At 71.8% G+C, this 56,882-nt stretch carries 47 protein-coding genes, 1 tRNA gene and 4 pseudogenes (1 of these 52 running past the window's edge); 25 read left to right on the forward strand and 27 right to left on the reverse strand.

Annotation, left to right across the window (positions count from 1 at the left end; all coding sequences use genetic code 11):
- From AB0O07_RS31940 to AB0O07_RS31950, 3 genes and pseudogenes are all read left to right on the forward strand, one after another.
- Positions 1-254, forward strand: a pseudogene (locus tag AB0O07_RS31940) (Fe-S oxidoreductase); the annotation flags it as partial.
- A 253-nt stretch (positions 255-507) separates the two neighbouring features.
- A complete protein-coding gene (locus AB0O07_RS31945) occupies positions 508-2,055 on the forward strand; it encodes an FG-GAP and VCBS repeat-containing protein (protein WP_365639963.1) in 1,548 nt (515 codons plus the stop codon).
- A gap of 265 nt (positions 2,056-2,320) precedes the next feature.
- On the forward strand, positions 2,321-3,352 hold the full coding sequence (locus AB0O07_RS31950; RefSeq protein ID WP_365639965.1) for a YIP1 family protein: 1,032 nt from the start codon (positions 2,321-2,323) through the stop codon (positions 3,350-3,352).
- A gap of 197 nt (positions 3,353-3,549) precedes the next feature.
- Here AB0O07_RS31950 and AB0O07_RS31955 read toward each other — a convergent pair whose 3' ends face one another.
- Both AB0O07_RS31955 and dcd read right to left on the reverse strand, forming a co-directional pair.
- On the reverse strand, positions 3,550-4,053 hold the full coding sequence (locus AB0O07_RS31955; RefSeq protein WP_365639967.1) for a phosphoribosyltransferase: 504 nt from the start codon (positions 4,051-4,053) through the stop codon (positions 3,550-3,552).
- A gap of 17 nt (positions 4,054-4,070) precedes the next feature.
- The gene (dcd, locus tag AB0O07_RS31960; RefSeq protein WP_365639969.1) at positions 4,071-4,646 is read right to left on the reverse strand and encodes a dCTP deaminase; all 576 of its coding nucleotides are present in this window, start codon (positions 4,644-4,646) and stop codon (positions 4,071-4,073) included.
- 591 nt (positions 4,647-5,237) lie between these two features.
- On the opposite strand from dcd, the gene AB0O07_RS31965 reads away from it, so the two are divergent.
- The 7 genes and pseudogenes from AB0O07_RS31965 (at position 5,238) to AB0O07_RS31995 (ending at position 9,794) form a co-directional block, all read left to right on the forward strand.
- A tRNA-Gly gene (locus AB0O07_RS31965) sits at positions 5,238-5,311 on the forward strand.
- 114 nt (positions 5,312-5,425) lie between these two features.
- A complete protein-coding gene (locus AB0O07_RS31970) occupies positions 5,426-5,773 on the forward strand; it encodes a transcriptional regulator (RefSeq protein ID WP_365639971.1) in 348 nt (115 codons plus the stop codon).
- A pseudogene (locus tag AB0O07_RS31975) lies at positions 5,770-6,442 on the forward strand (nucleotidyl transferase AbiEii/AbiGii toxin family protein). Before AB0O07_RS31970 ends, AB0O07_RS31975 begins: the two are co-directional and overlap by 4 nt.
- Before the next feature lie 1,067 nt (positions 6,443-7,509).
- Positions 7,510-7,758 carry a type II toxin-antitoxin system CcdA family antitoxin gene (locus AB0O07_RS31980; protein ID WP_365639973.1) on the forward strand — a complete coding sequence of 83 codons (249 nt, stop codon included), beginning with the start codon at positions 7,510-7,512 and terminating at the stop codon, positions 7,756-7,758.
- A complete protein-coding gene (locus tag AB0O07_RS31985) occupies positions 7,755-8,156 on the forward strand; it encodes a PIN domain-containing protein (protein WP_365639975.1) in 402 nt (133 codons plus the stop codon). Before AB0O07_RS31980 ends, AB0O07_RS31985 begins: the two co-directional genes overlap by 4 nt.
- 266 nt (positions 8,157-8,422) lie before the next feature.
- Positions 8,423-9,124 carry a TetR/AcrR family transcriptional regulator gene (locus tag AB0O07_RS31990; RefSeq protein ID WP_365639978.1) on the forward strand — a complete coding sequence of 234 codons (702 nt, stop codon included), beginning with the start codon at positions 8,423-8,425 and terminating at the stop codon, positions 9,122-9,124.
- On the forward strand, positions 9,111-9,794 hold the full coding sequence (locus AB0O07_RS31995) for a hypothetical protein (protein ID WP_365639980.1): 684 nt from the start codon (positions 9,111-9,113) through the stop codon (positions 9,792-9,794). Before AB0O07_RS31990 ends, AB0O07_RS31995 begins: the two co-directional genes overlap by 14 nt.
- A gap of 159 nt (positions 9,795-9,953) precedes the next feature.
- On the opposite strand, the gene AB0O07_RS32000 is transcribed toward AB0O07_RS31995, so the two are convergent.
- Both AB0O07_RS32000 and AB0O07_RS32005 read right to left on the reverse strand, forming a co-directional pair.
- Positions 9,954-11,234 (reverse strand): acyltransferase, encoded by a 1,281-nt coding sequence (locus AB0O07_RS32000; protein ID WP_365639983.1) that lies wholly within the window; start codon positions 11,232-11,234, stop codon positions 9,954-9,956.
- 40 nt (positions 11,235-11,274) lie between these two features.
- A complete protein-coding gene (locus tag AB0O07_RS32005; RefSeq protein WP_365639986.1) occupies positions 11,275-12,102 on the reverse strand; it encodes a helix-turn-helix domain-containing protein in 828 nt (275 codons plus the stop codon).
- 163 nt (positions 12,103-12,265) lie between these two features.
- On the opposite strand from AB0O07_RS32005, the gene AB0O07_RS32010 reads away from it, so the two are divergent.
- Positions 12,266-13,099, forward strand: a complete 834-nt coding sequence (locus tag AB0O07_RS32010) for a PIG-L family deacetylase (protein WP_365639989.1) — start codon at positions 12,266-12,268, stop codon at positions 13,097-13,099.
- A gap of 109 nt (positions 13,100-13,208) precedes the next feature.
- Here the strand turns inward: AB0O07_RS32010 and AB0O07_RS32015 are convergent, their stop codons facing one another.
- The 4 genes from AB0O07_RS32015 to AB0O07_RS32030 all read right to left on the reverse strand — a co-directional run bounded on the left by AB0O07_RS32015 (position 13,209) and on the right by AB0O07_RS32030 (position 16,479).
- Complete coding sequence (locus AB0O07_RS32015; protein ID WP_365639991.1) at positions 13,209-13,532, reverse strand: hypothetical protein; 324 nt, start codon at positions 13,530-13,532, stop codon at positions 13,209-13,211.
- Positions 13,529-14,743, reverse strand: coding sequence for a Shedu anti-phage system protein SduA domain-containing protein (locus AB0O07_RS32020; protein ID WP_365639994.1), 1,215 nt, complete (start codon positions 14,741-14,743; stop codon positions 13,529-13,531). Before AB0O07_RS32020 ends, AB0O07_RS32015 begins: the two co-directional genes overlap by 4 nt.
- 101 nt (positions 14,744-14,844) lie before the next feature.
- Entirely contained in the window at positions 14,845-15,609 is a 765-nt protein-coding gene (locus AB0O07_RS32025; RefSeq protein ID WP_365639996.1) for a polysaccharide deacetylase family protein, read from the reverse strand.
- Positions 15,610-15,879: 270 nt separating this feature from the next.
- Positions 15,880-16,479, reverse strand: coding sequence for a hypothetical protein (locus tag AB0O07_RS32030; protein WP_365639998.1), 600 nt, complete (start codon positions 16,477-16,479; stop codon positions 15,880-15,882).
- A 506-nt stretch (positions 16,480-16,985) separates the two neighbouring features.
- On the opposite strand from AB0O07_RS32030, the gene AB0O07_RS32035 reads away from it, so the two are divergent.
- Both AB0O07_RS32035 and AB0O07_RS32040 read left to right on the forward strand, forming a co-directional pair.
- Entirely contained in the window at positions 16,986-19,529 is a 2,544-nt protein-coding gene (locus AB0O07_RS32035) for a CBM35 domain-containing protein (RefSeq protein WP_365640001.1), read from the forward strand.
- A gap of 218 nt (positions 19,530-19,747) precedes the next feature.
- Positions 19,748-20,665 (forward strand): helix-turn-helix transcriptional regulator, encoded by a 918-nt coding sequence (locus AB0O07_RS32040; protein ID WP_365640002.1) that lies wholly within the window; start codon positions 19,748-19,750, stop codon positions 20,663-20,665.
- Here AB0O07_RS32040 and AB0O07_RS32045 read toward each other — a convergent pair.
- Positions 20,625-22,127, reverse strand: coding sequence for a cytochrome P450 (locus AB0O07_RS32045; RefSeq protein ID WP_365640004.1), 1,503 nt, complete (start codon positions 22,125-22,127; stop codon positions 20,625-20,627). The genes AB0O07_RS32040 and AB0O07_RS32045 overlap by 41 nt on opposite strands.
- 231 nt (positions 22,128-22,358) lie before the next feature.
- Between AB0O07_RS32045 and AB0O07_RS32050 the strand changes: the two genes are divergently transcribed.
- Genes AB0O07_RS32050 through AB0O07_RS32065 form a run of 4 tightly spaced genes read left to right on the forward strand, consistent with a single transcriptional unit; the run spans position 22,359 to position 27,713 of the window.
- Positions 22,359-23,480 carry a 3-oxoacyl-[acyl-carrier-protein] synthase III C-terminal domain-containing protein gene (locus AB0O07_RS32050; RefSeq protein WP_365640006.1) on the forward strand — a complete coding sequence of 374 codons (1,122 nt, stop codon included), beginning with the start codon at positions 22,359-22,361 and terminating at the stop codon, positions 23,478-23,480.
- A 2-nt stretch (positions 23,481-23,482) separates the two neighbouring features.
- Entirely contained in the window at positions 23,483-24,469 is a 987-nt protein-coding gene (locus AB0O07_RS32055) for a hypothetical protein (RefSeq protein WP_365640009.1), read from the forward strand.
- A 5-nt stretch (positions 24,470-24,474) separates the two neighbouring features.
- Positions 24,475-26,598: an AMP-binding protein gene (locus AB0O07_RS32060; protein WP_365640011.1), complete on the forward strand. Its 2,124-nt coding sequence runs from the start codon at positions 24,475-24,477 to the stop codon at positions 26,596-26,598.
- Positions 26,595-27,713 carry an NAD-dependent epimerase/dehydratase family protein gene (locus tag AB0O07_RS32065; RefSeq protein WP_365640013.1) on the forward strand — a complete coding sequence of 373 codons (1,119 nt, stop codon included), beginning with the start codon at positions 26,595-26,597 and terminating at the stop codon, positions 27,711-27,713. The genes AB0O07_RS32060 and AB0O07_RS32065 overlap by 4 nt, the downstream gene beginning before the upstream one ends.
- A gap of 88 nt (positions 27,714-27,801) precedes the next feature.
- Here AB0O07_RS32065 and AB0O07_RS32070 read toward each other — a convergent pair whose 3' ends face one another.
- The 4 genes and pseudogenes from AB0O07_RS32070 to AB0O07_RS32085 form a co-directional block, all read right to left on the reverse strand.
- Positions 27,802-28,500 carry a class F sortase gene (locus AB0O07_RS32070; RefSeq protein WP_365640016.1) on the reverse strand — a complete coding sequence of 233 codons (699 nt, stop codon included), beginning with the start codon at positions 28,498-28,500 and terminating at the stop codon, positions 27,802-27,804.
- 179 nt (positions 28,501-28,679) lie between these two features.
- Positions 28,680-28,832 (reverse strand): annotated as a pseudogene (locus tag AB0O07_RS32075) (sortase-dependent protein); the annotation flags it as partial.
- A 553-nt stretch (positions 28,833-29,385) separates the two neighbouring features.
- Complete coding sequence (locus tag AB0O07_RS32080; protein ID WP_365640018.1) at positions 29,386-32,103, reverse strand: HAMP domain-containing sensor histidine kinase; 2,718 nt, start codon at positions 32,101-32,103, stop codon at positions 29,386-29,388.
- Positions 32,087-32,983, reverse strand: coding sequence for a response regulator transcription factor (locus tag AB0O07_RS32085; RefSeq protein ID WP_365640278.1), 897 nt, complete (start codon positions 32,981-32,983; stop codon positions 32,087-32,089). The genes AB0O07_RS32080 and AB0O07_RS32085 overlap by 17 nt, the downstream gene beginning before the upstream one ends.
- 433 nt (positions 32,984-33,416) lie before the next feature.
- On the opposite strand from AB0O07_RS32085, the gene AB0O07_RS32090 reads away from it, so the two are divergent.
- Together AB0O07_RS32090 and AB0O07_RS32095 are read left to right on the forward strand one after the other, a co-directional pair.
- The gene (locus AB0O07_RS32090) at positions 33,417-34,478 is read left to right on the forward strand and encodes a tetratricopeptide repeat protein (protein ID WP_365640281.1); all 1,062 of its coding nucleotides are present in this window, start codon (positions 33,417-33,419) and stop codon (positions 34,476-34,478) included.
- Entirely contained in the window at positions 34,475-35,632 is a 1,158-nt protein-coding gene (locus AB0O07_RS32095; RefSeq protein WP_365640021.1) for a polyprenyl synthetase family protein, read from the forward strand. Before AB0O07_RS32090 ends, AB0O07_RS32095 begins: the two co-directional genes overlap by 4 nt.
- A gap of 260 nt (positions 35,633-35,892) precedes the next feature.
- Here AB0O07_RS32095 and AB0O07_RS32100 read toward each other — a convergent pair whose 3' ends face one another.
- From AB0O07_RS32100 to AB0O07_RS32120, 5 genes are all read right to left on the reverse strand, one after another.
- Positions 35,893-36,102, reverse strand: coding sequence for a DUF397 domain-containing protein (locus AB0O07_RS32100; RefSeq protein ID WP_365640022.1), 210 nt, complete (start codon positions 36,100-36,102; stop codon positions 35,893-35,895).
- 148 nt (positions 36,103-36,250) lie between these two features.
- Positions 36,251-36,442 (reverse strand): hypothetical protein, encoded by a 192-nt coding sequence (locus AB0O07_RS32105; RefSeq protein ID WP_365640024.1) that lies wholly within the window; start codon positions 36,440-36,442, stop codon positions 36,251-36,253.
- Positions 36,443-36,475: 33 nt separating this feature from the next.
- A complete protein-coding gene (locus AB0O07_RS32110; protein ID WP_365640026.1) occupies positions 36,476-37,324 on the reverse strand; it encodes a helix-turn-helix transcriptional regulator in 849 nt (282 codons plus the stop codon).
- The gene (locus tag AB0O07_RS32115) at positions 37,321-38,061 is read right to left on the reverse strand and encodes a DUF6879 family protein (protein ID WP_365640028.1); all 741 of its coding nucleotides are present in this window, start codon (positions 38,059-38,061) and stop codon (positions 37,321-37,323) included. Before AB0O07_RS32115 ends, AB0O07_RS32110 begins: the two co-directional genes overlap by 4 nt.
- 486 nt (positions 38,062-38,547) lie before the next feature.
- Complete coding sequence (locus AB0O07_RS32120) at positions 38,548-39,828, reverse strand: MFS transporter (RefSeq protein ID WP_365640030.1); 1,281 nt, start codon at positions 39,826-39,828, stop codon at positions 38,548-38,550.
- Positions 39,829-40,235: 407 nt separating this feature from the next.
- On the opposite strand from AB0O07_RS32120, the gene AB0O07_RS32125 reads away from it, so the two are divergent.
- Together AB0O07_RS32125 and AB0O07_RS32130 are read left to right on the forward strand one after the other, a co-directional pair.
- Positions 40,236-41,231 carry an alcohol dehydrogenase catalytic domain-containing protein gene (locus tag AB0O07_RS32125; RefSeq protein ID WP_365640031.1) on the forward strand — a complete coding sequence of 332 codons (996 nt, stop codon included), beginning with the start codon at positions 40,236-40,238 and terminating at the stop codon, positions 41,229-41,231.
- A 70-nt stretch (positions 41,232-41,301) separates the two neighbouring features.
- A complete protein-coding gene (locus tag AB0O07_RS32130) occupies positions 41,302-42,678 on the forward strand; it encodes an MFS transporter (RefSeq protein WP_365640033.1) in 1,377 nt (458 codons plus the stop codon).
- Here AB0O07_RS32130 and AB0O07_RS32135 read toward each other — a convergent pair.
- The 3 genes from AB0O07_RS32135 to AB0O07_RS32145 all read right to left on the reverse strand — a co-directional run bounded on the left by AB0O07_RS32135 (position 42,662) and on the right by AB0O07_RS32145 (position 45,438).
- Positions 42,662-43,432 carry a GntR family transcriptional regulator gene (locus tag AB0O07_RS32135; RefSeq protein ID WP_365640034.1) on the reverse strand — a complete coding sequence of 257 codons (771 nt, stop codon included), beginning with the start codon at positions 43,430-43,432 and terminating at the stop codon, positions 42,662-42,664. The two genes, AB0O07_RS32130 and AB0O07_RS32135, sit on opposite strands and share 17 nt — an antisense overlap.
- A 171-nt stretch (positions 43,433-43,603) precedes the next feature.
- Positions 43,604-44,317, reverse strand: a complete 714-nt coding sequence (locus AB0O07_RS32140; RefSeq protein WP_365640035.1) for a DAK2 domain-containing protein — start codon at positions 44,315-44,317, stop codon at positions 43,604-43,606.
- Between the two features lie 122 nt (positions 44,318-44,439).
- Positions 44,440-45,438: a dihydroxyacetone kinase subunit DhaK gene (locus AB0O07_RS32145; RefSeq protein ID WP_365640038.1), complete on the reverse strand. Its 999-nt coding sequence runs from the start codon at positions 45,436-45,438 to the stop codon at positions 44,440-44,442.
- A 207-nt stretch (positions 45,439-45,645) separates the two neighbouring features.
- Between AB0O07_RS32145 and AB0O07_RS32150 the strand changes: the two genes are divergently transcribed.
- Together AB0O07_RS32150 and AB0O07_RS32155 are read left to right on the forward strand one after the other, a co-directional pair.
- Positions 45,646-46,428, forward strand: coding sequence for a hypothetical protein (locus AB0O07_RS32150; RefSeq protein ID WP_365640042.1), 783 nt, complete (start codon positions 45,646-45,648; stop codon positions 46,426-46,428).
- A gap of 200 nt (positions 46,429-46,628) precedes the next feature.
- Positions 46,629-48,173: an FGGY family carbohydrate kinase gene (locus AB0O07_RS32155; protein WP_365640045.1), complete on the forward strand. Its 1,545-nt coding sequence runs from the start codon at positions 46,629-46,631 to the stop codon at positions 48,171-48,173.
- Between the two features lie 142 nt (positions 48,174-48,315).
- On the opposite strand, the gene AB0O07_RS32160 is transcribed toward AB0O07_RS32155, so the two are convergent.
- Entirely contained in the window at positions 48,316-48,645 is a 330-nt protein-coding gene (locus AB0O07_RS32160) for a hypothetical protein (protein ID WP_365640047.1), read from the reverse strand.
- A gap of 279 nt (positions 48,646-48,924) precedes the next feature.
- On the opposite strand from AB0O07_RS32160, the pseudogene AB0O07_RS32165 reads away from it, so the two are divergent.
- Positions 48,925-49,947: pseudogene (locus AB0O07_RS32165) on the forward strand (endo-1,4-beta-xylanase); the annotation flags it as partial.
- Between the two features lie 131 nt (positions 49,948-50,078).
- On the opposite strand, the gene AB0O07_RS32170 reads toward AB0O07_RS32165, so the two are convergent.
- From AB0O07_RS32170 to AB0O07_RS32190, 5 genes are all read right to left on the reverse strand, one after another.
- On the reverse strand, positions 50,079-50,894 hold the full coding sequence (locus tag AB0O07_RS32170) for an oxygenase MpaB family protein (protein WP_365640049.1): 816 nt from the start codon (positions 50,892-50,894) through the stop codon (positions 50,079-50,081).
- A gap of 3 nt (positions 50,895-50,897) precedes the next feature.
- Complete coding sequence (locus tag AB0O07_RS32175; protein ID WP_365640051.1) at positions 50,898-52,292, reverse strand: MAB_1171c family putative transporter; 1,395 nt, start codon at positions 52,290-52,292, stop codon at positions 50,898-50,900.
- Positions 52,293-52,354: 62 nt separating this feature from the next.
- Positions 52,355-52,867: a hypothetical protein gene (locus AB0O07_RS32180; protein WP_365640053.1), complete on the reverse strand. Its 513-nt coding sequence runs from the start codon at positions 52,865-52,867 to the stop codon at positions 52,355-52,357.
- Positions 52,868-52,944: 77 nt separating this feature from the next.
- On the reverse strand, positions 52,945-53,676 hold the full coding sequence (locus AB0O07_RS32185) for a helix-turn-helix transcriptional regulator (protein ID WP_365640056.1): 732 nt from the start codon (positions 53,674-53,676) through the stop codon (positions 52,945-52,947).
- Positions 53,677-54,120: 444 nt separating this feature from the next.
- Entirely contained in the window at positions 54,121-56,022 is a 1,902-nt protein-coding gene (locus tag AB0O07_RS32190) for a multicopper oxidase domain-containing protein (protein WP_365640057.1), read from the reverse strand.
- A gap of 501 nt (positions 56,023-56,523) precedes the next feature.
- Between AB0O07_RS32190 and AB0O07_RS32195 the strand changes: the two genes are divergently transcribed.
- Positions 56,524-56,882 carry the 5' end (the start) of a serine/threonine-protein kinase gene (locus AB0O07_RS32195; RefSeq protein WP_365640059.1) on the forward strand. 1,147 nt of this gene lie beyond the right edge of the window, so only the first 359 of its 1,506 coding nucleotides appear in the window; its start codon is at positions 56,524-56,526; the stop codon falls past the right edge of the window.

Raw genomic sequence — 56,882 nt, forward strand, 5'->3', positions numbered from 1 at the left:
ACAACGAGCGCGTCGACGAGGCCCTCTCCCTCGACCCGGACATCGTCTCGACGGCCTGCCCGTTCTGCCTCGTCATGCTGACGGACTCCGTCAACGGCAAGAAGGGCGACGGCCAGGCCAAGGAGAACCTCCAGGTCGTCGACGTCTCCCAACTGCTGCTGGAGTCGGTGAAGACCCCGGCAGACCCGGAACCGGCCGACCCGGAACCGGAGGCGGCACCGGACCCGGAGCCCTCGGCGGCTCCGGCGACGTAAGGGCGTACGTCCGTACTTCGGACCGCGCGTCGGACCAGGCGCCGGACCAGGCGCCGTCGGACCGCACGCCGGACGTTCCGCCGCACATCCGCCGGGCGTTTCGCCGGGTGTTTCGCCAGACGTGTCGCCGGGCGTTCGCCGGACGTCCCTTAGGGGGCGGGACCCGTACGGGTCCCGCCCCCTAAGGGTGTGCGCGACAACTCCGCCCACAGGCTCCGCACAACCTTCCGGGGCCCGGCCCGGTCCAACCAGCATGCGTGCACACCGGACAGCCATCCCGGCCCGCCTCGCGGCGCTGGTCGCTCTCGCGGTTCTCGGGGCGGGCTGCGGCTCCCCCGCACCCGCGCCGGCACCGTCCGCCTCCGCCGCTCCCCCACCGGCGTCGGCACCGCCATCGCCCTCGTCGCCATCGCCATCGTCGCCATCGGCATCACCGTCGGCGCGGCCGACCCCCACGGTCCCGGCGCGCCCGGCCACCCACGCCGACTTCGACGGCGACCACCTGAGCGACCTCGTCCTCACCGACCCCCGGGCGACGGTCGACGGGGTCTTCTCCGCCGGGTACGCGGCCGTGGTGCCCGGATCGCCGAAGGGCCCCGACCCGGCCCGCCACCGGGTGGTCACCCAGAACAGCCTGAACCTCGGGAAGGCGGGCCAGGGCGGCGTGTTCGGCGGTTCGGCGGTCTCCGGCGACCTGGACGGGGACGGGTACGCCGACCTGATCACCGGGGCGGGCACCAGCACCGTCTTCATCGTCTGGGGCGGCCCGGCAGGGCAGACCCTCAAGGGTGGGGCGCGGATCTCCGGGAGCGCGCCGCTGACCGGCGACTTCGACGGGGACGGGTACACCGACCTGATCACCACGGGCCCGTCGCCGTCGACGGCGACCCTGTGGTACGGGCCGTTCACCCGGACCGGGGTGCCCACCGCGACCGTACGGCTGGACCTGACCCCGGACGACCCGGGCCCGGACCCCGAGGCGGGGACGGGGCCGTACTACGAGGCGCGCCCCGCCGCCGTAGGGGACATGAACGGGGACGGCAAGGACGACCTGGTCGTCACCTGGACCCATGTCTTCGCGGACGAGATGCCCACCCCGCGCGCCACCGTCGTGCACACCGGCACCTCCCGCGACGCGGGCGGCGTCACGGCCGCGTACACCCGTCTCAAGGACGCGCGGGGCAAGGACATGTACGGCGAGGACGTCGTCACCGCCGATCTCGACAAGGACGGCACCGCGGATGTGATCACCGGCCTCACCTGCGAAATGCTGGGGGATGTGGCCGTTCCGGAGGGCGGCAGCCGGCTGATGGTCGCGTACGGCGGCCCGGACGTCGTGAGCCGGACCCGGAAGCCGACGACGATCGACGCCGGCACACCCGGGCTGCCTGCCTCGCCCGCACCGCCGGTCTCGGACGGGTGCGGCTTCGGGGGTTCGCCGGCGGCGGGCGATGTGAACGGCGACGGCTACGCCGACGTGGCCTTCACCGCCCCGGCGAAGGACCGTACGACCATGGTCCTGGTGCTGCGCGGCGGCCCGAAGGGCCTGACGGGCGCGGGCGCCGAACGGATCCCGGACGTCGGCCCGGAGACCCGGCTCGCGCTGCTGGACACGGACGGCGACGGGGCGGCCGACCTGGCGATCGGGGCGACGCGGGAGGAGCAGGTGGTACGGGTCCTGCCCGGCGGCCCGAACGGGCTGACGGGCCCCGGCGCGGGCCGGCCGCACCGTATCGTCCCGGCGGACCTGGGCCTCGATCCGGTGGCGGGCGACAGCTTCGGCTGGGGCTTCGCCCGCTGAGGCGGCCGGGCTGAGGCGGCCGGGGAGGGGCCGGGGAGGGGCCGGGGAGGGGCCGGCGGCACAACACCCCACCGGCGCCCCGGAGTCGGAGCCACCGAGAGAGCCCCCTAGGGGCACCATGAGGTCTCTCCGGGAAACCCCCAGGGTTCACCCCCGGAGTTCACCCCCAGGGTTCCCCTAGGGGATGTCACAGCTCGGCCGCAATGGCCCCCCTGTTCCCCCGGCTCCGTCACCGCGCCGGTCGGGACCGGGTACGTTCGATGACGTGGCTGGATTCAGGATCGGACGCGGCCGGGACAACCGCACCTCGCAACAGCAACCGCAGCAGCAGCCGTACGGACGGCAGGCGCCTCCCCCCGAGTACGGGGGCGGAGCTCAGGGCGCCCCGACGTACGGCCGTCAGCAGTGGCCTCCCGCGGGCGGCGGGCAGCAGCACGGCGGTGCCGGTGCCCCGTACGGGGGCGGCCGTCAGGGCGAGCCGGAGTACTTCGGCGACCCGTACGGGCAGCCCACCCAGCCCGGCCACCCCGGGCCCGCCGGCCTGCACGGCCAGCCCACCCACCCCGGGGCACCGGGGCGCCCCGGACAACCGGGACACCCGGGGCGCCCCGGACCACAGGGGTACCCCGGGGCTCCTCAGCACCACGGCGACCCGTACGCGAACAGCCCCGGGCACACCCAGGCGTTCAGCATCGGGGACGACCCGTACGGGGAGGGCGCCACGTACCAGAGCGGCGCGGCCCCGGCCCCGTCCGGCCCCCGGCTGCACTGGAAGGAGCTGCTGAGCGGCATCGTCCTGCGCCCGGCGCCGACCTTCCTCCAGATGCGGGACTACCCGCTCTGGGGCCCGGCCCTGACCGTGACGTTCCTCTACGGCCTGCTGGCACTCTTCGGCTTCGACACGGCCCGCGAGGACGCGATCAACGCGACCCTGACCACGGCCATCCCGTACGTCCTCACGACGGCCGTCGCCTTTCTCCTGGGCGGCCTGGCCCTGGGCGCGGTCACCCACACCCTCGCCCGCCAGCTCGGCGGCGACGGCGCCTGGCAGCCGACCATCGGCCTCTCCATGCTGATCATGTCGATCACGGACGCGCCGCGCCTGCTCTTCGCGCTCTTCCTGGGCGGCGACAACTCGCTGGTCCAGACGATCGGCTGGGTGACGTGGGTGGCGGCGGGCGCGCTCTTCACGGTGATGGTGAACAAGTCGCACGACCTGCCGTGGCCGAAGGCACTGGGCGCGTCGGCGATCCAGTTGGTCGCGCTGCTGTCGCTGCTGAAGCTGGGCACGCTGTAGGGCGGGCCGCGTAAGCGGTACGCCACGTAAGCGGTACGCCACGTAAGCGGTACGCCACGTAAGCGGTACGCCACGTAAGCGGTACGCCACGTAAGCGGTACGCCACGTAAGCGACGTAAGCGATGTAAGCCACGTAAGAGGGAGCCACCAGACCCGGCGGCTCCCTCTTCACTGCTCTTCCGCTTCTCTACTGATGACTACTGCCGCACAACAGGGGGCTCGACGCTCCACGGAAAGTTGATCCAGTCCTCGGTGCGCTTCCAGACGTACTCGCACTTCACGAGCGACTGGGACTTCTCGTAGATGACCGCGCTGCGCACCTCGGCGACATGGTCGACGCAGAAGTCGTGCACGAGCTTGAGGGTCTTGCCGGTGTCGGCGACGTCGTCCGCGATCAGGACTTTCTTCCGGGTGAAGTCGACGACGTTGGGGACGGGCGCGAGCATGACCGGCATGGCGAGGGTGGTGCCCACGCCGGTGTAGAACTCGACGTTGACGAGGTTGATGTTCTTGCAGTCGAGCGCGTAGGCGAGCCCGCCGGCGACGAAGACGCCGCCGCGCGCGATGCTCAGGATGATGTCGGGCTCGTACCCGTCGTCGGCAACGGTCTGGGCGAGCTCGCGCACCGCGCGGCCGAACTTCTCGTACGACAGGTTCTCGCGCCGCGAGGTCCCGCTGCCGGAACCCAGTATGTCCGTCATACCTGCCCTACCTTGATTCACACCTGCGTCCGATGAAAGTTGAGATAGGAGCGCGAGGCGGTCGGCCCCCGCTGCCCCTGATACCGCGACCCGTAGCGCTCGGACCCGTAGGGGAACTCGGCGGGCGAGCTGAGCCGGAAGAGGCAGAGCTGCCCGATCTTCATACCGGGCCAGAGCTTGATCGGCATGGTCGCCATGTTCGACAGTTCGAGGGTGACGTGCCCGGAGAAGCCGGGGTCGATGAACCCGGCTGTCGAGTGCGTCACGAGGCCGAGCCGGCCGAGGCTGGACTTGCCCTCCAGCCGGGAGGCGATGTCGTCGGGGAGCGAGATGACCTCGTACGTCGACGCGAGCACGAACTCACCGGGGTGCAGGATGAAGGGCTCGTCCCCTTCGGGCTCGACCACGCGCGTCAGATCGGCCTGCTCGACGGCGGGGTCGATGTGCGGATAGCGGTGGTTCTCGAACACCCGGAAGAAGCGGTCGAGCCGTACATCGATGCTGGAGGGCTGCACCATCGTCGCGTCGTACGGTTCGACTCGTACGCGTCCGGAGTCGAGTTCGGCCCGGATGTCCTTGTCTGAGAGAAGCACGCACCGAGGATACGCAAGACGCGCGAGCCCACCCCAACCGGGCAGCCCCGCGCGCCTCACTCCCCCCTCAACGGTCAGCGCCGCTCGCCCACACCCCCGGCATCCACCACGCGCACCGCCCGCTCTCCGCCCTTCGTCCCCCCGTCAGCGGCCACGGCCCCCGACACAGCCCCCGGCACGGGAACGGGCACAGGGACGGGCACAGGAACCGGCACGGCATGCCGCAACCGAGCGCAACGGGGACACCGGATGAGCCGACCGGGCCCGATCCGCGCGGTGTCGAGCTGCTGCATCGGGAAGGTGGCGGTACTGAACACGTGCCCTTCGGCACAGCGGACGACGGTGTGCTCCATCAAGTCCATCAGGTCCTTTCCCCAACAAACACGGACGAACGCCCACACTAGGGGATGAACAGGCCCTCGAAGAAGCGGCACTCCGCCCCGACCTTACGCCCCCCGCTCCCCCTCAACTCCCCACCCCACCAACCCCTCCCACCCCCACACAGAACACCGGCCCCACGGGGCAGGAGGCGCCCGGGGCCGGGGATGAGGTAGAGTGTCCGACGATGCGAGGCCGACACGGGCTCGCCAAGCGGGTGTAGTTTAATGGTAGAACATGAGCTTCCCAAGCTCAGAGCGCGAGTTCGATTCTCGTCACCCGCTCCACAGGAAGCCCCAGGTCAGAGACCTGGGGCTTCCTCGTGTTCAGCCAATCGCTTCTGTGGTTGTGCGTCCCCGAACCTGGCGGCGTGCCGCGCCCTCTTCCTGGATAATCGGCGTATGGCATCACAGCCCGGCCTTTCCGATCTCCGCCGCGCCAAGTTTGCCCGGCGCCTGCCCGTGGCACTCTCGGAGCTTGCCGGACCTGAGCACGGCGCGGTGAGTCTGCCGCTCCACCTCGCACGGTCGGGGCTGACCACGTTCGATCTCGATCAGCCACGGCTGCGGATGAGCTACTACCGCATTGTCCTGGCCGAGGGCCGGCGCGACGACCTGGTCCAGTACCTCCATCGCGAGCTTCTCGTCGACTTGTGGCCCACACTGCGTTCACTGGTCAGCCGTGATGTCCGCGTGGTCTGGGAGAGCGCCTTCGACGAGCTGGCTCACAGCACTCAGGCCGCCGTGTGAACCTCACGGACCTGCACCGACGGCTCCTGGGCGGACGTGCTCGCCGTGGGCGGTGCTTACCCTCTGGCGCTTACCGGCGGCTACGCGGTACAGGCACACGGACTGGTCGACCGGCTCAGCCAGGACCTCGACGTCGCGACCGAGAACCCACAACGCATGGAGGACATCGCCACTGCCGTGCGCACCGGCCTGGAGCAGCGTGGATGGGGCGTCCGGGCTCTGGAGACAGACCCGTTGTCCGCGCGTCTGATCGTCACGGATCCCACCAGCCATGAGGAGTGCGAGGTCGACATCCTCAAGGAAGCGCTCTGGAAGCCACCGGTGCACACCGAGCACGGCCTGGTGCTGTCCCTCGAAGATGTCGTCGGAACCAAGGTCCGCGCGCTGGCCGACCGCGGACTCGCCCGGGACCTGATCGACGTACACGCCGCCACAGACCATTGGAACCCAGTCGAACTTGAGGAACTCGGCCGACGCCACGCCCGCGACTCCTTCGACCTCAGCGAACTCCAAGCGCGGCTCGGCGGAGCCGACTGGATCGACGACACGGAGTTCGCAGCGTACGGACTCGACGAGCGAGCCGTCTCCGGGTTGCGGCAATGGGCACAGACGTGGGCGGACGACATCGGGGAACGGCTCCAGGAGCTTGAGGCACCGCACGAGGACTGATGGCCGATAGCCTCACGATGCCGGCCGCCCACCCTTCGGCCGCCGTGCCCCATCCGTGCCCTTCCGCGCGGACAACAGCGGTCAAGCACGGCGCCCAGAGACTGCGCCATCCTCGTACCGCCGGGACGAACATGCAGCTCAGAGGCGCTTTAACCACGCAAGCACCGTTGATTCCCAAGCTCAGAGCGCGAGTTCGATTCTCGTCACCCGCTCTCCGACGAACCCCAGGTCAAAGGCCTGGGGTTCGTCGCTGCATAGACCTCCCTAAGCGCCTTGCACCACCTCCGCACCACCTGACCCCTTTCGCGATCCTCATGCGCCTCGGCGCGGGCCGCCCGCACCCGGCCGATGGGCGGTCAGCTCCACCCGCTGCGGGATCGCCGCGAGCTGCACCGCACCCTCGGCACCCAAGCTCATTGCCCAGTCCTTCCACCGTAGAAGCCGCTGAAGTTCTTTTCGGAGGTCCAGGTTTCCTACACGGTCCTGAGGGAAGCGGCCCGCGACTACTCAAGATCCGGAATGCCTGATCATCAGCGGTGGGACGCCTTTCGTTCAATGGTCGACTCTGCGGCCAGTGAAGGCCGCAAGCGCGTAACCGCGCATGAGTACCGATCCGCAATCGGCTCTAGGCAAATCCCGGACCAAGCCAGCGCTATGCCGGCCGACGCGGTGATTCGACTGCTCGAACGCCCGGAGGTTTGGCAAGCTGTGGTCGATCACATCGCGGCAGACCCTGCCAGCCGGAGGGAAGTGCTGCTGCGTCTCTCTGCGTAATCGTCGGGAATCCTGTACCCGATGCCCTTCCTCAAGTCAGAAGCCACCAGGTCACTCAAATGCCGAGTGATGCTCAAGCTTAGAGCGTGGGTTCGAGTCTGCTCGCCTGCTCATTGATGAAGGCCCCGGTAAGCCAATGGGGCGTTTTCACTTGCCCATCAGCGACAACAGACCGGGGCCTCTACCAAGGGCAGCTGAACGCGAGGATCCTTCCCCGCCCGGAGTATGCGGTCTCGGCCTACCGAATCAAGGAAGCACGGACCAGAGAACGCATACTCCAGTATGCTGACATTATGTCCTCAACGACTCGCATCACCGTCACCCTCCCCAGCGACCAGGTGGCGGAGCTTCGCAAGCTCACGGACAACGTCTCCGGCTACGTGGCGGAGGCCGTAGCCCGCCAGATCCGGCACCAGCTCCTGGGCGACGACCTCCGCCGCCATGAGGAAGAACACGGACCCTTCAGCGACGAGGAGCTCGCCGAGGCCCGCGCGAAGATCTTCGGGTCCGCCGGCACCTCCAAGGGCGCGGACGCCGCGTGAGCGAGCGCGTCGAGACCGTCGTCCTGGACGCCGAGGGGCTCTCCGCCTGGATCGCTCAGGACCGCAAGCTCCTCGCGATGCTTCAGGTCTTTCACGACATGGGAGCCGACCTGGTGATCGGGGCCAACACCATCGTGGAAGTCAGCCACTCCCGCACCAATATGCCTCGCCTGAACTGGGCTCTGTCCCACGTCAAGGTGGAGCCGGTCACCGAACAAGCGGCGAAGGCAGCAGCGGAACTCCTCAAGGGCGCCGGGCTGCACGGACACAAGTACGCCATCGACGCCACGGTCGCCGAGGTCGCCCTGCGTCAGCAGAAGCCCGTCGCCCTCCTGACCTCCGACAGCGACGACATGACCAAACTCTGCGGAAACCAGGTCCGCGTCATCCCTCTCTGACGCGCCGGCCCGCCCCGAGCACACCCCCTGGCAGGGTCCGCTGCACCGCTACCCTCGTGCCCCATCCGTGCCCAGCGGAGCGGACCACAGCAGTCAGATGCGGCTCCCAGAGACCATGACAATCCAAGCTTCCTCACGGGAAAGCGCAGGTCTCCCGGCCGCGGGATCCCTCGCCGCTGATGACGTGGCGCGGCAAGCGGGGCAGGTGGGTGGCGCTTGGGGTATTCTTTGATTGGTTGGTCAGTTAATGAATGGGAGGGTGCGGGATGGCGCGTGTGGTCGACCCTGCGCTGCATGCGCGGCGGCGGGAGGCGATCGTCGGGGCGGCGGGGCGGCTCTTCGGGGAGCAGGGGTTCGAGCGGACGACGGTCGCGCAGGTCGCGTCGGCCGCCGGGCTCAGTTCGGGGAGCGTCTTCTACTACTTCGCCGACAAACAGGCCCTCTTCCGCGCGCTCTTCGAGCGGGACCTGCCGCGCGCGGAGGCGCTCGTCGCCCGTCACGAGGGGAGCGGCGACCCCTTCGCGGCCGTCCTCGACGTCGTGGCCGAGCTGGCGGCGGAGGCCGAGGAGCCGGGTGCCTCGGGGATGGTCGTCGAGTTGCTGCGGCGCATCGCGCACGATCCCGAGCTCCTCGATGTCGTCGGCCGCACGTCCCAGGTGGTGCGCGACGGGCTGGCGGGGCTTCTCGCGCGGGGGATCGAGGCAGGCACCGTCGACCCGGAGCTCGACCCGGCCGAGGCCGCCGCCTGGCTGGAGAACATGGTGGACGCCGCGTACCTGGGCGCCCGTCCCGGCCACTCCCCGCTCCCCGCGCTGCACCGCACCGTCACGCGTTACCTGGCGCCGGTGGAGACGGACCGGGAGGCCGCCGCGACGGACGGAGGGGCCACGAGGGCGGGAAGGCCCACGAGGGTGCGAGAGGTCACGAGGGCGGATCGAGAGAGGGAGAACACCGATGGTCGAGCCTGAACCTCCGGTCACGGTACGGCTGCCCGGGGCGTGGCTGGGGGTGGTCGTCCTGGGCGGGGCCGGGCTCGGGCTCGGCGCCGCGTTCGCCGTGGGCCCGCTCGCCGACTGGATGGTCGGTCTCTTCGACGGCGCTCCGGGCCCGCTCCGGCTGGCCGCCGCGCTGCCGCTCGCGTGGGCCGTGCCGGTGCTGATACTCGTCGGTGCCGTGGCCGGGGCGTGTGTGGCGGGTACCTGGCACAAGGAGAACCCCGTGATCGAGGTGGGCACCGACAGCGTCGTCGTGCGCGACGCCACCGGCGGCCGTCATGTCGAACGGGGCCGGATCGCCGAGGTGTTCACCGACGGCCGCGAGCTGGTGCTGCGCGATGCCGACGGCCTGGAACACATCCGCACCCGGGTGGACCTCGGCCTCACCGGCCGGCTGCGGTCCGCCTTCGAGCAGCGGGGCTATCCCTGGCGCGGCACCGTCGACCCGTACGAGGCGGACTACACCACCTGGGTCGACAACGGGCCGGGCCTCGACGAGCGTGCGCATACGTTGCTGAGGACGCGGCAGCGGGCGCTCGCCGACGGCCGGAGCGGCGCCGCGGACGAGGCGCGCGAGGAGCTGCGGGGGCTCGGCATCTCCGTACGGGACCGGGACGTGGCCCAGCAGTTCCGCAGGGTGTGAGGTGGGGAGGGAGGGGGGTGGGGGGTGTGAGGGGGGTGGGGGTGTGAGGGGGGTGGGGGTGTGAGGGGGGGTGGGGCTTGCATCTGCTGGCCGGCAGAGTCGACGTGGGCTTCGGGGGGTGCTTCTTCTCGGCCATGCTCGCCTTCGCTCCGTACCGCGTCACAACACCCTGCGCAGCAGCGGCAGTCGGCGCAGCCCCGCCGCGAGTGCGAACGCCGCCGGGACGCCGGTGAGCGCGGCGGTCGCCCATGCGGTGGCCGCGGTGAGTCCCCGGTCCGCCAGGTAGTACTGCACCGTCACCACCATCGGGAGGTGGACGATGTAGACGGCGTAGCTGCTCGCGGCCAGTTCCTTCGCCAGCGGGCCGGGAACGGTGGTGGTGGTGTTGGTGGTGGCCTTGCCGGCCGCTTCGCGGAACAGGGTCAGCGTTCCCGCGCAGAGGGCCACGCACAGGGCGCTCTCGTACGCCGCCCACAGTGCGGAGGGGCCGTCGAGCCCGCCGGGGCCGAAGGAGGCCGCGTCCGCGCCGACCGCCGAGAGCACGGCCACCCCGAGCAGACCGCCGCTCAGCCACATCCATCCGGTACGGGCGTCGAACCGGCTTAGCCAGTCGTACCGGTGGGCGAGTACCCCGAGGGTGAAGAACGTCGCGTGCTGCGGGAGCCTGGCGGGCTCGACCTGGAGGAAGTCCAGGAACGGCACCCAGGTGTCCAGTGGGTACCGCAGCCGGACCAGGAAGGTCGCGACGGCGATCCCGGCGGTCAGGGCCAGCAGCGCCCGGTGACCTGGAACGGGTGTGGGGGTGGGGGTGGGGAGTTCGGTGGTGCGGGGTGGGCGGGGGGTGTCTCGGTGGCGGCGTATTAGTTGGGCCGTCTCGCGGCACAGTACGCGCAACAGTACGTAGAGGAGGGTGTAGGCGAGCAGGTTCTGGATGAACCACAGATGCCCGAACTGGAGGTCCGGCCACGAGGGCCCCGTCCAGTCAGCGGGCTTCTCCCCCAGGCCGAGGTAGACGTCGGTGAAGTAGCGGGCGAAGGAGACCGGCGGATATCCGCGGTAGTGGACGTAGTACGCGTACATCAGGCCCGGCACGATCGTCACCGCGCCCACCACGACCGGAATGCCGAGGCGGACCAGTCGGCCCTTCACGAAGGACCATCCGCCGCGCCGCTCGTACGAGGCGGGCACGAAGACCGCGGAGACGAAGAAGAACAGGCTCATGGCGAACGTCCCGCCGACCGCCGAGAGCGTCGCGAGCGCCGGGTTACGGGGCTGGCCCTCGACGTACCACCAGTCCGCCGGGCCGTACGGCTGCGCGGCGTGATGGACGACCACCAGCACGGTCAGGACGATCCGGAGGGTGTCCAGCCAGGCGAGGCGGTTGGGTGCGTGCGACGGCCGGGTCCCGGGCGGCCGGACCCCAGAAGCAAGTGTGTACATGTGGATAGCATCCTCAACAGGTGTACACACCGCACTGGGGCTACCTCCCCTTCTCGCCCTCCGGAGAACCGTAGAACCCGGGGAAGCCGGGGAAGCCGGGGAAGCCGTGGAATCCGAACCCGTACGACAGCAGGCGCTGATTGGCCGCGCTGCGCCGCGCCAGGACCTCCGGCGCGAACATCGGCTCGTCGAGATGGGGCTGCATCACCGGCTCCAGGAGCAGCGGGCCGAGGATGAGACAGAGCATCTGGAACGGTGCCCACTCCTCGTCCGGCGCCTGGTCCTCGTGCGGCGCCCCCTCGTCGTGCGGCGCCCCCTCGTCGTGCGGCGCCCGCTCCTGGTCCGGCGCCCGCTTTTCGTCCGACGGCCCGTTGACGCCGTACGCCAGCCCCTTGCCGCCGTACGCCGGCCCCTTGCCGCCGTACGCCGCCGACAGCCGCGCCAGCTCGGCGCCGGCGCCGCTCAGCAGCCGTCCGAAGAACGCGGCGCCGGTCTCGCTCCCTTCCAGCAGGACCTGCCGCAGGTACCCGCGCAGGACCGGGTCCGCCCCGAACAACCGGGCCGAGACCTGCCCCAGGGATTCCATCAGTCCGGCAGCCGGATCCATGCGGGCAGCCGGATCCGCTCCGGCGTCCTGATCCAGGTCCGCCAGTTCCCGGGAGATCCGGCCCAGTACGTGCTCGTCGACAGCCGCGCGCAGCCCCTCCTTCGAGCCGAAGTGCCGCGTCACCAGCGCGGGCGACAGCCCCGCGGCGGCCGCCACCGCTCTCGTCGACGTCGCCTCGAAACCCCGCTCGGCGAACAACGCGAACGCCGCCTCACGGAGGCGCGCCCGCCCCGTCAGATCGTTCTTCCCCACCGCGTCCATCTCCGCAGCGTAACCAAGCGGTCGGGGCGCACGCGCCGGTCCTCCCTGCCGGGTCCCGGCCCCGGATCCCTGCCCCGGGTCCCGGCCCGGGTCCCGGCCCGGGGATCCTCGTGCGCCCGCCGCATACTCGGAGCAGGACGCGTTTTCACAGGAGGACTGATTGATGACCGAGCGGCCTTTGACCCTCATGGCGGTACACGCCCACCCCGACGACGAAGCCACCGGGACCGGAGGGGTTCTCGCGCGGTACGCGGCGGAAGGCATGCGTACCGTTCTCGTGACCTGTACCGACGGGGGGTGCGGTGACGGACCAGGGGGCGTCAAGCCGGGTGATCCCGGCCACGATCCGGCGGCCGTCGCCGAGATGCGCAGGCAGGAACTCAAGGAGAGCTGTGACGTACTGAAGATCAGCGATCTGGAGATGCTGGACTACGCCGACTCCGGGATGATGGGCTGGGCCAGTAACGACGCCCCCGAAGCCTTCTGGCGGACCCCCGTCGAGGAGAGCGCCGCCCGGCTCGCGGAACTCATGCGGCATTACCGTCCCGATGTGGTCGTCACGTACGACGAGAACGGCTTCTACGGCCACCCCGACCACATCCAGGCCCACCGCATCACGATGGCGGCGCTGGAGATGACCACGCTGACGCCGAAGGTGTACTGGACGACGGTGCCGCGCTCGGCGATGCGGCGCTTCGGGGAGGCCATGAGCGAGTTCCAGGGCGACATGCCGGAGCCGGATCCCGCCGAGGCCGCCGCGCTGGCCGAGATCGGCCTCCCGGACGACGAGATCACCACGTGGGTCGACACCACCGCGTTCAGCGGCCAGAAGTACGACGCGCTGGCCGCGCACGCCAGTCAGGGCGAGAACATCTTCTTCCTCAAGATGGGCAAGGAGAAGTTCGGTGAGCTGATGGGCCTGGAGACCTTCGTACGGGTCAAGGACACCACCGGCGCGGCCGTACCCGAGAACGACCTCTTCGCCGGACTCCGCTGACCCCGGCCCGTCCGGCCGGCTGCCCCGGGCCCCGTCCGGCGGGGTCCGGGTCAGCCGGCAGTTCCGACCGCGCCGGGCCCCGCGACCGCGCCGGGCCCCGGAGAGCGGGTCACTTGCGTTGCGGGCGGAGCGGGCGGGAGGCTGCCAGGCAGGAGGAGAGCCACGTTGCCTCTGTTCGGTCGATGATCAGGTCGGCCACGGTGATCATTCCGTCCAAGGGGCCGTCCAGGCGTATCGAATGGTCGTCGATACGGCACATCTCCCAGTCCGCGTCGCTGTGCCAGAGCCGGGCGGTCTTCTCGCCTCGGCGCTGGGCGAATACGAGTTCTTCGGCGTGTTCGTTCATGAAGTAGCCGACGTAGTCCTCGCTGGTGATGGTGCCACCACAGAGGCTTGCGAGGAGCGGTTCGACCGCGGGGCGGGGGGTGTTCATGTCGTGGTGTCCTCGGTCGAGGCGGGGTCCTGTTCCGCTGAGGAGAGGGCCAGCATGCGTTCCGCTGACTCCAACAGGGTTTTGTAGGTGATCACTTCCACGCGTGCCATGTGCGTGTTGTAGGTCCGCAGCGTCTCCGCGATCTCCTGGGGGGCGATGCTTCCGCGCACGTACTGCGGGTGCCCGATCACGACGGTCGCCGAGGCCCTGCGGGTGTCGACGCCGTACGTTCCGTGGATCGGGTGGCGGTTCTCGTCCAGGGTCCGGAGGTAGTTCTGTGTCTGGGAGACCGCTTGGTGTACCGGGGCGCCCAGCATGAGGTGGCCGCTGCGCCGGATGACCAGGTTCTCGATGCGGGCGCGCTTGAGTTCCACCACGTGCAGGGAGCCGTCACCACGCAGCAGCGGAATGTCGAGAATCGTGTCCGGGGTGTACTGGCGGCGGGCCAGCTCGGCCACATAGGCGCCGCCGAAGATCCATTCCTGGTTCTTCAGGCAGGTGTGGAGGGCGCTCTCGGAGCTGTCGGGGTCGTCCACAGCGGTGCGCAGGGCTGCGAGGGCGGCCCGTCTGGCCCGCAATTCGAGCAGGTGAGCCAGCATTCCCGCGTCCGCGTCCGCCAGGGCGTCGTTCACCATCCGGGCGGTCTCGGCGGAGGCCGGGCGGGGGAGGTTCCGCAGGACCAGCTCCATGTGCCCGTACTCCTGAAGGCGCTTCAGGTATTTGGCGGGGAGCTGGATCCCGCCTTCTTCGTCTCCGATGCCCAAGTGCTCGGTGGACCGGACGATGCCACGGAAGAGTGCGTTGGCGTCGGCGGCACTCGCGTCGGGGTTCTCGGCGCACAGCCTGTCCAGGACGGCCACCGCTCGCTCGGCGCCCATGGAGACCATCCGGCGCATGTACTTCTCGCTTCGCTGCCTCGCCCTCTCGTCGTAGTAGTTCTCCACGACTTCGAGGAAGAGCTCGCCGCGGGCATAGCCGGCGAACCTCTGGAAGCGCTTGGCCAGCGCGAAGTCCTCATGGAGAAGGGACTCTCGCGCGACGTCCTCCAACGCGTGCACCAGCGGCTTGCCCGCACCGTACCGGTAGGTGGAGGCGCCACCCATGATGTGCAGCACCGCGTCTATCTGCTCCCGCACACTCGCGTGTTCGGTGAGCTTTCTCGCCTCTTCCACCAGATCTAAGAGCGAGGGGCTGGACCTGAAATTCGGCATGCCCGCAACTCTAGGAGTGGGCACTGACAATCAGTGTTCGCCGGCTCCGGTTCGGGTGACGGGCCGGCGGGCGGGCGGAGGGGGTGGAGAGAGAGGGCGGTTCAGCGGACGGGGAAGCTGAAGGTGTAGCCCTGTTCCTTGAGCCAGGGGAGGATTTCGCGGAGGGTGGCCACTGTTTGGGAGCGGTCGCCGCCGGCGTCGTGGAAGAGGATCGTGGGGCCGTTGGCGATTTCGCGCTTGACGGTGGCGACCATGGTGTCCGTGCCGGGGCGTTCGAAGTCCCTGGAGTCGACGTTCCAGCCGAGCGGGCGCATGCCGTGGGAGGCGGCGAGTTGGCGGCTGTACGGGGTGAAGGCGCCGCCCGGGGCGCGGTAGTACTCGGGGCGGACGCCGCCGGAGGCTTCGGTGATCATGCGCTCGGCGTCGAGGATCTGCTGGGACTGGTAGGACTCGGGCTTCTGGTCCATCGCGGTGTCGTGCGAGATCGTGTGGTCGCAGAGCCGGTGCCCGTCCGCCACGACCGCCTTGACCAGGTCCGGGTAGGCCTTGGCCTGGGTGCCCACCATGCAGAACGTGGCCTTCACCCCGTTCTCCTTGAGGAGTTGGAGGACCTGCGGCGTCCAGTTCGGGTCCGGGCCGTCGTCGATGGTGAGGTTGACGCCCCGCTCGCCCGCTTCCGAGGCGTGTGCGATGTCCGCGGCGACCTTCGTCACCTTGGGCTGCTGGGAGGTCTGGGCGGTGGGCTTCTTGGCCGTTGTCGTGTCGGCCTGCGCCGTCCACACCGAGGTGGCCGCGGCGAGGGCCGTGACCCCGAGCGCCGCGCCGATCAGCCGGCTGTGGAAACCCCGCCCCTTGTGCCTCGCCATGACCGCCCGCTCCTCTGTTCTCCGCGCTCTCCGACGCCCCGTGCCTCTATGAAGACACACGAACGGGCTTGTGAGCTGCCTCTGTTACCGATCACGGACATAAACAGGGGATCTTGGCTACAAACGGGAAGCGGAGGGGACAGGAAGGGACCGGACCGGACGGGAGGGGCGGGGAGGGGCGGGGCGGGGAGCGGCGGGGCGGGGAACGCGAGCAGGAGCCCGCCGGGGGGTGGCGGGCTCCTGGTGACGGGGGGTCAGGTGGGGAGGTGCTCAGATGGTCGGGGTTTCGTCGACGATCTCCTTGTGCGGTTCGACGATGAACTTCCAGCCCTCGCTGGGCTCCATGAACCGGACGCGGGTCGGGTAGATGTCCAGGGCGCGGCGGTCGCGGTTCTGGCTGGTCACGTTCTTGCGGGCGCGGGCCGGCTCCTCGAAGAGGTCGATCTTGACGTCCGGGACCTCGACGACCTCCTCGCTCCAGCGCTGGACGATGCCGGCGCCGAACGCGTCGCGCGCGGCGGAGTAGAGCGCCGCCAGGGACTCCTGGTTGCCGCCGGGCACGAACAGGGCGAGGTTCAGGAGGACTCCGGCGCCCTGGAGGACCTCGATCTCCTCGCCCGTCTTGTCGGCGATCCAGATGCCGCGTCCCGCGGTGTCGTCCGGGAGGACGTGGACCTCGTCACCGAAGACCGTCCTCGCCGCGAAGGATCCTCCTTCGAAGTTCTTACCCGGCTCCGTGAGGAATGCCGGGGCATAGCAGTCGAGAGGAAGGCCATTCGTCTCGGCCGTGACGAAGATTTCGTCCTGGGGGCCCAATTCCGAAACCTCTTCGGCCGCGAGACGTCGAGCCGTAACCTTCTCGGTGTTCACGCCATTCCCCTTTTTTCGTGGCGTCCTGTGAATTCATCGAGAGCCTATCACAAAACGGCCGGGGTACGGGTTCCATTTTCGCCCCATTTCCTCCTGATGGTTTATCGGCAGCGCCGGGCCGGCGTTTTTATTCGGCGTCGCGAAAGCGGCCCGAAGCGGTGATCTTGTTCATGTCCTCGGACGGGGGTTCGGGCGGGAGGGTCCCGCAGCGGCCCTTGAGATCGTCCTTGTTCAGGGTTGTGAACTGTCGTCATGGGGGTGGGGCTGAGTGGGTCTGGTGGACGCTGTTTCTTTGCCTTGAGTCTTGACCTCAAAAGAAACACGACAGCACACTGTGCACCATCTCCCTCGTACGGCCGCTCGCGGTCATCTCTCCCTCCTTTTGCGCTGGCCGCGCAGCAGATCGGGACAGCAGGACCAGGAACAGGAACAGGGCCAAAGCCAGAGCCAGAGCCACGGCCAAGGCCAGGACCTCCGGGGACTACTACGAGTCGAGGAGTAACCTCATGACCGGATTCAGCCGTCGCGATTTCATCAGAGCCGCCGGTGTCGGGTCGGCCGCGCTCGCCCTGCCGTTGGCGGGGGCCGTGGGGAGCGCGGGGGCGCGGTCCGCCTCGCCCGCCTCGGTCACCGCGCTCAGCGGGAGCGTGAAGGCGTCGGGCGCGTGGCAGGTGACCGCGAGTGTGGTGGGGTGGACGTTCAGCGGGTCGGTCGGGGCGGCCACCGACATCGTCACCCGGTCGGGTACGGACGCGGTGGGCGCGTACAGCGAGACCACGTTCACCTTCCAGGGGGGTGCGCGGAAGGGCAGTATGCGGGTCTACAACCTCGCGTCCGCCGTCATCTTCACCGACACGTACGTGAAGGCCGCGCCCAACTCCCAGCCGTTCCCCACCATCACGGGGCACCCGGGGCTCGCGAACCGGCTGAGCCACCGCGGCTGCTTCGGAAAGTTCCAGTTCAACACCTTCACGGGCGGAAACGACGGGCCGCTGGTCTTCTTCGACGGGGAGGGGAACACCTTTCTGCTCTCCGCCGCGGACCACTTCCAGGAGGCGCAGACCACGCAGGCCTCCAACGGTTCGCTGGTCGCGGGGGTCGTCGGCGGGGTCACCACGCTGCCGGCCGGCCATACCCGCCGTACCATCCTCACGCCCAAGGCCGGCATCGGCGCCGCGTACCGCGCCTGGGGCTCCGCGCTCTACCGGCTCGCGGGCAAGACCCCGCCGGCCAACGACTCCACCACGATGCTCGGCAAACTGGGGTACTGGACCGACAACGGCGCCGACTACTACTACCGGTACGACGAGACGAAGGGGTACGCGGGCACCCTGCTCGCCGTCCGCGACGAGTGGCGCTCCCAGCAGATCCCCATGGGCTACATGCAGCTCGACAGCTGGTGGTACCCGAAGGGGCCCAACGGCGACTGGAGGAGCCTGCCGGACGGGACCTATCTGTACGAGGCGTCCAAGGAACTCTTCCCCAACGGACTCGCCGCGTTCCAGAAGGAGTTGGGGATGCCCCTGGTCACCCACGCCCGCTGGATGGACAAGTCCAGCCCGTACCACGGGACGTACCGGTTCTCGAACGATGTCGTCATCGACCCCGCGTACTGGCAGAAGGTCATGGGGTATCTGAAGGACTCCGGGGTCGTCACATACGAGCAGGACTGGCTGTGCAGTTACGCCAAACCCGCCGAGGTCCTCACCGAGGGCGACCAGTACTTCGGCAACATGGCCAAGTACGCCGCCGAGAACGGGCTCGACCTCCAGTACTGCATGGCCCTCCCCCGCGACTACCTCCAGTCCACGCTCTACCCCCATCTGACGACGATCCGGGTGAGCGACGACCGCTTCGAGCGCTCGAAGTGGGACGCGTTCCTCTACGACTCCCAGTTCGCCTGGTCGCTCGGCGCCTGGCCGTGGGTCGACGTGTTCATGAGCGGCGAGACCGACAACCTGCTCCTCGCCACCCTCTCGGCGGGCCCGGTCGGGGTCGGCGACGCGCTCGGCAAGGTCGACGCGGCGAACCTCGCCAAGGTGGCCCGCCCGGACGGGGTCCTCGTCAAGCCGGACATCCCGATCGTCCCCACCGACGCGACCTACCTCGGGGAGGCGGCCGGGAAGATGCCGCCCATGGTCGCCACCACGCGGGCGCAGCATGCGAGCGGGCTGCGGTACGGGTACGTGTTCGCCTATGCCCGTAAGTACGTCGAGCCCGAACTCACCTATCAGGCGGAGGACGCCGTCCTCTCGGGGGTGATCGTCGCCCGCGACAACGGCGGTTACACGGGCAGCGGTTACGTCGATTATCAGCACGACCGCGACGACTACGTGGAGTGGACGGTGCAGGCGCCCTCCGCCGGGACGTACACGCTCATGTTCCGGTACGCCAACGGCAACAGCTCCGACCGGCCGCTCGCCGTCTCCGTCAACGGCGCCTCGCCCACCACCCTGCCGTTCGCCACCAGCGGGTCCTGGACCGCCTGGATCCTCCAGGGCGCCACCGTGACCCTCAAGGCGGGCGCCAACACCGTGCGCGCGACCGCCACCGGGGCCAGCGGCGGCAACATCGACTGGCTCGGCATCAGCAAGGGCGTCGTGCCGACCGCCCCGACCCAGACCGCCACCTTCACCCTGGCCGAACTGGGCCTGTCGGGACCGGCGTACGCGTACGACTACTACGCCGGTACGGGCAGTCCGGTCGCCCAGGGCGGCAGCGTCAGCGCCACCGTCACCTCCGGTACGTACTGGGTCGTCGCCCCGGTGGGCGCCTCCGGGATCGCCTTCCTCGGCGACACCGGCAAGTTCGTGCCCCACGGCGACAAGCGCATCCCGCACCTGAGCGACGACGGCTCCGTCCACGCCACGATCGCCTTCGCGCCGGGCGAGGGCGCGGTGACCCTGCGCGGCTATGCCCCGCGCAAGCCGAGCGCGACGGCCACGACGGGGGAGGTCGGCGCCGTCACGTACGACAGCGCGAGCCGGCTGTTCTCGTTCACCGCGCGGGCGGGGAGCGGGAATCAGGCGGTCGTCACCGTCGCTCCCTGACTCTCCGCGACTCTTCGCGACTCTTCCCGACTCTCCCTGAGCGGGTTGCCTTGGGCGCGTCCCTTCCGGGGCGCGCCCTTGGTGTGACGGGAGTGCTGTCAGTGGCATCTCAGGGGGCGGAGTGAGAGGAGGGCTAGACTCCGGTTGCTCCTGTGTTCCCCATGGAAAAATATCTTCCCCCACCGACGGCTCAGTTATCTGAGGGAAATTTTCTTCACATGAACAATGGACAGACCAACGGTCATACACACGGCCGGTTCGCGCCTTCCGTCTTAGCCACCGCCGCAATCCGGCGCGGTGATCTCCTCACCGCGGCCCGCTATGTCGAGGCCGTTCACGCGGCCCTTCCGGATTCGGCTCCACCAGCCGAACTCGCCCGTTATCAGTGGCTGATTCTCCAATTCGGTGCCGCCTCTCTCGGGGCCCGGGCCGCCGTGGAGCGCTTTGCCGCCGAGCAGCCCGGGGAGCTGGCGGACGGGGTGCTGGTGGCGTGGGAACCGGAGGCCGCGCCCTGGCTCGTACGGGTGCTCCTGCGGGCCGGGGAGCGGGCGGAGGCGGCGGCCGTGGCGGCGGGGGGTGGTTCGCGGGTCGGGGCGGCGCATGCCAGGAGCCTGCTGGAGGGGAGTGTCACGGGGCTGCGGCGGGTGGCCGGGGAGTACCGGGAGCCCTGGGCCAGGGCCTCCGCCGCCGAGGATCTGGGGGTACTGCTCGGAGCGGAGGCGGAAGCGGAGGCCGAGTCCTCGTTGCGGGAGAGCGCTCGGGGATATCGCAGAATCGGGGCCGTACGGGACGAGGAGCGGGTCCTGCGGCGGTTACGGGAACGGGCGGACCGGGGGCGGGGGGACGGCGGGCAGGGCGTGGCGGACGCGGGGTTCTGGGGGCGTATGACCGTGTCCGAGCGGGCCGTCGCGGGGCTGGCGCGGGAAGGGCTGAGCAATCAGCAGATCGCCGGGCGGCTCTTCATTTCGCCGCACACCGTGGATTTCCATCTGCGGCGTATTTTCCGGAAATTGGGGATACGGTCCCGGGTGCAGCTCGCCCATGTGCTGAGTTCGCCCACGGTCCCGGACGCCGGTGTCGCGGAGGGGGCGGGGCTCAGCCGTTCCGGGGCGCGGGGTGTGGTGTGCGTGCCCTGAGGCGGACGCGGAGAGGGCCGTTCTCCTTGAGGGTGACCGTGTTGCCCAGCTCGACCGGGGGCCCCGCCGGGTCCACTTCGTAACGCTGGAGCAGGACCGCCAGGCAGAGCACCGACTCCAGCATCGAGAAGTGCCGGCCGATGCAGGCCCGGCTGCCGCCGCCGAAGGGGAACCAGGCGTACCGGGGGCGCTCCGCCTCGCGCTCCGGGGTGAAGCGCTCGGGGTCGAAGCGGGCCGGATCCGGCCAGTGCTCCGGGTTGTACTGGGCCACCGCGCCGCAGACCATCACATCGGCCCCGGCGGGAACCGGCTGTCCGTCGATCACCGTGTCGGCGACGGCCCGGCGGGAGACGAACGGCACCGGCGACTGGATGCGCATCGCCTCCTTCAGCACCATCGTCAGGTACGGGAGCCGGTCGAGGTCGGCGGCGTCCGGGCGGCGGCCCGCGAGCACCCGGTCGACCTGCTCGCGGGCGCGCGCCTGGGCCTCGGGGTGGGTGGCGAGCAGATGGAGTGCGATGGCGAGCCCGGTCGCCGTGGTCTCGTGCCCGGCGACCAGGAAGATCAGCACCTGGTCGCGGAGTTCGGCGAAGCCGAGCGCGTCGCCGTTCTCGCCGGAGGCGGCGATGAGGAGGGAGAGCAGGTCCTCGCCGTCGCCCTCCGCTGCGGCGCTGCCGCCCGCGCCCGTGCTCGCACCTGTGCCCGCACCTGTGCTCGCGGCTGTGCCCGCCCGGCCGCGCCCCTCCCGGCGCTCCGCGATGATCTCGTCGCAGAGCGCGTAGAGCCCGCGCCGGGCCTCGGCGGCGCGCCGGTTGCGCGGGGTGGGCCAGTGCCGGGGCAGCCGCAGCGGCGAGTTGCCGCGCTCCAGGGTGTAGTCGACAAGTACGGGGAGGCAGCGGCTCATCACGGCGAGGGCCGCGCGGCCGTCCGCGCCGAACAGGATCCGGCACAGGGTGCTGAGCGCGAACCCCGGCATCTCGGTGGTCAGGTCGACGGTGGCGTCCGGCGCCGTACTCCACCGCCCGGCGAGCGCCTCGGCCTCGGCGCAGGCCGCGTCCGCGTAGCCGTCGACCCGGCGGCGGGTGAACAGCGGCTGGATCAGGCGGCGCTGGCGGAGGTATTCGTCGTCCTGGCTGGTGAGCAGGCCGTTCCCCATGGACTCCCGGATCACGTCGTACATGACGTTGTCCTTGCGGAAGTTCGCCGCCTGGGTGGCCAGCACCTCGTGAGCGCCCTCCGCCGAGCAGACCAGGTAGAGCCGGGGCCGGACCCCGGGCACGCCCGTGTCGAGCCGTACGACGTCGCCGTACTCCTGGTGGACGCGGCGGAACGTACCCATCGGGTCGTCGCGCACCTTGAGGAGGGTGGAGAGCAGGCGGATCCCCTTCGGGCCGGGGGCCGGGGAGGGGCGAGCGGGGTCCGGGGAGGGGCGAGCGGGCGCATCCGCCGGGGATGTCGTCATGGGGCCGCAGCCTCGCACGCGGGCGGCGGGCGCCGGCACTACGCGGACGCGTAGGACCGGACTACGTATCCACGTAGTGCCCCGGGACCGCCCCGGCGGCCAACAATGTGCCCCGGGGGAAAGCGATCTCCGCCGCGGGATCTCCGGATCCGCGACTCCGCTCCGGGATCTCCGCTCCGGGATCTCCGCTCCGGCTCGTCTCCAGGGCCCGTACAGAGAAGGAAGGACGGGATGGCGACGACTTCGCGTGCCGCCTCGCACACCACCTCGCGTGCCAGCTCGCACACCGCCTCACGCGCCGCCTCGCGTGCCAGCCGGTTCGAAGCGCTGGGTTCCTGTCTGCCCGACCGGGTGCAGCCCTCGTCCGAACTGGTCGCCACGGCGCCGCAGGTGCCCGAACTCCCCCTGGAGCGGCTGACCGGGGTCGTCACCCGCCGGGTGGCCGACGAGTCGCCCGGCTCCGCCGAGCACTCCTTCGGGCTCGCGCTCTCCGCCGCCCGCGACGCGTTACGCAACTCCCGCTACGAAGCGGGCGAGTTGGACGTGGTGATCTCCACCTCCATCAGCCGCAGCAAGGGCGGCAACATCTACTACTTCGAACCTTCCTTCGCCCGTATGCTCATCGAAGAGCTGGGCGCCCACCGCGCGCTCCACTTCGATCTCTCCAACGCCTGCGCCGGGATGCTCACCGGCGTCCAGATCCTCGACCGGATGATCCGGCAGGGCATGGTGCGCAACGGCATGGTGGTCAGCGGCGAGCGCATCACCCCCATCGCCCGCACCGCCGCCGCCGAGATGCCCCGGCTGCGCCACCCCCAGTTCGCCTCGCTGACCGTGGGGGACGCGGGCGCGGCGGTGATCCTGGACGAGTCGGAGGACGAGGCCGACCGTATCCACTACGTCGAGCTGATGACCGCCTCCGCCTACTCCCACCTCTGCCTCGCGATGCCCAGCGAGCACCGGGCCGACCTCGCCATGTACACCGACTCCGGGACCATGCAGGCGCGGGACCGGATGAAGATCTGGTCGACGTTCTACGGGGACTTCCTCGCCAAGAACGGCTCCGACTTCGCGAGCGAGGGCTTCGACTACGTCATCCACCACCAGGTCACCTCCCGCTTCATCGACGTGATGCAGGGGCACGGCGCGGAGTCCTTCGGCGCGCCGATGCCGCGCTCGCTCTCGGTCGTGGAACATCTCGGCAACACCGCCTCCACCTCCCACTTCATGGCGCTCAGCCACCATCTGCGGGCCGGCACCGCCCGGCAGGGCGCCAAGTACCTGCTGGTGCCCGCCGCTTCGGGCGTCGTCACCGGCTGCCTCTCCGTGACCATCTCCAACCTGGGAGTCTGACCGTGGGAATGGTCATCAGGGCCGCCGCCACCGCCTCGCCCGTGCGGGCGTCCGCCCCGGACACGTCGTACACGGCGAACGCCCCGGACACGTCGGTACGGCTTGCCGCGCGGGCCGCCCAAGGGTGCCTGGACGAGGCCGGGTTGGCGCACACGGCGGTGGGCGTGCTGGTCAACGTCGGGGTCTACCGCGAGAACAACACCATCGAGCCCGCCATGGCCGCGCTGGTCCAGAAGGAACTGGGCCTGGGGCTCGACTACTTGGCCGACCCGGTCGCCGGTCTCTCCTTCGACCTGATGAACGGCGCCTGCGGCGTCCTCAACGCCGTCAAGGTCGCCCAGGCCCTCATCGGCACCTCCACCACGGAGCGCGTGCTGATCACCGCCGCCGATGTCCACCCCGGCGGGGACGCGGGCGCCGACCCCGGCTATCCGTACGCCGACCTCGGCGCCGCCCTGCTGCTGGAGCGCCACCCCGACGAGGGGCCCGGTTTCGGCACGGTACGGGCGTACAGCGCCCGGGGCACGGTGGGCGCCGCCGGCTCCCTCGACCTGTCGGTGCCGGGCGGCGGCGGGCGGTCCCGGATCACCGTACGGCAGGAGGAGGGGTGGGCGGAGCGGCTGCTGGAGCTGACCGCCGAGAGCGTCGGGGCGTACGTACGCGACGAGGGGCTCGCCCTGGACCGTACCCTCCTGGTCACCAACCGGCCCGTCCCCGGTTTCCCCGAACTCCTCGCGGCGCGGCTGGGGGTGGCGGGGGACGGGGTGGTCGCGGCCGGCGCCCCGGAGTCCGGGGAAGAGATGGCGGGAGGGGGTACCGGCGTACCTCACACGGCAGGTACCGGCGTACCTCACACGGCCGCGCCCGTGCTGGGGTATCTCGCCGCGCTGGAGCGTCGACTGAAGCCGGAATACGAGCAGTTGCTGTTCGTGAGCGCCGGGGCCGGGCCCAGCGTCGTCTGCGCCCGCTACCTGCCCGGGGAGCGCTGAGCGCCATGGCCACTGCCGCCGCCGACCCCTCCGCAGCCCCGGGAACGCCCGGCCCCGAGGAGGGCCCCGCCGACATCCTGGAACGGCACGCCCGTACCTTTCCCGCCAAGCCCGCCATCATCGTGCCCGGGACGCCGGACGGGGCCGGCGGCTCCGGCGGGCCCCGGTCGGTGCTGACGTACGGCGAACTCCAGGACCAGGTGGAGCGGTTGGCCGCCGGGTTCCACCGGATCGGGATCACCCGGCACACCAGGACCATCCTGATGACACCGCCGGGCCCGGACCTCTTCGCCATCGCCTTCGCCCTGGTCCGGATCGGGGCCGTGCCCGTCGTGGTGGACCCGGGGATGGGGGTGCGGCGGATGCTGCACTGCTACCGGGCCGTGGGCGCGGAGGCGTTCATCGGGCTGCCGGTCGCCCATGTCGTACGGGTCCTGGGGCGCCGCGCCTTCCGGGGCGTTCGGGCCACGGTGACCGTCGGGCGCCGCTGGTTCTGGGGCGGCGAGACGCTGGCGCGGCTCCGGGTCGGGCCGCGCGCCGAGGGGCTGCCCCGGCCGTCCGGCGAGGACCTCCAGATGATCGTCTTCACCACGGGCAGCACGGGCCCCGCCAAGGGCGTGGAGTACACCCAGCGGATGTCCGTCCCGATGCTCCGGCTCTTCCAGGCGCTCCACGCGGGCGACCGGGACGACGTCTCCCTGGTCACCCTGCCCGTGTACGGCATCCTCGACCTGCTGCGCGGTTCGACGCTGGTGCTCGCGCCGGTCTCCCCGGCGAAGGTCGCGGACGCCCCGCCCGGGCCGCTGACCGACGCGCTGGCCCGTTACCGGGTCAACACGCTGATCGCCTCGCCCGCGCTGCTCCGGGTCCTCGGCCGCCATCTGGAGCGCCATCCGGTCGACCTGCCGGACCTGCGCTTCGTCGCGGCGGGCGGGGCGCCTGTCCCCACGGATGTGGTGGCCTCCGTACGCGGGGCGCTCGGCGAGAAGGCCGAGGTCCATGTGACGTACGGGGCCACGGAGGCGCTGCCGATCTCCTCCGTCGAAGCGGCGGAGGTGCTGGGGACAGCGGCGGGGTCGGGGACGGGGTCGGGGTCGGCGGCGGGAACGGATTCAGGAACGGGGGACGGCCCCCATGAGGTCACTGCCGCCGGTGGCACCGCCGCGCTCTCCGCCGCCGGGGCCGGTACCTGCGTGGGGCGCCCGCTGCCGGGGATGACCGTCCGTATCATCGGGGTCTCCGACGCGCCCATCCCCCGCTGGACGCCCGAACTCCCCCTCCCCCAGGGCGAGGTGGGCGAGATCGTGCTCGCCGGGGACGCCGTCAGCCCCGGGTACCACCGGGATCCGGACGCCGACGCCCGGTACAAGATCCCGGAGGAGCGCGCCGGGGGCCCCGCGCGGCTGTGGCACCGTACCGGCGACCTCGGTTACCTGGACGCGGAGGGACGGCTGTGGTTCTGCGGCCGGCGCACCCAGCGGGTCCGTACCGCCGCCGGGGACCTCCATACGGTGCGGTGCGAGGGGGTCTTCAACGCCCACCCCGAGGTACGCCGTACGGCCCTGGTCGGCGTCGGCGCGCCCGGGGCGGTGCGCCCGGTGGTGTGCGTGGAGACGGAGGCGGGGGTCGGGCCGGAGCGGTGGCCAGAACTCGTGGAGGAATTACGGAAGTTGGGGGCTGCGTACGACGTGACCCAGGGGCTCGACACCTTCCTGCGCCACCCGGCCTTCCCGGTGGACATCCGGCACAACGCCAAGATCGGGCGGGAAGAGCTCGGGCGGTGGGCCGAAGGGGAGTTGGAGAGTCGGAGGAAGGGGATGGGGGCGGGGCCGGGGCGGCGGGCGCGTACCTCCTGGCGGGTGCGGGCCGCGCGGGCGGTGCCGCTGGCCGGGTGGGCGTATCTGGCCGCCGGGGTCGTCCACCCGATGGACCAGCCGGTGCTGCGCGGCCTGTGGTGGACCGTGGCCGCGCTCAATGTCGGGGCCCATATCGCGCAGATCCCGGTGGGGGTACGGCGGGGACGCGCGGCCGGGTACAGCGATCCGGCGAGCGCCGGGCTGACCTTCGTGTACGGGGCGGCGTGGTGGCGGACGCTGCCCGGAACGGAGGAGGGGGCGGCGGGCCGATGAGAGTCCTGATCACCGGGGCCTCCGGGTTCCTCGGCGGGCATCTCGCGGAAGGCGCCCTGCGCGCCGGCCACGAAGTGCGCGTGCTCGTACGGGAGTCGAGCGACCTGACCCATCTGCGCACCCTCTCGGGGGCGGGTTCCGGCGTCTCAGGGGCGGGTTCCGGCGTCTCAGGGGCGGGTTCCGGCGTCTCGGGGGCGGGTTCCGGTGTGGAGTTCGCGTACGGCGACCTCACCGACGCCGATGCCCTCGCGCGCGCCGCCGAGGGGGTGGACGTCGTGCACCACAGCGCGGCGCGGGTCGTCGAGTACGGCACCCGGCGGCAGTTCTGGACCGCCAACGTCCTCGGCACCCGGCTGCTGATGGACGCGGCCCGGGGCGCCGGGGCCGGGCGGTTCGTCTTCATCAGCAGCCCGAGCGCGCTGATGGAGGTGGGCGAGGGCGACCGGTTCGGGGTGGACGAGTCTGCCCCGTACCCCAGCCGTTACTACAACCTCTACTCCGAGACGAAGGCCGCCGCCGAACGCCTCGTGCTCTCCGCGAACCGGCCGGACTTCACGACGCTCTCGCTCCGGCCGCGCGGGGTCTGGGGGGAGCGCGACCATGCCGGGTTCCTGCCCCGGCTCGTGACCCGGATGGCGGCCGGACGCCTCCCGGACCTGCCGGGCGACCGTACGGTGCTGGCCTCGCTCTGCCACTGCGACAACGCGGTCGCGGCCGCGCTGCTCGCCGCCGAGGCCCCGGCGGGGCGGGTCGGCGGGCGGGCGTACTTCGTCGCCGACCGGGAACACACCGACATCGGGGCGCTGCTCCGGCGGCTGGCCGCGCTCTTCGGGGTACGGCCGCCGAGCCGCCGGATCCCCCCGCCCGTACGGGACGGGCTGGTCGAGGCGGTCGAGCTGCTGTGGCGGCTGCCGGCGCTGGCGGCGCGGTACGAACCCCCGCTCACCCGGTACGCGGTGGCCCTGCTCACCCACTCGACCACGTACGACACCGCCGCCGCCGAACGGGACTTCGGGTACGCGCCCGTCATCGGCCAGGAGGAGGGGCTGCGCCGGCTCATGGCGTGGGCCGAACCGCTGGGCGGGGCGGCGTACTTCCGGCGGCGGCTGGGGTAGGGGCGTGCGGCGAGCGCCGGGTGGCGCCTGCCGGGGGTGGCCGCCGGGGCCGCGCCGGGCGTCGGGGGTGGCCGCCGGGGGCGTCGGCTCAGGCGGCGAGCTTCGCGTAGACGATGAGGTTGTTCACCGGGTGCCCTTCGGCGTCGAAGCCGCCGTCGCAGGTGATCACGCGGAGGGTGGGGGTGTCGGTCGCCTTGTACACCTTGTCGGTGGGGAAGGTGTTCTTGCTGACGCTCTCGGTGTTGGTGACGGTGAAGCGCACCGGGGCGCCGTCCTTGCCGGTGACGGTGATCTCCGCGCCCTTGGTGATCTTCTTCAGGTCGTGGAAGACGGCCTTGCCGAAGCGGGTGTCGTTGTGGCCGATGATCACGGCGGCGCCCTTCTGCCCCGGCGCGGGGTTGCCGGTGTACCACCCGGCCGTCATGCCCTTCTCGGCCGGCGGGACCTCGACGGTGCCGTCGTCGTTGAGGCCGAGCTTCATCAGCTCGCTGCTGATCCCGACCGAGGGGATCTCCACCTTGGCGGGCTCGGTGGCCGCGTCCTCCCCCATACCGCCGCTGCCACTGCTGCCACTGCTGCCGCCGCTGTCGGACGGTGTACCGCCGGCCTCGGCCGAGGAGGAGCCGGAGCCGCCCGAGCCGCCCGAACCGGTCTTGGCGGCGGCCTGTTGGCCGGAGGAGCAGCCGGTGACCGTCAGGAGCACGGCGATGCCGAGGGCGGGCAGCAGGGCGGGCAGCGAGGTGCGGGGGGTGCGGGGGCGCCGTACCGGGGAGTTCACGGGGGACACAGCGGGCTCCAGAGATGAGTGAGTGGCGGGCGAGTCGCGCGGCAGCGGAGCGGAGGGGGAAGCAGGATGGCGCCGCCCGGGCGGGGCGGCGCCGTGGTGGTGCCTGGTGGTACCCGGTGGTGCCTGGTGGTACCCGGTGGCGCCTGGGCCTGGTGGTGCCTGGGCCTGGTGGTGTTCGGTCAGGCGGTGGCGCGGCCCGCGACGCGGCGGCGGACCACGATGGTGCCGGCGCCCGCGAGGAGCAGGCCGCCGATGGCCGTACCCGCGAGCGCGGCGGGGCCGTTGCCGCCGGACACCGGGGCCTCGCCGGCCGCGACACCGCCGCGCGGGGCGGGCTGGGCCTTCCGGGAGTCCTCAACGCCCTTGGCCACCTCGGCGGGCACCGCGCTCGGGGCGTCGCCCGCGGCCACGGCACCCTGCGGGGCGCGCTGCGCACGCCTGGCCTCCTGCGCGGCCTCCTGGCGCTTCGCCGCCTCGGCCGGCAGGACCGCGTCGGCCCGGCCGGGCGCGCGGGTCGCCTCCTCGGCCGGCATGACCGCCCCGGCCCCGCCGGGCGCGCGGGTCGCCTCCTCGGCGGGCTTGGCGGCCTCCGTCGGCTTCGTGCCGTCGGCGGGCGCGGCGGTCGGCGCGGACGTCGCCGGGGAGTTGTCGGAGGCGACGGCAGCGGCGGCCGGGACCAGCAGCGCGCCGGCGGTGACGGCGGTCAGGACGGCGAAGCGCAGGCGGAGATGACGAGACATGGACGACTCCAGTTCCGGGCCCGGTTCGGATGGTCCCTGGGTGCCGTTCGCACCAGGTTCCGGGCGTGTCATCAGACTGGCCGTTACATGTGAAGAACCTGTCAGAACGCTATAGGCATCACATCAGCGTCCCGCAGTGGTCCCGTCAGGCCCGGTCCGCCCCCGGCGTCACACCGCCGTCTCCTTTGTCCCCCTTCCCTGTTGTGCCGTCCGTCATGCCCAGTATCGGGCCCGGTATCGGGCCCGGTATCGGCAGCCGCAGGGTGAAGACGGATCCCTCCCGTACCGCCGACTCCACGGTCACCGTCCCGCCGTGCGCCTCGGCCAGCTTGAGGACGATGGCCAGGCCGAGGCCGCTGCCGCCGGTGGCGCGGTTACGGGACTTCTCGGCGCGCCAGAAGCGGTCGAAGAGGTACGGGATGTCGGCGGCCGGGATCCCGGTGCCGGTGTCCGCGACCTCCACCGCGATCTCGCCCGCGCCCACGCCCGCGCCCGCGATCTCGCCCGCGCCCACGCCCTCGGCCTCGCGGTCGACCACGTACGAGCGGAGCGTGACGCGCCCGCCCAGCGGGGTGTGCCGTACCGCGTTGGAGACCAGGTTGCCCACCGCCTGGCGGAGCCGGACCGGGTCGCCGTCGATCAGGGGCGGGGGCAGGGTGCCGGGCGGGGCCGGGGTGTGGGTCAGGGTGACGCCGGCCGTCTCCGCGCGGCCCTGGTGGGCGGCGGCGACCTGGCCGAGGAGTTCCTCGATCCGTACCGGCTCCATCTTCAGGCGGAGCGCGCCCGCGTCGGCGGCGCCGAGGTCCTGGAGGTCGTCGATGATGTGCTGGAGCTGTACCGCCTCGTCGTGGAGGGAGGCGAGGAACGCCGGGTCGGGTTCGGCCAGTCCGTCCTGGGCCGCCTCCAGCCAGCCCCGGATGTTGCTGAGCGGGGTACGGAGTTCGTGGGCGACGTCGCTGACCATCGCCTTGCGCGCCGCTTCGAGACGGGCGCGGTGCGCGGCCATGTCGTTGAAGGCGGCGGCGAGCCGGCCGATCTCGTTGTCCTTGTCGGGCCCGACCGGTACGGGCGCCGAGTCCAGCCCGTCCCGCATCCGCTGCGCGGCCCCGGTGAGCGCGTGGAGCGGCCGTACGAAACGGGTCCCGGCGATCACGGAGGCGCCGACGGTGAGCGCGAGGACGAGGGCGGCGACCCCGGCGATCCGGGCGGTGTTGGTCGGGGAGAGGTCGAAGCCGAAGACGCCGACGGGGCGCGGGCCGTCGATGAAGAGCAGGGCGGGCGCCGCGACGTAACCGCTGAGCTGTTCGCGGCGGGCGCTGCCGACGCAGGAGGCGACGGCGCGGTCGTACGCGCTGTCGCCGGCCCCGGGCATGCCGGGCGCGAGGGTGGGTTCGGCGTCCTGACGGTCCCTGGCGCGTTCCCTGGGGAGCTTCTGGTCCGCGGTGCCGCCGTCGCCCTGGCCGGCCCCGGTACCGCCCGTCTCTCCTGTCCCTTCTGCCGTGCCGGCCGCTTTCCGGGGCGCGGACGTCGCCTGCTCCGGGCCCGCCGTGTCCGCCGTGTCCGCGCCTCCCGGCGCGGGGGAGGCTTCGGCCGGGCCGGTACCGTCCGGCGCGGGGGACGCGTCGGTCCCTCCCGTCTCGGCGGTCCGCTCCGGCACTTCGGGCCCGTCGGTCGCCCGGGCCCGCACCGACCGTCCCGCGCGGGTCTTTTCGGCTTCCGCGCGGGCGGACCTCTGGTCGGGAAAGGCGTCCACCGGCACCTCGCTCGGCATCGGGGTCGCGACCTGGGCGCCACGGGCCCAGGACAGGTCGAGGTTGAGCTGCACGCCCGCATGGCCCTGGCGTTCGAGGCAGGCGTCGGAGAGCTTGTTGAGGGCGGTGAGGGCCTTCTGCTCGGTCTTGGTGGGCGTTTCCGGCCCGGAGGGCAGGCAGCGTGTGCCCGGGACGCTGTCGATGCCCTTGCTGACGTACTGGATACGGGGCCGCCCGCTCGGCTCTTCCACGGCATCCGCCGCGATACCCGCGTTGTTGAGGCAGGCGACCGCCTCGTCGACGGTGCGGCGGAGGGCGGCGCGTTCGGAGGCGGGCAGCTTGAAGGGCCCGACGGCGCGCGGGTCGACGCGGTCGGCGTCGGCGGCGGCGGAGGCGGTGGAGGAGGAGCGGGTGGCGGAGGAGGTGGAGCCGGGGTCGGGGTCGGGGACGAGCACGGTGTCGACGGAGAGGGGATCGACGACGGCGGAGGCCTGGACGGGGAGGGTGTCGCTGCTGGCACCGGGGGCGGGGCCTGAACCCGAGCCCGAGCCCGAGCCGGAGCCTGAACCGGAGCCGGAGCCGGAGCCTGAACCTCCGGACGAAGCGACCTCGTTGCCGCCCCCGGTTCCGCTCCCGTTGCCGCTCCCTTTGCCGTCCCCGTCCCCGTCGCCGCCCCCGTCGCCGCCCCCGTCGGCGGCGGAGTCGAAGATCAGGCGCCGGTCCTGGGTGGACAGCCTGATCCGGCGGTCGGAGTCCGCGGCCAGCGAGCGGGCGGTGGCGCCGACGCCGTCCCAGGTCCGGTGGGTGGCCGCGTACCCCAGCAGGGTGTTGTAGATCGTCGCGTCGGCGCTGAGGTTCTGGCCCTGCTGCTGGCGGATGGCGACGGAGGTCGTCTGGACGACGAGCCAGGCGGTGGCGGCGACCGAGCAGGACGCGACCAGCGCCGATACGGTCAGCAGCCGGCCGAGGACGCTCTTACGGAGCGGAAGCCGCGCGGCCCCGGCCTCCGGTGTGGCCCCGGCCTCCGGTACGGCCCCGGCCTCCGCTGTGGCCCCGGCCTCCGGTATGGCCCCCGGGCCCTCTCCGGGGGCGGGTTCAGGACGACGTTTCATGGGCCGGTCCGTTCTGGGCGGGGGCCGGGTCCGGGTTCGTCAGCTTGTAGCCGACGCCGAACACGGTGAGCAGCCGGGCGGGCCGGCGCGGGGTGCGCTCGATCTTCTTGCGGAGGTTCATGACATGGACGTCCACGGTGCGCCCGCTGATGTACTTGTCGAAGCCGTGCAACTCTTCCAGCAGCCGCTTGCGGGTGAAGACCCGGCCGGGCTCGGCGGCCATCGCGGTGAGGATACGGAACTCGCCGGGCGTACAGGAGACGGGCGTACCCGCGACGGAGACTTCGTGCCGCAGGGGATCGACCCGCAGGGCCCCGACGACCAGGGCGCCGTCCGGGGGCGGGGGTACGGGCGGGGGTACGGGCGCGGGTGCGGGAACGGGCGCGGCCGGAGGCGGAGACTCAATCACCGGCACCGGCACCGGCACCGGCACCGGCACGGGAACAGGTACGGCCTCGCCGACGCTCATCCCCGCGCTCGCCCCCGCGTCCGACGCCGGAGCCGGAGCCGGAGCCGGCCCCGGAGCCCTCCGGTGCCTCCGCAGCAACGTCCGTACGCGGGCCATCAGTTCACGCGGGCTGAACGGCTTGGTCATGTAGTCGTCGGCCCCGAGGTCGAGCCCGAGCAGCAGGTCGTCCTCGGTGGAGCGCGCCGTCAGCATCAGCACCGGCACCTCCCGCCCCTCGGCCCGCAGAATCCGTACGACGTCGAGACCGTCGGCCCGGGGCATCATCACATCGAGGACCAGCAGGTCGGGCTCGTGGTGCCGGACCCGTTCCAGCGCCGCGCGGCCGTCCGCGACGACGGTGACCGCGTGCCCCTCGTGCTCCAGGTAGCGGCGTACCAGCTCGGCCTGCTTCGTGTCGTCTTCGGCGACCAGGATGTTCGCGCACACGCGTCCGATCGTAGGCGAGGCGGAACGGCCCCTCCCTCTTTCGGCCACGTACAGGTGTCCTCCGTAGGTCCGAGGTATGACGCTGTGATCAATACAAGGGTGGATCCGCGCAACCCTTCGCCGCACCTACCGTCTTGGTCCAGTGGGAAGACCGACCCACTGAGGCACTACAGCGAGTCAGGTGGCACACGTGGCACAGACGGCGACAGCGGAACAGGCGACGGCGGTACGGGGGAACGGCGCGGTACGGGGTGAGTCCGTACGGCCGGACAGGGCGTCCAGAGACAAGGCGCCCGAAGGCACGGCGGCATCCGCAGACACGGCGGCGTCCGCAGGCACGGCGGCATCCGCAGGCGCGGCGGCGTCCGGCGGCGGGACCGTACGGGCAAAGGCGTTCGCCCCCGAGTACCAGGGGGCCCTGGGCTCCCTCTCCGTCAACTCTTCCCTGACCGACGTGCTGGCCAGAGGAGTGGAAGAGCTGCGTGCCGCCGAAGCGGCCGGCGAGCGGCGCGAGATGGCGCGGTGCGGGCTGGCCGTGGCGGAGGCGTACCGCCGCCTGGGCATGAGCGCCGAGGCCGACATCGCGTGGAAGGCCAGCTACCGGGCCGCCCGGGACGCCGAGGACGTCGGCGCCATGGCGTGGGCGCTCTGGAGCGGCGGCACCCTCGCCCGCCAGCGCGGCGCGCTCCCGCTGGCGTACCGGCTGCTGGGGCTCGCGGCCGAGTTCGGCAAGCGCGGGGGCGATGTGGTCGTACGGGGCTACTCGCTCGCCGGGCTCGCCGAGACCGGCCGGATCCAGGGCGACTACCAGGCCGTGGGCGAGCTGCACGAGCAGCTCCTCGCGGAGGCGCGCAAGCGCGGCGAGGCGCGGCACACGGTATGGGCGCTGGAGGGCATCGCGCAGATGCACCGCAACACGGGCTCGTACGACAAGGCCCTGGCCCTCTTCGAAGAGTCGGCGGAGATAGCGGCCGGGGCCGACGACCGGCGCGGGCTGGCGTGGGCGAAGCGCGGGATAGCCGATGTGGTGTCGGTACGGGACGGGGATGCCGAGCGGGCGCTCGCGCTGCTCTCCGAGGCCGAACTCATATGCACGGAGATGAAGTTGTCGAGTGCGCTGGCCTACAACCACAAGATGCGCGGCAATGTCCTCTACCGGGCGGGGCGGTACGCGGAGGCCCGGGACGAGTACGCGCGGTCGCTGGGCGAGTTCACCGAGATGAACGAGGAACGGGGCACCGCCCTCTCCCGCCTGGGCCTCGCCAAGTCCGCGGCGAGGCTGGGCCGGGACCGCGGGGAGACGGCCGCGGAACTCGCCGGCCTGCGCACCACCCTGGACCGCATCGGCCTGCGTCACGCGCGGGCGATGGTCGACAAGGCGGTGACGGAACTGGGCCTGACGGAGGCGGACTTGGCGAACGCGGAGGCCCCGGCCGGCCGGCCGGGCCCTGCGGTCACAGGAACGGGGGCGCCCCGATGACGGCACCGACCGTGGCCGAGATGCTCCGTAAACCGGCGGCGCGAGCCACGCAGGAGACGAGCACCTCCCCCGCCCCCTCCCCCACTCCGGCCACCTCCCCCACTCCCACTCCCGTCCCCTCCTCCACCCCCGTCCCCTCCCTCGCCCGCTGCCGCGCCCTGGTGCGCCCGGCCCTGGCGGAGGCGATCGGCGGTCTGCACCCGTGGGTGGCCGAGATGGCCGCGTTCTCCTTCGGCTGGAGCGATGTACGGGGCACGCTCGCCCCCGGCGCTTCCGAGGGCAAAGGCGTACGGCAGACACTCGCCGTCCTGGGCGCGGAGGCGGCCGGATCGGCGGGGAGCGAGGCGATTCCCGGGGCGGTGGCGGTCGAACTGGTCCACGCGTTCTCGCTGCTGCACGACGACATCATGGACGGCGACGGCATGCGCAGGCGCCGGGAAACCGTATGGAAGGCGTACGGCACCGGCCCGGCCGTACTCGCCGGGGACGCGCTGTTCGCCCTGGCCCTCACCGCCCTGACCGCCGCCGCTCCCCCCACCCCCCACACGGCGGCTGCCGTACGCATCCTCTGCGAGGCGCTGTCGGAGCTGGTCCACGGCCAGGCGGACGACCTGCTCTTCGAGTCGCGCCCCTGGACGGGCCCGGACGCGGTGACCCCGGCGGCGTACCGCGCGATGGCCGAACGGAAGACCGGCGCCCTGCTGGGCTGCGCCGCCGCCGTCGGCGCCCAGTTGGCGGGTGCCCCCGCGACCACGGTCACCGCGCTGGACCGGGCCGGACGTCACCTGGGGGTGGCCTTCCAGATCGTGGACGACCTGCTGGGCATCTGGGGCGACCCGGAGGTCACGGGCAAGCCGGTCCACGCGGACCTGCGCAAGGCGAAGAAGACCTGGCCGATCCTGACGGCACTGGCCACGGACACCCCGGCCGCCCGCGAACTGACCACTCTCCTCCCCCGCCTGCCGAAGTCCCCGGACCAGACCCCCCGAGCCGCCACCCTCCTGGACCGGACCGGCGCCCGCACCGCGACGATGACCGCCGCCCGCCAGGAACTCGAAGCGGCCCGCGCCGCCCTGGCCACGATCCCGCTGCCGCCCGCCACGGCCGAGGAGTTCGACACCCTGATCACCTACCTCCTCCACCGCACCCTCTGACCCGCCGCACCCGGGGACCGTGCCCCCGCCCGCCCGTACCCCGTCCGCGTCCCCGTTCCCATCCCCCGGCCCTCAGTGCTCGCGCCGGGCGGCCGGGGCGCGGGTGGCCGGGGCGCGCCACCACCACAGCCCTGCGCAGGCAGGTGCTGACAGGTCGAAGAAGCACCCGCAGCGAGCGCACCAGGGCAGCCCGTTCTCGGGGTCGGTGGGGCACTCGGCGGAACAGCGCGGGCACTTCTTCTCCACGGATACCAGCTCTCTCAGACGCCCGGGTCGAACTCACCGGCCCTGATCGCGCCCGTGAGCATCACCCACTGGTCCGGCGTCATGGTGACGACGGTGTCGGGGTGCTCGCTGTCCCGCAACGCGACGACGCCCGGAACATTCAGGGCCACCTGTGGGCAGTTGCCCACCTTCTTGTCACGGCAGGCCGCCGCGCTGACAAACTCGAACTCCGGGATCACACTCATGGTCCTGTCCCTTCGCCGTGGCACTTCGGGGATGCGGTCCCCGCACCGTCCCGCCCCTCGCGGGGCACTGGCCGGGCCGCCCACGCACGACCGGGCGGCTCGTCCTGTCCCGTACGCCGATATGAGCACCCTGCTTCCGGGGATCGGCCTACGGAAGCTTCAGCGGCGCGGCGACGCGTGCGGCGGCGCGTGCCGCCGGATCGGTCCGCCGTCCCAGCGTCTCCGGACGGTCGAGCCAGAGCCAGGCACCGAGCACGCGGAGCGCGCTGAGCGCGGGCGTCGGTTCATGCCAGGACCGTATGAGGCACTGCGTGCGCTCCGCTCGCGGATTGCGCGCCATTGCACGAGCTCCTCCGACGGTTGTCGGCATTGCTCAGGTGAGGTCCAAAGATGCTCGGGCGCGGCCGATCAGACGCCGTGCCTGAGCTCCGTACTCCGCTGACTCCGCGAGCCACTCCCACGCCCGCTCATACAGTCCGACGTCCTCATGGCCGGTCAGCCAGAGTTCCTCGCTGATCGTCTCGACGATCACCAAAGTACGGTCGTAGACCCAGAACGCGTGGGGAGCGGTACGTCGTAGCTGGGCGCCGAAGGGCAGGATGCCCAGTTCGATGCGGCGCCGACCCACAAGGTTGTACAAGCGGTCCAGTTGCTCGGCCATCACGTCCACCGGGCAGGCGCGGTGATACAGAGCGGCCTCGCACATGAGGAACCGGAACGTCTTCTCAGGGTCGTACAGCGCTTCTTGGCGACGCATCCGGGCCGCCACGGCGGCATCCGTGGTCGGCGGGATTCCCCGGAACTCCGCGTTCGCGTCGAAGAGGACCCGGGCGTACTCGGGTGTCTGGAACAGGCCCGGGACACGCGAGACCTCCAGTCCCCGGATCTCCTTCGTGTGCTCGGTCTGCCGGACGGCGATCTCTTGCCGTCCGCGGTGCCCTCCGGCCAACTGCCGCCGCCAGGACCGGTGCCGCCCCTGCGCCCCGAGCCCGGCCAGCAGGCCGTGCAACTCGGCCACGGCATCCGGGCGTCCGACTCCGTGCGCCCACCCCGCCAGGTCCTCGCGGGTCGGAGTCTGTTTGCCGTTCTGGAGGCGGGAGACTTTCGACGTCTGCCAGCCCAGGGCTGCCGCGAGCTGCTTCCCTTGCATGCCCGCCTCGGTGCGCAGTGCCCGCAGGCGCGCACCGAGGGCTTCGCGGGCGCTCTGGAAATCGGTGGTCACATGCTGGAACGTACTCTCTCGGCGAACTCCGCCGCAGGCACCGCGTGATGCCATGCGGCGTCCCGGGCCTGGCAGGCGGCCAGTACCTCGGTCGGGTCCTCGGTGAGGTACACGCCGAGGGTGGTGTCGTCGTGGTCGAAGGCGAACCGGGCGACCACTTTGGAGTCGAAGAGCCAGAAGTCGTGCTCCGGCAGCCGCAGCGACTCGGCCTGCGCACGGCTCAGGTTGCGGATGTCCTCGCCGGCCGCGAGGTTGCCGGGTGCGCTCGCGAGAAGGTACCGCTGGCCCTCGGTGGGCGGGTCGTCCACCAACCGCACCCGCTCGAACCGTTTCCCGTCCGCCGTCTGCTCGGCGACGTTCTTCCGCCACGCGTTCGCCGCGTCGCGGGCAATGTCCTCACCGGCCCGCCAGCGCTCCCACTTGAGGGTTCCCCGGTCGGATGCGTAGCCGCGACGAGTCTCCAGCCGCCAGGCGGTGTGCCGGAACTCGCGGAAGAGATGGGCGATGTCGGTGAACGGACGCAGTTCCGGCGCACCGGCCTTCGGGGCGTAGCGAATCAGCAGGCTCCGGGGCACCCGTACGAACGTCTCCGACGGCTTGACGTCGCGCAACTGGGCGAGATGCTCGGGGTCGGTCTCGTGATCGCCCTGGACCAGGACATCGTCCGTCCCCGAGATCTCGTAGAGGGTGGGACAGTCACCGTCATCGCTGGTGGTGCCGAGGAGCCTGAGTGTCATGTGCCGCCCCTGTTCTCGCTGGTCGGACCTTCAGCATGACGGTGTCAGCGAACGGAAAGGGGAGGATTGCGCGAGATTGCCCTTGCCACTGGCCGACCTGGTCATTGCGCGCAAGCGCGGCCAACCGTACGACGGTAGCGGCGCGCGCAAGGGCATCCGTGGTCATGACCTGCGCGGGCCGCCCGCCCGCGTCAGCTCCCCGCCGGGCACCACCCCCGGGCGCCCACCCTCGCCTCCGCCGCCGTACGCGACTGCGAGGATGCCACCGGCGCCGCACTGGCGGAGGACGGCTCCTCTCGGAAGTTCCATGGGCTGTTCGTCGCATACGCCGCCGGTACCGCGATACGGAGCGGGGCGGGCCCCTGCCGCGCCGGGCCGGGATCACCGCGCCCGGCGGTACGGCCATCTGCTGACGGTGGCCGGTGGGGACCGTGGGGTTTGTCGGGACCCCGTATCGGGGTGCCGTGGGCGGGATGTGGCCGGGCGTCAGTGGGCGGGTTCCGCCTCGGCGGGGCGGGGGCTGCGGTGGTGGACGGGGTCGGTGGGGGAGTCGAGGGCCAGGCTCAGGGCGGCGGCCACCAGGTAGAGGGCGACGAAGGTCCAGATGAGGGCGGTCATATGGGCGGCGCCGCCGAGCAGGCCGACGAGGGCGGGGCCGACGAAGGCGGAGAGCCCGGCGGCGAGGCTGTAGACGGCGAGGGCGTTGGCGCTGTCGGCGGGGCGGACGAGACCGGGCATGAGGGCGGTGAGGGGGACGAACCCCGCCAGGCCGATCCCGAAGACACCCCAGCAGAGCAGCGTGATACAGAAGTTGGGCCCGGTGAGCTGGGGGACGTAGTAGAGGAGGAGCAGCCCCGCCGCGCACAGGACACAGCCGAACCAGGTCACGGTGCGGCGCCAGCCGAGACGGTCGCCGATGATGCCGAAGGCGAGGTTGGCGAAGACGTTCGCGGTGTAGACGCAGGTGACGAGAAGCAGGTAGGTGTGCTGGGAGAAGCCGATGGTGCGGGTGAAGTAGACCGGCGCGACGACGAAGAGCGCGAAGTTCGGGGCGGTGTTGACCAGCCGTACGAAGGCCCCGACGGCCACCCTCGGCAGGCGCAGGATGGTGATACCGCGGGCGAGTTCCCGCAGGGGTGAGCGGCGTTCGTCCTGCGGGGCGGGTCCGGCGTGGGTGAGGTCGCGTACGCCGGCGAGGGCGGTCAGGGCGCCGAGGGCGACCAGGGCGGTGGAGATCCAGAAGGTGCCGAACTCGCCGACGACCGGGATGGTCGCGCTGGCGACGAGGGAGCCGAGGGTGGGCAGCCCGGCGCCGAAGACGAACCAGAACCAGCCGACGGACGTGCCGCGTTGGTGGTCGGGGGTGGCCTGGGTGATCCAGACCAGGAAGGCGTAGGCGAAGAAGGGGTATCCGATGCCCCGCACGCCGTAGAAGACGGTGACCAGCGTGGCGGAGCCGCTGGGGATGGCCCAGGCCAGGAGGAGGAGTTCGGGCCCGATCCAGGTGATGGCGCCGTAGAGCATGACGCGCCGGGGGCCGAGGAGCGCGGAGAGCGCACCGGCCAGCCAGGAGCCCACGGCCACGAACACGCCGTAGGTGCTGATGGTCATGGCGACATGGCCGGGGGTGAAGCCCTCGCCCTCCAGGAACGGGGAGAGGTAGTTGCTCTCGACCCCGTCGCCGATCATGAAGAGCAGGACCCCGGCGTATCCGAGCAGCAGCGGAGCCGGCAGTCCGAGCCGGTGCAGCAGGGCGTTTGAGGGCATGGCGGTTTCCTTCGCCGTTGAAGGGCAGGGCGTGGCAGGGGGTCCCGGTCTTCCGGGCCTCCCTCGGCCCGGGTGAGGGCGGAGCGGCCGAAGCCTCACCCGGACGGGGCGCGCGCTGCGGCTGGTGGCGCGGGCGGGCGGGCCCCGAATCGTACGTACAGTTCGTACCGCCCGGACAGTACGCACCGGTCGCGCCCGGAGTCAACGGGTCCGGCGGACCATCCCACGACGGGCCCGGCAGACCCCCGCCACCAGGGCGGAAGAAAAATTGTACGTACAGTCCGTAACGTATGGACAGTGCGGGAATGACGGCCTACCTTGCTTAAGCCGTTCCGGTGTGGGGAGACCACCGGCGGCCCATCCGGCCGAGCAGGTCGCTCGGCCCGAGCCGGTGAGAGGACGCGACGATGCGTGCGGTAGTCCTGGACGGACGGGGATCGACAGCGGTCCGAGAGCTTCCCGACCCGGAACCCGGGCCCGGCGAGATCGTGATCGCGCCCGAGGCCGTCGGTATCTGCGGTACCGACCTCCACCTCGCCCAGGGGGATTACCCCACGGGCCGCTTTCCCGTGGTCCCCGGGCACGAGTTCGCCGGGACCGTGGCCTCGGTCGGCGCCGGAGCCGGCCGGTTCGCCGTCGGCGACCGGGTGTGCGTGGACCCGAACATCTCCTGCGGGACCTGCGCGCGGTGCGTGGCCGGAGCGCCCAACCTCTGCCCCCGGCTGGTCCCGGTCGGGGTCGCGGGCGACGGCGCCTGCGCCGAGCTGGTGAAGGTGCCGGCCAAGGTCGTCCACCGGCTGCCGGACGGGGTGGACTTCGCCACCGGTGCGCTGATCGAACCGCTGGCCTGTGTGCTGCACGCCGCCTCGCGGATCGGGCCGGTCGAGGGCCGGCGGGTGCTGGTCTACGGGGCCGGTTCGATCGGCCTGCTCGCCGTGGCCTACGCCAGGGCCCGCGGCGCCCGGTCCATCGGGGTCGTCGAGCCGAGCGCGGTACGGCGCGGCGCGGCCGTGGAATTCGGCGCCGACACGGTGCACGCGCCGGGTGAGCGGCCCGGGAACCACGACATCGACCTGGTCATCGAGGCGAGCGGGCACCCCTCGGCGGTGTCGGACGCGCTGGACCGGCTCGCCGACCGGGGCACGCTCCTCCAGATGGGGGTCGTCAGCCCCGAGTCCGCGATCCAGCTCTTCCCGTACGACCTGTTCGACCGCGAACTGACCCTGGTCGGCTCCCAGTCGCTGGCGACCTCCTTCCCCGAAGCGGTCGACGCCGTCGCGGAGCTGCCCCGGCTGGCACCGGGCATGGTCACCCACACCTTCGGCCTCCAGGAGTACGCCGCCGCCCTGGAGGCCGCCGCGTCCGACACCGCCCGCAAGGTGCACATCCACCCGCAGCGGTGACACCTCGCCCCGTACCCCGCCCTGCCATGGGCTGTGCCTTGGGAAACACCTTCAGAAAGTGGGGACACCGATGTCCGCATCCGCTTCACCGGCCCGCGCCGAGCAGGGCCTGACCGACCGGCTCGGCCTGCCGCGCCCCCTGGTGTGGGGCTTCGCCGGCCTGCTGCTCTTCATGATCGGAGACGGCGTCGAGTCCGGCTACATCTCCCCCTACCTACAGGCCCACGGGGCGGACACCGCGACCAGGGCGGCCGTCGTCATCACCGTCTACGGGGCGGTGGTCACGGCGGGATCGTGGCTGTCGGGCGCGCTCTCCGACGTGTGGGGGCCGCGCCGGGTGATGTGGCTGGGCCTGGGCGTCTGGAGCGTCTTCGAGGTGCTCTTCCTGGCGGTCGCGCTGCCCACCGGGAACTATCCGCTGATCCTGCTGACCTACGGCCTCCGCGGCTTCGGCTACCCCTTCTTCGCCTACGGCTTCCTGGTCTGGGTGCTGGCGGGCAGCCCGGCGCACCGGCTCGGTTCCGCCGTGGGCTGGTTCTACTTCGCCTTCACCGGCGGCCTGCCCACCCTCGGCTCGCTGCTGGCCAGCGGCAGTGAACCGCTGATCGGCGAGTACGCCACCCTCTGGCTCTCCCTCGCCCTGGTGGTGGCCGGCGGCGTCCTCGCCCTCACCGGCATCCGCGGCGCCCGGGGCGGCGGGCGGCTGGCGCCCCCGGAGGTGACGGCGGGCCGCAGCGTCGCCAACAGCGTCCTGATCATCTTCTCCCAGCCCCGGATCGCCGTCGGCTGCCTGATACGGGTGGTGAACACCGCCCCGCAGTTCGGGTTCCTGGTCTTCCTGCCCGCCGTCTTCTCCGACGACCTGGGCTTCGGCACCTCGGGGTGGCTGCGGCTGGTCTTCGTCCTGGGCGCGGCGAACATCTTCGCCAACCTCTTCTTCGGCGTGCTCAGCGACCGGCTGGGCTGGCACCGTACGCTGCGCTGGTTCGGCTGTGCCGGTTCCGCGGTCAGCTCCCTCTGCCTGTACTTCCTGCCCGCCCATGTCAGCGACGCGTACTGGCTCGCGGTGGTGTGCGCGGCGCTGTACGGCGTGACGCTGGCCGGTTTCACCCCGATCTCGGTGCTGATGTCCCTGATGGCGCCCGGCCAGAAGGGCAATGCCATCGCGGTGCTCAACCTCGGGGCCGGCGCGGCCACCTTCGTCGGGCCGCTGATCGTGGCCGCCTTCCTGGGCGTCATCGGCCCCGGCGGCGTCACGGTGGTCTTCGCCGCCCTGTACCTCCTGGCGGGCGTGGCGGTGCGGTGGCTGACCATCCCCGAGGAGTCCCGGCAAGCGGTGGCGGAGGGCAGGCCGCTGACGGAGGGCGGGCCCCTGACGGAGGCAGGCGACGCCCGGCCCCTGACGGAGGAGGGCGACGCCCGCGCCGGGACTACGCGCCGCCCGTAGCGTCGACGTTGACCTCCAGCGGCACGATGTCGCTGCGCACCCAGGTGTCGTAGACGTCGAAGCGCTGCCCCGCCGGGGTCCACGAGGTGGAGCGGATGTGCAGGGTGGGCGTGGTCCGGTCGATGTCCAGGGCGGCGGCGATCTCGGGGGTCGGGGCGACGGCCCGTACCGAGCGGTGGGCGCCGCCCAGGGGGTATCCGGCGTCGGCGAGCGCCTGGCTGAGCGAGGCCTGCCCCTCCAGCACCTCGGCACTGGCGGCGATCACCGGGACCAGCTCCGGCGGGCTGTAGTTGATGCTGTACAGGGCGGGCACCCCGTTGAGGGTGCGGAGCCGTACCAGTTCGTACCCCCCCGTGTGCTCGGGCACCTGGAGGTTCCGGCAGGCGAAGGCCGGCAGGATGGCCGGCCCGTGGCGGAGCACCACGGTGGCCACGGAGCGGTTCCGGTGGCCGAGGGCGTTCTCCAGGAAGCCCTGTGGCTGCTGGATGGTCCACCCGTCGTCGGCGGCCGGGGGCTGTGCGGCGAAGACGCCCCGGTTGGCGATCCGGGTCACCAGTCCCTGCGACTCCAGCACCTGGAGGGCCTGCCGGACCGTGGCCCGGGACAGGCCGAACTCCTTGCACAGGTCGTTCTCGCTGGGCAGCCGCTGGCCCGTGGGGATCTCCCCCGCTGTCAGCCGCTGCTCCAGTGCCCCGACGAGCTGCTGGTAGTACGGCGTTGTCGACTGCCGGTCGATGGCCCTCGCTGGCGCCACGGCTACGCTCCCTCCCTGGCCTGGCGGCGGTGGCCGCCGGGGCACTCATCGTAATCCGCGGTCCGTACGGTCCGTACCACAAGGGCGTTCAGCGGTCCGTACGGTCCGTACCGCGCATCGCTGAACCGGCGAACCGGTGTATCGGCGAACCGGCGAACCGGCGAACGCGCGTCAGACCTCGATCCAGGCGGTGTCGACGCCGTCCCCGCCCGCCTGGGCCACGGCGGCGGCCTGAAGGATGATCGCCGCGGCCGCGGCACCGGGGTCCAGCACGCCACGGGCCACCTCGCCGACGTAACTGGCGCGCCCCCGCCGGGCGATGAGCGAGGCGGTGGAGCGCGCTCCCTCGACGGCGGCGAGCGCGGTACGGCCGAGCGCCTCGTCCGGCGCGGCGGCGGCCGAGAGCTGGGACTCCAGGGTGCGGGCGGCCGGCACGAGCGCGTCGACCATGGTCTTGTGGCCCACCTCGGCCCCGCCGTACCGCTGTACGGTCGCCACGCCCGCGCTCAGTCCGGCGGACAGCTCGGTGAGGGTGGGCTCGCCCGAGGTGGTGCACCGGGCGAGGTCGCGGAAGAACATGCCGAACAGCGGGCCGCTGGTGCCGCCGGTGCCGAGGAAGCCGCGCGAGACGCAGGTCAGCCAGGCGGGATAGCCCTGGAGCCGCCCTGCTTCCTCAGCGGCGGCGGCCCGGCGGGCCCGGTCCAGGGCGGCGGAGATGTTGTTGCCGAAGTCGCCGTCACCGGCGAGCCGGTCGAGACGGCCGAGCTCCTCGGCGCGCCCCCCGAGGAAGACGGCGAAGAGGTTCCGCGTCCAGCGCTCTCCGAACCCGTCGTTCAGCGCGAGCTGGTGGCCGAGGCGGATGGGGTGTTGGCGGGGTGAGGTCATGACGGTCCCTTGTCTTGTCGGTCGTTGTCCCGGCGGTCGTTACGGTGCCGGTCGCGTCACGCCGGTCGGCGTTCCACCGGCGTTACGGTGCCGGTCGCGTTGTCCGGCCGGTTCCTCTCCGGTCACCAGGTCAGGGCGGGGGTGCGTACCGGCGCGTCCCAGAGCGGCAGCAGGTCGGGGTCGGCCGGCAGCAGGGTCACCGAGACGCCGTGCATGTCCAGCGAGGTCACATAGGAGCCGGCCAGCGAGCGTGCCACGGTGATACCGAGGCCGTTCAGGCGGTGGTGGAGGGCGCGGGCGGCGATGGAGAGCTCCAGGGGGCCGGTGGAGCCGAGGCCGTTGACGACGGCGATCACTCCGGCGCCCCGCTTCAGGGCCAGGTCCGCCACGAGGGGGTCCACGAGCCGGGTGACGAGGGTGTCGGCGTCCGCGTACGGGATACGGCCGGTGCCGCGCTCGCCGTGGATGCCGACCCCGAGTTCGATCTCGCCTTCGGGCAGGGCGAAGGCGGGTTCGTCCTGGCCGGGGTGGGTGCAGGCGCGCAGCGCGAGGCCGAGGGTGCGGGCGTTGCCCGCGACCCGGCGGCCCAGCGCGGCCACCTCGGCGAGTCCCGCGCCCGCCTCGGCGGCGGCGCCGCAGATCTTCTCCACGGCGAGGACGGCCGCGGTGCCCCGCCGCCCCGGGCCCCCCTCGTCACCGCCGCCGGTGGCGAGATCGTCGTCGACCAGGACCACTTCGGTCTCGATCGCGTCGTCCTGTGCCAGCTCCCCGGCTATCCGGAAGTTCAGTACGTCGCCGGTGTAGTTCTTCACGATCTGCACGACGCCGCGCCCGGAGTCGGCGGCGACCGTCCCGGTGTGGACCTGGAGCGCGGTCGGACTGGCGAACAGGGCGCCGGGCACCGCCACATCGAGCATGCCGGTGCCGACGAACCCGGCGTGCAGCGGCTCGTGCCCGGAGCCGCCGCCGGAGACCAGGCCGACCTTCTCCCGGGCGGGGCGGGCCCGCCGGACGATACCCGCGTCCCGGTCGTAGGACACCACTCCCGGATGGGTGAGAGCCAGCCCTTCGAGGGCCTCGTCGGCGGCGTTCTCTGGGCGGTTGACGATGTGCCGGTACATGGCGCCGTGCTCCTTCGCTCGGGTCTTGACCGGCCCCACGCTAACGCCTACTGTTCGGACAGTACATACTGTACGTACAATTTGCTGGTGTGGAGGACCGCACCCGCCCCGCCGACGGTTCAGCCCGTCGCCGGTCGCCCCCGCCGGCCGATCACCCCGCCGGGCGGCCGATTCACCTGTCTTCACGACGAGAGGGACAAGACAGCCATGTCCATGGAATACCGGATGCGCCGCACCCTCCCCAGCGACCGGGTCGCCATCATCATGCCCGTCGACCACGGCCTGATCTTCGACCGCATCGAGGGCCTGGAGACGCCCTCGGCCCCCTTCGCCACCTGGGGCGACAAGGACGTCACCGGGTTCATGATGACCCCGGGCCAGGTCAAGCGGACCGAGGCCTTCTTCGCCCGCAATCCGCACCTGACCCGTGTCCTGACGATCGACACGTACTACGACTACGCCCAGCTCGACGGCGGCGGCTCCCACTCCCTGATCACCACGGTCGAAGAGGCCGTCCGTATGGGGGTCGACGCCGTCAAGATGCTCTTCCCCTGGAACATCTCCCGGGCCGAACAGGCCGCGCTCGCCCGCCGGGTCGGTCAGGTCGTCACCGCGTGCGACGCCTGGGACATCCCGCTCGTCCTGGAGCCCGTCCTGATGGGCGCGCCCCGCACCGAGGAGGTCATCGCCGAGGAGGAGAAGGTCGCGCGCATCGCGTACGACCTGGGCGCCCACATCATCAAGATCGCCTTCCCCGGTGAGGAGCGCACCCGCCGCCTCGTCGAGGAACTCAAGGTGCCCCTGGTCATCGCCGGCGGCCCGCTGTCGGGCGAGCCCTCCGAGACCGTGGACGCGGTCTCCCAGACCATCCGCGCCGGCGCCCGCGGGGTGATCGTCGGCCGTAACATCTGGCAGCGCGAGAGCGCCGAAGCGGAGAAGGTCCTCTCCGAGATCTCCGCCCTCACCCATGGCGTCAGCTTCGACGACTGACCTCCCGGGGCCCGGGACGGCCAGGGTGCCGAGCCCGGGGCCGGGGGCCCGGGGCCGAGTCCGGGGCCCGGGGCCCAGCGCCCGGGCCGAGTCCGGGAGCACCCGGAGAGCACCTGGGGACAGCCCGGGAGGGGCAGCCCGGGGAGGGACAGCCCGGGAGAGGACATGAGCGGCAGTGTCGGTCGAAGGAGATGGGACACGTGGGAACCTCGTCGCGCCGGGTGGACGCCGTCCTCGGTATCGACATCGGCAGCACGAACGTCAAAGTGGTGGCGCTCGACGCGCGCGGCCATGTGGTCGCCCGGGTGCGCCGCGCCACCCCGCGCCCCGCGGACGATCCCTCGATCGACGCGGCACGGCTCTTCGGGATCATCGAGGAGATGGCCGTCGCCGCCTGCGGTGAGCGGTACGCCGTCGCCGGGGCGTGTGCCGCGGGCGTCGGTGAGGACGGCATCCTCACCGACGCCGCACTCACCCCGCTCACCCCGGCCCTGGCCTGGTTCGATCCGCGCCGCACCGAGCTGTTCGACGCCCTGCGGACCACGCTGGGGCCGGTGTTGGGACCGGTGCCGGGGGCCGCGCCGGGGGCAGAGCCGACCCCGGCCCCGGCGCCTGAGGCAGCACTCGGCCTCGCGCCGGGGTCGGGGCCGGGGCCGGAACCGGCCGACGGCACCGTCACCGGCACTGACACCGGCACCGTCACCGGCACCAGCACCAGCACCAGCACCAGCACCAGCACCGACGCTGACACCGGCACCGTCACCGACGCCGCCCGTACGCTCGTCGGCTGGGCCTGGGCGCGCGAGCAGCCCGGCGCCGACCGGGCGTCCTCGTGGATCGCGCTCACCGACTACGTCGCCTGCCGCTGGAGCGGAACCGCCTTCCTCAGCGACACCCTCGCCGCCCGTACCGGCGCCTGGTGCCCGCTCCCCCGCACCTGGCTGGCCGACCGGGTGCGCGCCACCCTCGGCACCACCGGTCTCCTGCCCCCGGTCCTCCCCACCGGCACCGCCGTCGGCGAACTGCGTTCCGCGCGCCTCGCGGACGCCGGTCTCCTCGCCCCCGGAGCCCTCGTCGTGGCCGGCGGACACGACCATCCCGTCGGCGGCTGGGGCGTCGACCGGCTGCACCCCGGGGCCGTTCTCGACTCCATGGGCACCGCCGAAGTGGTCGTCGCGCAGACCCCGTCGCCCCCCAGGCCCTCCCCGGGTTCCTTCGACATCTCGCCCGGCATCCACAACCCCGCCGGGGCCACCGTGCTGCGGGTGGAGGAACTCGCCCGCAACATGCAGTGGGCCTCCCGCGACCCCGATGTCGCCCGCGCCCTCGGCCGTCTGATCTCCGGCGACCTCAAGCCGGACTCTTCCCTCCACTCCGGTACGTTCCGGCCCGGCGCGGCCGGGGGCCGGCCGCCCTCCTACACCCCCGACGCGCCCACCGCCCCCCTCTCCCGGGCCTCGGCCGTCCTCGGCGCGCTGGCCGCGCTCGGCGGCCGGGCCGTCGCCCGCGTCCAGAGCCTCACCGCACCCGGCGCGCCGGTCTACTCCGCCGGGGGCTGGGCCCGTTCCCCGGGCTGGGTCGAGGTCAAAGAGGCCGTCACCGGCAGAGCCGCCAGGACCATCGCGGAGCCCGAGGTGACGGCGGTGGGCGCGGCTCTGCTCGCGGCGCACGCGCTCGGCTGGGCGCCGTCCGTCACGACGGCGCTGGACTGCCGCCCACGGTCGTCCCTGAGCCCTGCGGGCTGATGAGGCTCCTTGTGCCGACACGCGGTCTTGAGCCGACACGCGGTCTTGAGCCGATACGCCGCCTTGACCGGCCGGACCAACCGCCAGGCGGACAACCGCGGGCAGACGACCGCCAGACCCCTCAGAAGAACCGCCGTACCCCTCAGAAGAGCGGACGGTCGACCCGGGCCGTCGTGAAGAGATGGTCCCTGGACGCTTCGAGGTCGGCGAGCAGGCGGGGGTGGTCCACATCGAGCAGGGCGCCCCGCCACTTGCGGATGCGGCCCGCGACGATGACCGTGTCCACGTTCGTACGGTCCATCAGGGTCACGACCGCCCCCGGTACGTTGTTCAGCGGGGCCACGTTCAGGGCGTCCGCGCGCAGCAGGAGGATGTCGGCCTCCTTGCCGGGGGCCCGAGCAGCCCCTCCCGCGAGGACCGCGCCGCCCTTCAGGAGGTAACGGCGTTCGCCCGTACCGGTGTTGGCGGGCATGGGGCAGGGCGGGGAGGGAGGGAGTGGTTGGTCATGGCGCGACGCAATCATTTGCCCGCCCCTGGGTCAATCACCCCTCGGGCCCAGGCCGGCCGACGCCTGGGCCGGCCGACGCCCCCGGGCCCCGGCCCCCGGCCCCCGCGCACGTAACTCCGCGCGACCCCTTGCGCATTCGAAAGTTTTGCTCGACGTTACGAAAGAGACAGTCATCTCGGGCCGGTTGTGGGGGCCTCCCCGGGGAGCCGCACGTTGTCGTCGACCACCTCCGAAGGAGTCGCCATGACAGAGTCGAGCCGCCCGACCGGCCGGCTGACCACCCTGCTGGCCGGTGCCACGGCCGCCGCCACCGCCCTGGTCACCGTCCTCGCCACCGCGCCGTCCGCGAGCGCCGCCTCCACGCTCGGCGCGTCCGCCGCCGAGCGGGGGCGGTACTTCGGCGCCGCCGTCGCCGGGTACCACCTCGGCGAAGCCGCGTACGCCAACACCCTGAACCAGGAGTTCAACAGCGCCACCCCCGAGAACGAGATGAAGTGGGACGCGATCGAGCCGAACCGGAACGCGTTCAACTGGGGCTCCGCCGACCAGATCGTCAACCACGCCCAGAGCCGGGGCATGCGGGTCCGGGGGCACACCCTGGTCTGGCACTCCCAACTGCCGGGCTGGGTCGGCGGATTGGCCGCCGCCGATCTGCGGACCGCGATGAACAACCACATCACCCAGGTCGCCGGGCACTACCGGGGCCGGATCCACTCCTGGGACGTGGTCAACGAGGCGTTCCAGGACGGGGGTTCGGGCGCCCGGCGCAGTACGCCGTTCCAGGACAAGCTGGGCAACGGCTACATCGAGGAGGCGTTCCGCACCGCCCGCGCCGCCGACCCGTCCGCCAAGCTCTGCTACAACGACTACAACACCGACGGCCAGAACGCGAAGAGCAACGCCGTCTACGCGATGGTCCGTGACTTCAAGGCGCGCGGGGTGCCCATCGACTGCGTCGGCTTCCAGTCCCACCTCAACTCCGCGTCCCCGCTCCCGGGCGACTACCAGCAGAACCTCCAGCGCTTCGCCGACCTCGGCGTCGACGTCCAGATCACCGAACTCGACATCGCGGGCTCCGGCACCGCGCAGGCCAACACCTACGCCTCGGTCGTACGGTCCTGCCTCGCCGTCTCCCGGTGCACCGGGATCACGGTGTGGGGCGTGACCGACAAGTACTCGTGGCGGGCGGGCGACACCCCGCTGCTCTTCGACGGCAACTACGCCAAGAAGGCCGCGTACAACTCCACACTGGCCGCGCTCAACGGCGGCTGAGCCAGCACGCTTGCGGGTGAGCCGGCGCCTGCCCGGCGGTGGCGGTGGTGGTTCCGCCGCCACCGCCGGCCCACCGGCTCACCGGCCCCCGTACCGCTCCCGCCGCTCCCGTATCAACTCCCGCACTACGTACGGCGCCTGCGTGCCGCCGCCCGCGCCCGCAGGGCCAGGGACATCAGGGCGCGTACGGGGGCGGGGGCGCGGCGGATCCGCAGGGCCTCCCGGAGCGGCGCGTCCAGCAGCGAGGCGGCCACAGCCGGGGCGAGTCCGGCGAGCGGGCGGGGGAGCCGCCGCCCCAGCAGCCCGGTGCTGGTGGCCGCCCAGAGCGCGTCCCCCTCGGGGCTCGGCGCGAAGTTCCGCTCCTCGAAGGCCCGCATCCACCGCTCGACCCCGGCCAGCCCCGAGGCGGCACCGGCATCGGGGTCCCCCGTTGTATCGGTGATGTCGGTGATGCCGAGCGCGTCGGAGAGGCCGACGTGGAAGGCGTACGCGGCCGAGCGCTCCTCCGGGGTCGCCGGGCGGTGCCCGTGGTCGTCGATGAAGCGCAGCGGGCAGACGGTGAAGCAGGCCAGCACGTACCGCATCAACTCGGGTGTGATCCCGGGCCGTTCATGGACCCGGCGCAGCTCCTCGACGATCGGCCGCCCCTCGTCGCTGTCGACGCCGCGCCCTATGAGGGTGAACATCGCGACGCCGGTCGCCTTGGCCCGTACCCGGGGTGCGCTGGTCATCCGTCCTGTCGCGGCGAGCACCCGCGCTATGTCCGGGACCGCGAAGGTACGGATGAACCCGAGCGAGAGCCCGAGCTTCGACTCCTCCGGCATGGTCTCCAGCACCAGCCGCCCGAACGCGTCCACGGGGGCCCGGTCGGCCGGCTGTCGGGGCGCCCCCTCGGGCCCCCCTGCTCCCCCGGCCCCGGATATCTCACGTATCTCTGTCATCCCTCACGCACCTCGCTCACCCCCCGTCTCCCCGTCCATGTCTTCTGTTCCGTCCGCTGTGCCGTCCGCCGTCACGTCCGCATCCGCCGCCGCGTCCGCCGCCGCCTCCCGTACCCCCGCCACCGCCTCCCCCGTCAGCGGGGCGTACAGCAGGTGGGCGACGCGTACCAGGTGGGCCCGTTCCTCCACCGGCTCCGTGTCCAGGCCGGGCAGCGGGACCTGGTCCTCGCGGGGGCGCGGCGGGGCGCCCGCGTGCAGGAACTCCACCGACGAGCGCAGCCCGGTCGCGACGATCAGGGCGGCCCGGTCGGCCTCGTCCAGCCCCTCGCGTCCGGCGATCCCGGTCGCGACGGGCACCACCGCCGGGGTGACCCAGGGGCGCAGGGTCAGTTGGCCGTCCCGTATCTCCAGGCCGCGCCGTGCCGTGCGCCACTCCAGGTCCCGTACGGCCAGCCGCTCCGTCCAGGCGGACGGCGGCGCCTCCAGGGCCAGCCTGCGGTCGGCCCGGTAGACGAGGTCCCACAGCGGGCGCAGCGCCTGGTAGTCGCGGCGCCTGCGGACGAACGCGGCGAGGGCGGGACCGCCGAACCCGGTCGTGATCAGGATCGCCCCGAGCGCGGCGAAGGCGGGGCCGAGGGCGGTGCTCAGCCACTCCGTACCCGTGTACCCGGCGGCTGCCGCGCCGATGGCGGTGAGCTTGCACGCCCCGTATCCGCAGGCGGTGAAGGAGCCGAGGGCGAGCTGGCGGATGCCGCGCCGCAGCGGCCCTTCCGGCAGCCCGGCGGCGTGCCGCAGACAGACCCGGCCGATGTCGATCAGCGCGAAGGCGAAGAGGCACTGGTAGAGAACGAGGAAGGCGGCGATCGCCGGGACCGGGGCGAAGGTGGTGTCGAAGGTGAGAGGGGTACGGGGGTGGGTGGCGCCGCCCGCGAAGAACAGCACGGTCATCGCGGTGACCAGGAGCGCGAAGACGGTGAGCCGGAGCCGTACCGGCCGCCAGGACTCGACCGCAGCCCCGTCCCAGACCCGCGCGTCGACCCGGTCCTGCGGCGGGGTCCACATGCGGGCCAGCACCACGGCGGCGGCGGAGAACCCCATGATGCCGAGGTAGACGAGGAGAGTCGCCAAGTTGCCGCGCCCGGAGATCCGGTCGACGAGCCGGTAGACGAGCGGGGAGGCGAGGACGAACGCGGTGGCGGGGGAGGCGATCGAGAAGAAGACGACCAGCAGCCCCTTGCTGGGGTCCCGGCGCCAGGCCCGTATCTTCAGGGCGGCGACGACCCAGGAGACGACGCCGATTCCGAGATAGACGACATTGAACGGCGCCTCGGAGAGCGCCGGCATATCGGAGAGCTGCGGTATGCCGGAGAGCTGGGATATGTCAGATATGCCTGACATACCGCCCCTGCCCCCGCCCCCGCCAACGCCCCTGCCCCTGCCCCCGTATGCCGTCAGGTGTTTCAGACATGCTGTCCCTTGCGGTGTTCCAAAGCCGGCGCCAGTTGCGAGGTCGTCCCCGCACCGGGGGCCAGGACGAGGTTACGTGTCAGCTCCGCGCCCAGTATCTCCGCCTCCTCCTCGGCCGCCTCGTCGTAGTGCGAGCGGCCCAGGACCAGCCGGATCAGGTCGGGATCGAGGGTGGGCAGCTCGACATGGGCGGCGGCCTCCTCCTCTTCGGGGGTCGGCGCCTCGCCGAGGTGGCCGCAGAGCAGGTGGGCGAGTTCATGGCAGATGATGTGGGCCTGGTGCAGGGCCGAGGTCTCCTGCTCGAAGTGGACGATGTCGGCGGCGGCGCGGCGCTCGACGAACCCCGAGGGCTCCCCCACCTTCATCCGCCGCGGCTCCAGCCGTATCTCGCGGCCGGTCCGCTCCGCGACCGCGGCACACAGGTCGTCCACGGTGCGCGTGCGCGGCAGATCCAGTTCTTTGAACTTCGCCCGCATCCGGCGGCGGGTCCGCCCAAGATCTCCCACGCTCTCCCCATCGGCCTGACCTTCACTGCCCGTTTCGGCAATGCGCCAGTGTCCCAGAGGAGTCCGCTCACCGGGAGTCACCCCTCGGAAAGACCGTCGCGGCCCTCCGACGCGCGCTTCGCCCCGCGCTTCGACTCACGTTTCGCGTCGCGTTTCCCGTCGCGCTTCACGGCGCGCCGGAGCACACCCTTCGGCTCGGCCCTGCCCCCGGCCCCCTGCCCACCGCCAGCCGCCGCTTCCGCCTCACTGCCCGCCTGGCCGCCTGCCCGACCGCCCGCCCGGCTGTCCGTCTGACCGTCCCCCTGGCTGTCCGTCTGGCCGTACGGCAGCCCGACCGCCTTGCGCAGTTGCTCCACCATCGTGAGCGCGGCGTCCTGCATCGCGGGCGGCAGCCCGGCCGCGCGCATCGCGATCCGCTCGACCTTGGCGTCGCGGAGCGCCTCGATCTTCCGCAGGTCCCGCTCGACGGCCTGGGCGGCGGCGGAGTCCGTGAAGTAGTCCAGGGGGACCCCGAAGAACTTGGCGATCTTCACCGCGTTCTCCAGGCTCGGCTTCTGGGTGCCCTTGCGGAGGTTGCCGATGTACGTACCGCTCAGCCCGGTCCCCTCGGCGATCTCCGAGTCGCGCCAGGGGCGGCCGAGATCCTTCGGGTAGATCACCGAGATCACCCGCCGGAAGCGGGCGGCGAAGTCCAGCGGCTCCGCCGGACCGTCGGGCGGTCCGGGCAGTTCCGGCGTCCCCGGTTCCCCACCGTCGCCGCCGGAACGGGGTGCCGACGCGTCTGCGTGTGGAGGATCGGTGTTGGCCATGGCTCGGATCATAGAGCGCTTTCGGCCCCGGCGGGGATCACACGACCGAGCCGATTTACACGATCGTTGTGAAGAATCGGGGCAAAATCCCCGACCTACCGGGAAGCAGCACCTCCATCTCAAGCTTTAATCAACGATAGTTGACTTCTGAACGCCACGCCTACAGGATCGGTCTCGCTGGACGACGAGAGCGGCCCCAGGCCGCGGAAGCGCCGGATGCCGCTGCCCCACGGGGGTGGGCAACAGCATTCGGCGCGATCGTCGTTCGGCTCCCCTTCTCTTCCGGTTCCTGGGCTCCTCGCATGCCTGATCGGCGGATCACTGATAGGTGATCCGCCGGTCAGAACCGCCGGTCAGCCGCCTCCGGTCAACGACCGCCGATCAACGACCGCGCCGGTCAGCGGCCTCCGGTCAACGACCGCCGGCCAACTCGACGGCCGCCGCTCAGTGGCCGCCGTGCCCGGGCTGATGGTGGTCGAAGACCAGCACCTCCCGGGGCATCACGGTGAACGGCCGCATCATCCCCATGTCCTCGTGCTCCAGCAGATGGCAGTGGTACATGAACCGGCCGTGCGCCCCCGTGAACTGCCCCATGACCTTGACCAGTTCGGCACGGCGCACCTGGAACACGTCCTTCCACCCCTGCTCGTTCTCCGGCACCGGGTTCGCCCCCGTATAGGTGACCGGCGAGGTGGTCGTGGCGCCGCCGGGGTCGAACCCGGCGATGTCGTACACCTCGCGCTCCAGCACCTGGAACTGGCTCAGATGGATGTGCATGGGGTGGGTGGGGCCGCCGAGATTCAGCAGGCTCCACACCTCGTAGTCCCCGTGCGCCACCTTGAAGCCGAGGGTGTCGTCGAAGGTCCGGGAGATCCGCCGGTAGACCTTCGGCTCGGCGTCGTCGGGCCCCCGCAGCGCGATCACCCCGTCCTGCCCCGGCCGCGCCGAGCCGTCCGTGACCTCCACCATCTCCCAGATCTCCGGGTGCCCCGCGCCACCCGTCGTGCCCGGCGCGCTGAGCACCACCAGCCGGTGGCCGTGCGGGATGTCATGGCTCAACCGGCGGAACGACGACGAGATGACCGACGGCAGCACGAACCGGTCCCCCACCGGCGCCGCGCCCACCCGGAACTCCATGACCTGCGGGAAGAGCACATCCCGCGCCGGATCGGCCGTCCCGGCGGGCTCCTGCCCCACATTGACCAGCCGCACCTTCTTCCCCCGCAGCGCCCGGAAGTCGACCAGCAGGTCCATCCGCTCGGCGGGCGCGATGGAGAGCCCGGCGCGGGTCTCCGCGTCGTACTCCACCGCGACCGGCCGGGGCAGCAGCCCGCCGTCGGAGCCGATCTGCCGGATCGCGCCGCGCACCGGCCGGTTCTCCTCGTCGACCAGGGCGAGGTTGTAGATCCGGGCGTTGGAGGCGTTGAGCAGCCGGAACCGGTACCAGCGGGCCTCCACGTCCAGATACGGCCAGACCACCCCGTTGACCAGGTTGTACGGCCCCGAGAACGGCAGGGTGACGATCTTCCCCGACTCCGGGTTCACCGCGTCCGAGGCCCGCCGCACCTTGTGCAGCAGTTGCCCGGTGGGCCGCCCCCGGCCGTCCGTCTCGAAGTTGCGGTCCGAGAGGATCAGCGGGACCTCGTACTTCCCGCTGGGCAGATGGAGCGCCGCCTCCTCCTCGTCCCGGATCAGATACATCCCGACGAGCCCGGCGTAGACGTTCCACCGGGTGATGTTCATCCCGTGGTCGTGGTACCAGAGCGTGGTGGCGCGCTGCCCGTTCGGGTACTCGGAGAGCTGCGCGTCCTTGTACGCGACCGCGTTCTCCGCCCACCCGTCGTTGCCGCCGCCCGTCTCCGCGCCATGCAGATGCGTCACGGACCAGGCGGGGAGGTCCGCGACCTCCTTGATCTCCACGAACCCTTCACCGCGCCCCGGCGCCGAATGCCGCGCGGGCGCCCCGCCGACGGCCGGCTCCTCCCCGGCGACCACCGGATAGGGCGCGTTCTTGATCCGGTTGGTCCACGCCACACTGATCCGCTGCCCGCTCCGCACCTCGATGGTGGGCCCGGGGAACTGGCCGTTGTAGGCGAAGACATGGGTCGGCGCCATCTGCGAATGGAGCCGCACCCAGGTCGACTTGAGCTCGATGGTCTCGGGCCGCCCGCCCGGCCGGAGCGTCGCGGGAACGCGGAGCCGGTCGAGGTACGGCGTGAGCCCCCCGACGTCGGCGGCGGTACTGGCGGCGGTGGTGGCGCCGTCGACGGCGCCGATGTCGTCGGCATACCCCCGATCGGCTTCTATGCCGCTGTTTCCGGGCACGCCGATGGTGTTCTCGGACAAGGTGAATCCCCCGTTGTCGTTCCCCCGTACCGCCGGAAGCCCCGTACGTCGCGAAGTCTCACGACGACTCGCGAAGACTCCTGGCGGCACCTTTCACGGGGTAGGACTCACACCATTCCGCCCTGGTTGCACCCTTTTCACCAGCCCGTAAAGGTTGCGCTCATTTTCGGCCGTTCTCGCCCTTAGGGGAGAACCCGGACGGACCTCGGCCCCAGGCACCGCGTGAGGCCGCGTCCTCACGCCGACACGGCATGGCCGGTATGAAGGCGCCGATGAACTGAGCCTTTTCCAACCTCACCCGTCAACGTGATGTTGGAAAAGGCTTTGGAAAAGGCTCACGTCACTTGTCCACAGGGGCGTATCGAAAGGACAGTTGCCACTGCGGGAGATGGACTCCTATGTGGCTTGACAGTGGACCTGTTCACACCGGGGAGGCCACCCTTGCGCAGTACCCTCGTCATATTGTTCGCGCGGGCTCACGGGCGGGGAAGGCGGTGCGTCGTGCACGGGCTGGGGGACGGAGAGCCGAGGCAGATCGGCGGTTACCGATTACTGGGGCGGCTGGGGGCCGGCGGTATGGGCGACGTATACCTCGCCCGCTCGGAGCGGGGGCGTACGGTCGCGGTCAAGCTGGTGCGCGAGGAACTGGCCGCGCAGGAGGAGTTCCGGGCACGGTTCCGGTACGAGGTGGCGGCGGCGCGGCAGGTCGGCGGCCACTGGACGGCGCCGGTGCTGGACGCCGACACCGAGGCCGCCGTGCCGTGGGTTGCCACCGGCTATGTCGCCGGTCCCAGCCTCCGGCAGGTCGTCGGGCGTGACTACGGCCCTCTGCCGGAGCGCTCGGTACGCACGCTCGCCGC

The organism is Streptomyces sp. NPDC093085, from assembly GCF_040683935.1.
Lineage (GTDB): Bacteria > Actinomycetota > Actinomycetes > Streptomycetales > Streptomycetaceae > Streptomyces.

Coding starts and splice junctions, on each gene's coding strand:
- AB0O07_RS32185 (WP_365640056.1), bottom strand. CDS start 53,676: ATGGCCAACACCGATCCTCCACACGCAGACGCGTCGGCACCCCGTTCC.
- AB0O07_RS32005 (WP_365639986.1), bottom strand. CDS start 12,102: ATGGACGCGGTGGGGAAGAACGATCTGACGGGGCGGGCGCGCCTCCGT.
- AB0O07_RS31990 (WP_365639978.1), top strand. CDS start 8,423: ATGGCGCGTGTGGTCGACCCTGCGCTGCATGCGCGGCGGCGGGAGGCG.
- AB0O07_RS32050 (WP_365640006.1), top strand. CDS start 22,359: ATGGCGACGACTTCGCGTGCCGCCTCGCACACCACCTCGCGTGCCAGC.
- AB0O07_RS32170 (WP_365640049.1), bottom strand. CDS start 50,894: ATGACAGAGATACGTGAGATATCCGGGGCCGGGGGAGCAGGGGGGCCC.
- AB0O07_RS32095 (WP_365640021.1), top strand. CDS start 34,475: ATGACGGCACCGACCGTGGCCGAGATGCTCCGTAAACCGGCGGCGCGA.
- AB0O07_RS32020 (WP_365639994.1), bottom strand. CDS start 14,743: ATGCCGAATTTCAGGTCCAGCCCCTCGCTCTTAGATCTGGTGGAAGAG.
- AB0O07_RS32065 (WP_365640013.1), top strand. CDS start 26,595: ATGAGAGTCCTGATCACCGGGGCCTCCGGGTTCCTCGGCGGGCATCTC.
- AB0O07_RS32010 (WP_365639989.1), top strand. CDS start 12,266: ATGACCGAGCGGCCTTTGACCCTCATGGCGGTACACGCCCACCCCGAC.
- AB0O07_RS31970 (WP_365639971.1), top strand. CDS start 5,426: ATGGCATCACAGCCCGGCCTTTCCGATCTCCGCCGCGCCAAGTTTGCC.
- AB0O07_RS31980 (WP_365639973.1), top strand. CDS start 7,510: ATGTCCTCAACGACTCGCATCACCGTCACCCTCCCCAGCGACCAGGTG.
- AB0O07_RS32145 (WP_365640038.1), bottom strand. CDS start 45,438: ATGTACCGGCACATCGTCAACCGCCCAGAGAACGCCGCCGACGAGGCC.
- AB0O07_RS32175 (WP_365640051.1), bottom strand. CDS start 52,292: ATGTCAGGCATATCTGACATATCCCAGCTCTCCGGCATACCGCAGCTC.
- AB0O07_RS31995 (WP_365639980.1), top strand. CDS start 9,111: ATGGTCGAGCCTGAACCTCCGGTCACGGTACGGCTGCCCGGGGCGTGG.
- AB0O07_RS32015 (WP_365639991.1), bottom strand. CDS start 13,532: ATGAACACCCCCCGCCCCGCGGTCGAACCGCTCCTCGCAAGCCTCTGT.
- AB0O07_RS32130 (WP_365640033.1), top strand. CDS start 41,302: ATGTCCGCATCCGCTTCACCGGCCCGCGCCGAGCAGGGCCTGACCGAC.
- AB0O07_RS32080 (WP_365640018.1), bottom strand. CDS start 32,103: ATGAAACGTCGTCCTGAACCCGCCCCCGGAGAGGGCCCGGGGGCCATA.
- AB0O07_RS31945 (WP_365639963.1), top strand. CDS start 508: ATGCGTGCACACCGGACAGCCATCCCGGCCCGCCTCGCGGCGCTGGTC.
- AB0O07_RS32040 (WP_365640002.1), top strand. CDS start 19,748: ATGAACAATGGACAGACCAACGGTCATACACACGGCCGGTTCGCGCCT.
- AB0O07_RS32125 (WP_365640031.1), top strand. CDS start 40,236: ATGCGTGCGGTAGTCCTGGACGGACGGGGATCGACAGCGGTCCGAGAG.
- AB0O07_RS32150 (WP_365640042.1), top strand. CDS start 45,646: ATGTCCATGGAATACCGGATGCGCCGCACCCTCCCCAGCGACCGGGTC.
- AB0O07_RS32060 (WP_365640011.1), top strand. CDS start 24,475: ATGGCCACTGCCGCCGCCGACCCCTCCGCAGCCCCGGGAACGCCCGGC.
- AB0O07_RS32045 (WP_365640004.1), bottom strand. CDS start 22,127: ATGACGACATCCCCGGCGGATGCGCCCGCTCGCCCCTCCCCGGACCCC.
- AB0O07_RS32000 (WP_365639983.1), bottom strand. CDS start 11,234: ATGTACACACTTGCTTCTGGGGTCCGGCCGCCCGGGACCCGGCCGTCG.
- AB0O07_RS32105 (WP_365640024.1), bottom strand. CDS start 36,442: ATGGCGCGCAATCCGCGAGCGGAGCGCACGCAGTGCCTCATACGGTCC.
- AB0O07_RS32100 (WP_365640022.1), bottom strand. CDS start 36,102: ATGAGTGTGATCCCGGAGTTCGAGTTTGTCAGCGCGGCGGCCTGCCGT.
- AB0O07_RS32115 (WP_365640028.1), bottom strand. CDS start 38,061: ATGACACTCAGGCTCCTCGGCACCACCAGCGATGACGGTGACTGTCCC.
- AB0O07_RS32025 (WP_365639996.1), bottom strand. CDS start 15,609: ATGGCGAGGCACAAGGGGCGGGGTTTCCACAGCCGGCTGATCGGCGCG.
- AB0O07_RS32035 (WP_365640001.1), top strand. CDS start 16,986: ATGACCGGATTCAGCCGTCGCGATTTCATCAGAGCCGCCGGTGTCGGG.
- AB0O07_RS31955 (WP_365639967.1), bottom strand. CDS start 4,053: ATGACGGACATACTGGGTTCCGGCAGCGGGACCTCGCGGCGCGAGAAC.
- AB0O07_RS32140 (WP_365640035.1), bottom strand. CDS start 44,317: ATGACCTCACCCCGCCAACACCCCATCCGCCTCGGCCACCAGCTCGCG.
- AB0O07_RS32120 (WP_365640030.1), bottom strand. CDS start 39,828: ATGCCCTCAAACGCCCTGCTGCACCGGCTCGGACTGCCGGCTCCGCTG.
- AB0O07_RS32160 (WP_365640047.1), bottom strand. CDS start 48,645: ATGCCCGCCAACACCGGTACGGGCGAACGCCGTTACCTCCTGAAGGGC.